Source organism: Enterobacter sp. RHBSTW-00901, from assembly GCF_014103115.1.
Lineage (GTDB): Bacteria > Pseudomonadota > Gammaproteobacteria > Enterobacterales > Enterobacteriaceae > Enterobacter > Enterobacter cloacae_P.
In genome coordinates this window covers 1664187-1721857 of the sequence record NZ_JABXPB010000001.1, presented here as the reverse complement: position 1 = coordinate 1721857, position 57671 = coordinate 1664187, and the positions used below count along the sequence as shown (strand labels likewise).

Below are 57671 nucleotides of genomic sequence, written 5' to 3'. Positions count from 1 at the left end.
TGCGATTGAACGTAAACCATGTGCCACCAATTTTCCACCATAACCAATTCGTTTTAAAGCAGCATTTGCAGTTTGGCTATTCATGGGATGTTTTGGAGCATTCCTACTGGGAAAAACATGTTCACGATGAGCGCTGATTGGTTTCATCACTTCCAGAATATCTAATGCCTGAGGAGATAGAGGGACGATGTGCTCACGCTTGGCCTTCATCCGTTCGGCTGGAATCGTCCAGAGCTTTGCATCGAGATCGATCTCTGCCCACCGAGAACCGGAGGCTTCAGAAGGGCGCACAAGCGTCAGAAGTTGCCACTCAATAAGACAACGTGTCGAAACAGACAGATTAGACATAACCAAAGAACGCATCAACTTCGGTAACTCTTCTGGTCGGAGCGTCGGCATGTTTTGCTTTTTAGGTTTCTCAAAGGCCATCCCAACACCTGATGCTGGATTGGCATCAATCAGACCAGTGTTTACGGCATAAATCATTATCTCGTTAATACGCTGCACCAGACGACGTACAGTTTCTAGCGCTCCACGTGCTTTGATTGGCTCAAGGGCTTCAACAAGTGTTCGGGCTTTGATTTGCTGAACAGGGCTCTCACCGATTGCAGGGAATACATCTTTTTCCAGTGAACGCCAAATGTCTTTTGCGTAATCAGCGGTAACGCTTTTACTTTTGAGCTGGAACCAGTTGGCGGCGACTGTTGAAAAAATACTGTCCAGTGCGATTTGCTGCTGTTCCTCTGCAACTTCAGCTTGAATCTGCGGGTCGATTCCGTTGGCTAATAAGGCAAGGTAATCAGCTCTTAACCCTCGGGCATCAGCAAGCGAAAGGGCAGGGAAGGCACCGAGCCCCATCATTGTCCGCTGCTTTGTTGCCGGGCGTTGATAACGGAAACGCCAAAGCTTTTTCCCGCTGGTTTTCACTATCAGGAAAAGGCCATCGCCATCATGCAGCGTTAGATCCTTCTCTAACGCTTTAGCGCGCAGAACTTCGGTGTTGGTAAGGGGGCGTGTTGTCCGTGCCACTGTGGCCGCTCCTTCATGAATTGGTATACGCTTTTAGGTATACATCCTACCGTATACCTAAACGTATACCAATAATCACCGGATTTAGCCGGATGTTCTCGGACAACGACAGACACAAAAAAGCCCGCAGGGCTTGTGCCGTGCGGGCTTTCTGTACTTCACCGGACGTATCCGGATCATGATTTGGTGGAGCTGGCGGGAGTTGAACCCGCGTCCGAAATTTCTACATCCTCGGTACTACATGCTTAGTTTGTCTTTACATTCGCACGTCAGCTGCGGACAGACACGCCACTAACGTACTAGCCTGATTAGTTTTAACGCTTCAACCCCAGGCAGGGCTTCCACGCGATCTCTTTTGGGTTTGACCTCTCTTTGATCCCCGTCTTAAGAGCGGAAGCTAGGGAGAGAGGGCTCAGAGCAGGTTATTAAGCTGCTAAAGCGTAGTTTTCGTCGTTTGCGACTATTTTTTTGCGGCTTTTAACGAGGCAAACCGCCCCTCGGCATGCACCTTGGGTTTCGCAAATCCCGTCGAATCCAGAATCAGCCCCAATAGTGTTACGCTGAGTATACCAGATTTCACTTCCTGGTTACCAGCCCAGAACGCTAACTTATTGAATAGTACAATAAGTGTGCAGAATCAACGTCCTGCGTTTTTCATGATACGTGCTTTGTCGAGTTGCCACTCGCGCTCTTTCAGGTCGGTACGTTTGTCGTGCTGTTTTTTACCTTTCGCGACGCCGATTTTCACTTTGCACCAGGCGTTTTTCCAGTACATAGAGAGCGCAACCACAGTGAAGCCTTCACGGTTAATACGTCCGTAGAGGGATTCCAGCTCACGTTTGTTCAGCAGCAGCTTACGGGTGCGCGTTGGGTCACAAACGTAGTGTGAAGAGGCAACGGTCAGCGGCGTAAAGTTCGCGCCAAACAGGAAGGCTTCGCCGTCTTTCAGGATCACGTAGCTATCGCCGATGTTCGCTTTCCCGGCGCGCAGTGATTTGACTTCCCAGCCCTGCAGCGCAAGGCCTGCTTCGAATTCTTCTTCGATGAAATACTCATGGCGAGCACGCTTGTTGAGCGCAATGGTCGCTGAGCCTGGTTTATGTGCTTTTTTCTTCGTCATAAGTGTCGTAAAGCCGTCGGTAATCTGATTTCAAAAAGTCACCTCATTGCGTCCTGTGAGGTCTAACGCGCTATCTTAGCACGAGATGAGGCTTAGCGTTTTTTTAACAGGTGATAAATGTTATTATTTGTCCGTTGTGTGACCATGGAAAATGCTATGCCTCAGATTAGCCGTACTGCGCTTGTCCCTTACAGCGTGGAACAAATGTATCAGTTAGTGAACGATGTTCAGTCTTATTCGCAGTTTATTCCGGGATGTACCGGTAGCCGGGTACTGGAATCTGGCCCGACGCAGATGACTGCGGCGGTGGATGTCTCCAAAGCGGGGATTAGCAAGACGTTCACCACCCGCAATACGCTGACCGATAATCAGAGTATTTTGATGCATCTGGTGGATGGTCCGTTTAAGACCCTGATGGGAGGCTGGAAGTTTACGCCTCTGAGCGCTGACGCCTGCCGCATCGAATTCCATCTGGATTTTGAGTTTACCAATAAGCTGATTGAGCTGGCGTTTGGCCGCATCTTCAAAGAGCTGGCCTCAAACATGGTTCAGGCATTCACGACCCGCGCCAAAGAGGTCTACAGTGTCGCATAAGATTGCTGTGGAAGTGGTGTATGCGCTGCCAGAGAAGCAGTATCTGCAGCGTGTGACTCTGGAAGAAGGGGCGACGGTTGAGTCTGCTATCCGTGCTTCAGGCCTGCTTGAGCTTCGCAGCGATATCGATCTGGCGAAGAATAAAGTTGGGATTTATAGCCGTCCGGTTAAGCTTGCGGATGTACTGAAGGACGGTGACCGGGTTGAGATTTATCGCCCACTGATTGCCGACCCGAAAGAATTGCGTCGTCAACGTGCGGAGAAATCTGCGCAGTAGCGTTTTTCCCCTCACTTTACCTCTCTCTGTAGGGGCGAGGGGGATAAAAAGAAAAAACAAAAAAAGGTGCTCATTGAGCACCTTTTTGCATTTCTGACGCCTGATTATTTGGTCAGGGCAGGCTTGTTGTCGATGTTGGTCAACACACCGGCGCTGCTGAAGGTCAGCGTCAGGGTCTGCTGGGTCACGTCTTCGTGGCCTGGCTGCTGACGGAATACATAGAACCAGGTGTTTGTCCCAAACGGATCGGACATCATCGGGGTTCCCAGTGCATAAGCGACCTGCTGTTGTGTCATTCCTGGGCGGATTTTGGACACATCGTTAGGAGTAAGGTAGTTCCCCTGGTTGATGTCAGGACGGTAAACCACTTTCTCCAGAGTGGAACAGCCTGCGGTCAACATCAGAAGAACCGCTGCGGCAGCGGTCAGCGTTTTACAGCGCATAGTGATTTGATTCCTTTTCGGGCCCGAGCAGTACGCGGCTCATATGTAATATGCCGATGATAATAGACCTTGCCCCACTTTGAAACCGGTCTGGCGGCGTTTTTATTGTTCTCTATGACCCTGAGATCCCGAAAAAGTTTATGCCGCCAGTAGTTCTTTCGCGTTAGCAAGGGTGTTGCGGGTGACTTCACTGCCGCCGAGCAGGCGCGCCAGCTCTTGCAGACGCGAACGTTTATCCAGTGGTTTCATATGCGTTTCGGTCATTTCACCATCAGTTTCTTTGCTGACGATAAAGTGGTGGTGACCACAACCTGCAACCTGCGGCAAGTGGGTGACGCACATCACCTGAGTTGATTCACCTAACTGACGTAACAGCTTGCCGACCACCGCCGCCGTCGGGCCGCTGATCCCCACATCGACTTCATCGAAAATCAACGCCGGGGTTTCCATTTTACGGGCAGTGATCACCTGAATCGCCAGGGCTATACGCGACAACTCACCGCCGGATGCCACTTTGGAAATAGGTTGTAGCGGCTGACCAGGGTTCGTGGTGACGCGGAATTCAATGCGATCTGCACCTTCAGCCGTCAGGTGGTTTTCTTCAAAGCGGACATCAATAGTGAATACGCCGTGTGGCATCGCCAGGGTGTGCATACTGTCGGTGATGTGCTGGCCTAATTCTTGCGCATAATGCTGGCGGATATCATGCAGCTGTTTTGCCGTCACGAGCGCCTGCTGATGGTGCAGATTCACCGCCAGGGATAAGGTTTCCAGTGAGTCGGCCTGATCGTCGAGCTGCTGCTGTTCATCAAGCAGAGACTGATAATAGTCCGGTAATTCTTCTGGCGTGACGTGGTGCTTGCGCGCCAGCGAAATCTGTCTGGAGATGCGTTGCTCCAGTTCGAACAGCCGGTTGGGATCGAGATCCAGACGTTCACAGTAGTGTCGCAGTTCGTCGCCCGCTTCAGAGATCTGAATGGCGGCCTCTTCCAGCATATCCAGTACACCGGAGAGTTTGCTGTCCATACCGGCCAGTTCAGTGACTAACTGACGCACATTATACAACTGGCTTTGCAGATTCACGTCCTCGCCATCCGCCAGCATGTCCAGTGCATTCTGGCTGGTCGAGAGCAGGTGACCACTGTTGGCCAGACGCTTGTACTCTTCATCAATTTGCTCGAACTCACCCGCCTGTGGGTTGAATTCGTTCAGTTCTTTCAACTGATATTCCAGCAACTCAGCACGTGCAGCACGCTCCTGGCTTTGCTGTTGATGCTGTGCGAGCTCGCGACAGCTCTGGTGCCACTGGCGATAGTGCTCCGCCATCAGTTGAGTGAGCGCATACTCACCCGCGTAACCGTCGAGCAGGGCTTTCTGTTGCTCTGGTTTAATCAGCTGCTGATGGGCGTGTTGACCGTGGATCTGGATGAGCAACTGGCCGAGTTCGCGCAGTTGGGAAAGAGGGACGGCTGTACCGTTAATAAAGCCACGAGAGCGGCCGTCGCTGCTGATGACGCGACGAAGTAAACACTCACGTCCGTCTTCCAGCTGGTTCTCTTCCAGCCAGCACAGGGCGGCCGGGGTATCTTTCAGGGAAAAGCGGGCACAGAGATCGGCACGGTTTGCACCGGTGCGCACCATATCACCCTCTGCACGGCCGCCGAGGCACAAGCCGAGGGCATCAATGGCAATGGATTTACCCGCACCGGTTTCCCCGGTGATTGCCGTCATGCCGCTGTGGAAGTCGATCTCAAGCTCACGAACAATGGCAAAGTTGCTGATGGTCAGTTGTGCCAGCATAATTGCTTTCCTGTATGAAAAACCATAACTGTGTTTTCATACAGTATAAACTGGTTTTTTATACAGTAAAGTGCTGGATGCAAAATCAGAACAATTTTTTTGACCAGCCAAGCTTTGAACTTAATGTGTTGAAATAACTGTAATCTTTTGGGTGAATAAGATTCAGGTGGTAATCGCAGCGGCGAATTAATACATCTTCACCTTCCTGAATAGGCAGTGCGATCTGGCTGTCGCAGCTGATCTCCAGGTCGTTGCGGCGGTGTGAGAAACGCAGGCGAATGGTGCTGCTGCCGTTAATGACCAGCGGGCGGGCAGAGAGCGTATGCGGGAACATTGGCACCAGCGTGATGGCATCCAGTGACGGGGTCAGAATTGGGCCGCCTGCAGAGAGCGAGTAGGCCGTTGAACCTGTTGGCGTGGAGATAATGAGCCCATCAGAACGTTGTGAGAAGGCGAAGATTTCGTCGATGTAGACTTCGAACTCAATCATGTGCGCCACTTTGCCGGGGTGAAGAACCACTTCGTTAATCGCGGTGCTGATGCGCTTCTGACAGTCTTGCTGGCACACCTGGGCTTCAAGCAGAAAACGTTTTTCGCTGATATAGTGACCTTCCAGCACGTCGGCCAGCTGTTGCTGGGCGTTGTCCGGGTCGAGGTCAGTCAGAAAACCGAGGTTACCGCGGTTGATACCGATGACCTTGATATCATAGCGAGCGAGGGTACGTGCTGCGCCCAGCATATTGCCATCGCCGCCGACCACCACAGCGAGGTCTGCCTGTTGGCCAATTTCCGCCAGCGTGCCGGTTTTGACGCCCTTGAGCTGCAGCTCCTGAGCGATTTGCTGTTCGACCATCACTTCATAGCCTTTGCTACACAGCCAGCGATACAACATTTCATGTGTCGTCAATGCGGTAGGGTGACGCGGATGCCCGACGATCCCAATACACCTGAAATGATTATTCATTTTCTGGAGGTCCTTGTGCCTGATGAATGATGACAATCTGTCTTGTTCCCTTGAATCCCGGAAACTGATCCCCATAATAAGCGAAGTTAGCGAGATGAATGCAGAAAAACGCGGAGAAATTCATGAGTAGTAAAGAACAGAAAACGCCTGAGGGGCAAGCCCCTGAAGAAATTATCACGGAACAGCACGATGAAGTTGAGGCGTTAGAGCCAGACGCATCTGCTGAGCAGGTGGACCCGCGCGATGAAAAAATTGCGAATCTGGAAGCCCAGTTGGTAGAAGCACAGAATCGTGAGCGCGAAGGTGTGCTGCGCATCAAAGCGGAAATGGAAAACCTGCGCCGCCGTACTGAGATGGACGTTGAAAAAGCGCATAAATTTGCGCTGGAGAAATTCGTCAACGAACTGCTGCCGGTAGTGGATAGCCTGGATCGCGCGCTGGAAGTGGCTGACAAAGCTAACCCGGACAACGCGGCAATGATTGAAGGCATCGAACTGACGCTGAAATCTATGCTTGATGTGGTGCGCAAGTTTGGCGTGGAAGTGATTGCCGATACCAACGTGCCGCTGGATCCAAACGTTCACCAGGCGATTGCGATGGTGGAATCAGAAGACGTTACCGCAGGTAATGTGCTGGGCGTGATGCAGAAAGGTTATACCCTGAATGGCCGTACCATTCGTGCTGCAATGGTAACCGTGGCGAAAGCGAAAGCGTAATTTGCCATCTGTAGTGCCGGGTGGCGGCATTCGCCTTACCCGGCCTACATTCGACTTCCTACTCAGAAATACTTTCCCGAATCGGCTTAACGGGCAGAATTTTCACCTGCTTAATCATATTGTCCTGCACGTCCAGGATATCAATATCGTATTGATCAATTCGTACCCGCGTGCCCGCTGCCGGGATCTCTTCCAGTGCTTCCAGAATCATCCCGTTCATGGTGCGAGCCTCGTCTTCCGGCAGATGCCAGTTAAAGGCTTTATTAAGTTCACGAATATTGGCGCTACCGTCGATCAGCACGGAGCCGTCATTTTGCGGAGTGACTTCTTCAGCAAGGGAAGGTGACATTGATGTCGTAAAGTCCCCGACAATCTCTTCCAGAATATCTTCGACCGTCACCAGCCCCTGAATGTCGCCGTACTCATCCACTACCAGCCCGACTTTCTTCTTATTACGCTGAAACTTCACCAGTTGCGTACTGAGTGGCGTTCCTTCCGGTACGTAGTAAATTTCGTCGGCGGCGCGCAGCATCACCTCTTTTGTGAACTCTTTTTTCTCGGTCATCAGGCGATAGGCCTCGCGCACGCGCAGCATGCTGATGGTGTCGTCCAGTGAGTCACGATAGAGCACGATACGCCCGTGCGGCGAGTGCGTCAGCTGGCGAACGATGGCTTTCCAGTCGTCGTTGATGTCAATCCCGACGATTTCATTGCGCGGTACCATGATGTCGTCAACGCTGACCTTTTCCAGATCCAGCACCGAGAGCAGCATGTCCTGGTTACGACGGGATATTTGCGAGCGGGATTCGTTCACGATAGTGCGCAGCTCGTCTTTACTGAGCGCACTGCTGATGGTGACATCGGCTTTGATTCCCACCATACGCATCAGTAAGCGGGTAACCATATTCAGGAGCCATACCAGCGGCATCATCAGGATTTGCAGTGGCGCAAGCAGGAAGCTGCTCGGGTAGGCGACTTTTTCAGGGTAAAGCGCGGCGATGGTTTTTGGGAGTACTTCAGCAAATACCAGCACCACAAACGTCAGTACACCGGTGGCGATGGCGACGCCCGCATTACCATACAGGCGCATCCCAACGATGGTACCCAGTGCAGAGGCGAGAATATTGACGAGGTTGTTACCGATAAGCACCAGGCTAATCAGGCGATCCGGTTTTCGGAGTAATTTTTCAACGCGACGCGCGGCACGGTTACCCTGCTTCGCACGATGACGTAACCGGTAACGGTTTAAGGTCATCATGCCGGTTTCTGAACCAGAGAAATAGGCGGAGATGACCACCATGACGATCAGCGTGACGATCAGCGTGGTGGTAGAGATGTGTTCCAGGGGGAACTCCTTTGTTACTTAGCCAGCAAATTGCTGTATAAAGCGGCTGCCAAAATAGGCAAGGGTGAGAATGCCTGCGCCCGCAACGTTAAACCAGACCACGCGACGACCGCGCCAGCCTTCATGATAATGGCCCCATAACAGGACAATATAGACAAACCACGCGACGATGGAGAGAACCGCTTTGTCGATATTCTCCACGCTGAACAGGTTTTTCATATAAAACAGGCCAGTGCAGAGTGTTAACGTCAGCAGAACAACACCAACCTGCGTAATGTGGAACATCTTACGCTCAATGACCATCAGCGGCGGCATCTCATGGTTGAACGCCAGCTTTTTGTTTTTCAGCTGGTAGTCAATCCAGGCGAGCTGCATGGCGTAGAGCGCGGCAATGATCAGCGTCGCGTAAGCGAACAGCGACAGACCAATATGCACCAGCATGCCCGGTGTGGCTTCCAGGTGGGTGATGAACTCATTGGGCATAAAGGTGGCTAAGGCCAGATTGATCAACGCGAAGGTGTAGACAATCGGCAGCAGCAGCCAGCCACGATTTTTAGACGCAACAATGGTCATCACCGTGCAGATCATCAGGCTGACCAGCGAACCGACGTTCAGCACGCTCAGGTTTTGTACGCTACCGTCACCAGGAATAATGCGTGATTCCAGTGCAAAAGCGTGGCTGATTAGTGCGATCACCGCCGAAAGAATAGCCATGCGCCGCCAGCCGCTGTTTTTTTGCAGCAGGCCGGGAATGATCAGCGCGAGGCTGACAGAATAGGCAACAAGGGCGATCAGTGCGAAAACAGGCATATAGGCGTCGGCAGTTGTCTTAATAAGAAAGAGAAGCAGTATAACGTTACGTGACGCCTGCTCCAACCGTTGCATAACAACAAAGCCGCCTTCATGTTATACTGCGGCAAAATTCTGTGTATGTGTCGCAGCTCGCGACCCAACGTTTCTACCCAGGCGAGAGACAATGTTTGATAATTTAACCGATCGTTTGTCGCGCACGCTGCGCAACATCAGCGGCCGTGGACGCCTTACTGAAGAGAACATCAAGGAAACGCTGCGCGAAGTGCGTATGGCGCTGCTCGAAGCAGACGTTGCGTTACCGGTCGTGCGTGATTTTATCAACCGCGTAAAAGAAAAAGCGGTTGGTCATGAAGTTAACAAGAGCCTGACTCCGGGTCAGGAGTTCGTCAAAATCGTTCGTAATGAACTGGTTTCGGCGATGGGCGAAGAAAACCAGGTACTTAACCTGGCCGCTCAGCCGCCAGCGGTCGTGCTGATGGCTGGTTTGCAGGGTGCGGGTAAAACGACCAGCGTTGGTAAGCTGGGTAAATTCCTGCGCGAAAAACACAAGAAAAAGGTGCTGGTTGTTTCTGCCGACGTGTATCGCCCGGCGGCAATCAAACAGCTGGAAACACTGGCAGAGCAGGTTGGCGTGGATTTCTTCCCGTCGGACGTTGCCCAGAAGCCTGTCGACATCGTTAATGCGGCGCTGAAAGAAGCGAAGCTGAAGTTCTACGACGTGCTGCTGGTGGATACCGCCGGTCGTCTGCACGTTGATGAAGCGATGATGGACGAGATCAAGCAGGTGCATGCCTCTATCAACCCGGTAGAGACCCTGTTTGTTGTTGACGCCATGACCGGTCAGGATGCGGCGAATACCGCGAAAGCGTTTAACGAAGCCCTGCCGTTAACCGGTGTGGTTCTGACTAAGGTTGACGGTGACGCCCGTGGCGGTGCGGCGCTTTCTATTCGTCATATCACCGGTAAGCCGATCAAATTCCTCGGTGTAGGCGAGAAAACTGAAGCGCTGGAGCCGTTCCACCCGGATCGTATCGCTTCCCGTATCCTCGGTATGGGCGACGTACTGTCGCTGATCGAAGATATCGAGAGCAAGGTTGACCGCGCACAGGCTGAGAAGCTGGCGAGCAAACTGAAAAAAGGTGATGGTTTCGATCTCACCGATTTCCTTGAACAACTGCGTCAGATGAAAAACATGGGCGGCATGGCAAGCCTGATGGGCAAACTGCCGGGTATGGGGCAAATTCCTGACAACGTAAAAGCGCAGATGGATGACAAGGTGCTGGTGCGTATGGAGGCGATCATCAACTCGATGACCCTCAAAGAACGTGCTAACCCGGACATCATCAAAGGTTCCCGTAAACGCCGTATCGCAGCCGGTTGCGGCATGCAGGTGCAGGACGTTAACCGTCTTCTGAAACAGTTCGACGACATGCAGCGCATGATGAAGAAAATGAAGAAAGGCGGCATGGCAAAAATGATGCGCGGAATGAAAGGCATGATGCCCCCTGGATTCCCTGGCCGCTAAAAACAAGGGCATAAGGTTATCTTGTTTGCCATTTTAGCTCCGGGTTGTGCTCGACAAGACACAAGAGTGTTTTGAACGCCCTTTAGGGCGGCCCGAAGAGCGAGCGGAGCGAGTAAATGCTCAGTATCAAGATGCTGATTGCATTTTCCCCAGAAATCAGTAAAATTTTCGGGCTTTTAATATGACACCCGGGCTCCGTTCCTCGATGGGGCCCGGTTGTTTTATTCACACAAGAGGATGTTATGGTTACTATTCGTTTAGCTCGTCACGGCGCTAAAAAGCGTCCGTTCTACCAGGTTGTTGTTACTGACAGCCGTAATGCACGCAACGGTCGCTTCATCGAGCGCGTTGGTTTCTTCAACCCACTGGCCTCTGGCGCAGAAGAAGAAACTCGTCTGGATCTGGATCGTATCGCTCACTGGGTTGGCCAGGGCGCTACTGTTTCCGATCGCGTTGCTACGCTGATCAAAGCAGCAAACAAAGCAGCTTAATCTGTCACGGTGGTCATGATGAGCAATAAAGCACCTGTTGAACCGATCGTATTGGGAAAAATGGGTTCTTGCTACGGTATCCGTGGTTGGCTCAGAGTGTTTTCCTCCACTGAAGACGCTGATAGCATTTTTGATTACCAGCCCTGGTTTATCCAGAAGGCCGGTAAGTGGGAAGAGGTCGAGCTGGAAAGCTGGCGTCACCACAATCAGGACATCATCATCAAGCTGAAAGGCGTTGACGATCGTGATGCCGCGAATGCGCTGACTAATTGTGAAATTGTCGTGGATTCGTCGCAGTTGCCACAGCTGGAAGAGGGCGACTACTACTGGAAAGACCTTATGGGTTGCCAGGTGGTCACTACTGAAGGTTACAGCCTGGGGAAAGTCATCGATATGATGGAAACCGGGTCAAATGACGTTCTCGTCATTAAGGCAAACCTGAAAGATGCATTTGGCATCAAGGAGCGGTTGGTTCCGTTCCTCGATGGACAGGTTATCAAGAAAGTCGATCTCACTACTCAAACGATTGAAGTAGATTGGGATCCTGGTTTTTAAATTCTCCGGATAAACGGTAAAAGACGGCGCTATGTGGATTGGCATAATTAGCCTGTTTCCTGAAATGTTCCGCGCGATTACTGATTACGGGGTAACTGGCCGGGCAGTAAAAAATGGCCTGCTGAACATCCAGAGCTGGAGTCCTCGTGACTTTACTCATGACCGGCACCGTACCGTGGACGATCGTCCTTACGGCGGCGGACCGGGGATGTTAATGATGGTGCAACCCTTACGGGATGCTATTCACACAGCAAAAGCCGCGGCAGGTGAAGGCGCGAAGGTGATTTATCTGTCACCTCAGGGACGCAAGCTTGATCAAGCGGGCGTGAGCGAACTGGCGACGAATCAAAAGCTGATTCTGGTCTGTGGGCGCTACGAAGGGATAGATGAGCGCGTAATTCAAACCGAGATTGACGAAGAATGGTCTATCGGCGATTACGTTCTCAGCGGTGGTGAGTTACCAGCGATGACGCTGATTGACTCCGTCGCCAGGTTCATTCCGGGTGTACTGGGCCATGAAGCTTCGGCAACGGAAGATTCCTTTGCTGATGGGTTGCTGGACTGCCCACACTATACTCGACCTGAAGTGTTAGAAGGGATGGGAGTACCGGCAGTGTTACTGTCTGGAAACCATGCTGAGATACGTCGCTGGCGTTTGAAGCAGTCGCTGGGCCGAACCTGGCTTAGAAGACCTGAACTTCTGGAAAACCTGGCTCTGACTGAAGAGCAAGCAAAGTTGCTGGCCGAGTTCAAAACTGAACACGCGCACCAGCAGCATGAACATGATGGGAATGCGTAATACGCTCCCGAATATCAGTTTACCCAGGATAAGAGATTAAATTATGAGCAACATTATTAAGCAACTTGAACAAGAGCAGATGAAGCAGGACGTACCTTCCTTCCGTCCAGGTGACACCGTGGAAGTGAAAGTATGGGTTGTTGAAGGTTCCAAAAAACGTCTGCAGGCATTCGAGGGCGTGGTTATCGCTATTCGTAACCGCGGTCTGCACTCTGCATTCACTGTTCGTAAAATTTCCAACGGCGAAGGCGTTGAGCGTGTCTTCCAGACTCACTCTCCGGTAGTTGACAGCATTGCTGTTAAACGTCGTGGTGCTGTACGTAAAGCTAAACTGTACTACCTGCGTGAGCGTACTGGTAAGTCTGCTCGTATTAAAGAGCGTCTGAACTAAGATTCGCTTAAGCGACATCCTGTTAAAAAGGGCTGGCCGAAAGGCTGGCCCTTTTTTTATCCCATTACATCTCTCACATTAACTATTTTGTCATAAATCATTTACAATGCTGGCCTCTTCAGCGGAGGAACAGTGGATAACGTACTGCATCAGCACAACCGGAAGCGCACAGCGGCATTGACCGCGTTGTTTGCGATCCTGCTGATCGTGGTCGCACCGCTTATCTCTGTCTCGCTGCAAAAAGATCCCATGAGTGCCATGCCGGGTATGCATCATGACATGAGTATGATGTCGATGGATGAACAGCACACAGGGATGCAACACACGATGCCTGTCGACCATGCGGAAGCGTGCGGCTACTGCGTGCTGTTAGCACATGTGCCGGGCGTGATGCTGGCGCTGATCGTGCTGCTGAGTATGGTGCTACAAAGGCTTCGCGTTAAGCCGCCTCGCCAGACGGTCAGCCACTGGCACTTTTTCCCCTGGCTCTATCCTGATACCCGCGCGCCGCCGTGCCGGTCTGCTTTTTCCCTTTAAAAAACAAAATCGTTCACTTTTTGCCTTAAAAAGGAAAAGTATGACTACCTGCACTCCGCGCGCAGCATGGGGAAACCTGCTGCGTCGACTCCATTTCTATGTTGGGTTGTTTGTCGGCCCGTTTATCTTTTTTGCCGCGCTGACCGGCACGTTGTATGTGGCAACGCCACAGCTGGAAAATGCGCTTTACCGGCATGCGCTACACACGGTTACCGTGGGTGAACCGCAGCCGCTGGCAAAACAAATTGCTGTGGCAGAAAACGCTGTCGGCGCAGAGCTGCGTTTACATGCCGTGCGTCCGGGTCTGATTGACGGTGAAACGACCCGCGTGATGTTCGCTGACCCGGCGCTTGGGCCATCGGAAAACCGGGCCATCTTTGTTGACCCCGTGAGCCTTGAGGTACGTGGTGATATGACGGTATATGGCACTAGCGGGATTTTGCCGCTGCGTCAGACCATTGATTATCTGCATACCTCGCTGATGCTGGGTGATGTCGGGCGGCTCTACAGCGAGCTGGCCGCCTCCTGGATGTGGGTGGCCGCGCTCGGTGGCATTGCCCTGTGGTTTTACACCCGACCAAAACGGCGTATTAACAATCGCTTCCAGAATCGGCGTCGTGTGCATGTGATCTTAGGCTGGACGCTGCTGAGTGGGATGTTGCTGTTCTCCGTAACCGGGCTGACGTGGTCTCAGTGGGCAGGGGGCAATGTTGATAAACTCCGGGCAGAGATGAACTGGCTGACTCCGCAGGTGAGCACCCGGCTTTCTGGCGCACCCACAAGCATGGACGAACATGCCGAACACCACGGTCATCATAGTGGAATGATGATGGCGGGGATGGGGATAGATCTGGCGCAGTTCGATAGCGTGTTGCATGCCGCCCGTAATGCGGGGATTGATGCGAACAAACTTGAGATCCGTCCGCCAAAAATGGCTGATCAGGCCTGGACGGTGACGGAAATCGATCGCCGATGGCCGACACAGGTTGATGCTGTCGCCGTTGATCCTCACTCCATGCAGGTTCTGGACAGAACGCGTTTTGACGATTTCCCGCTAATGGCAAAACTCACCCGCTGGGGCGTAGATTTTCATATGGGGATCTTGTTTGGGCTGATCAATCAACTACTGCTTATCGCGTTTGGCATTGCCTTGTGCGTGCTGATAATTTGGGGATACCGGATGTGGTGGATGCGTCGTCCTGCACGGTCGGCAGCGGATCCGGTGCAAACGCTTTGTCAGAGCTGGCTGGCGTTATCAGCCTGGGGAAGGGGGGCCACGATAGTCGTTAGCGTTCTGTTGGGACTGGCGTTGCCGGTGATGGGCATTAGCCTGGCGCTGTTTATTTTGCTCGACTGGCTGCGCTGGCGAGCGGCATCAAGCGTGTCGCTCGCCGGGTCATCCGCCAGGTAATCCTATGGCGCGCTGATGACTACCGCAACCCGGCGGTTTTCAGCGCGCCCCTGTGCGGTATTGTTGCTGGCAACAGGATATTTTTTACCTAATCCCTGCGTGGTGAGATTACTGCGCGGGATGTGAGCTCCCTTTGCCCAGGCGTCTGCCACGACGTTTGCGCGTTTTAACGACAGCGCTTCGTTGTAGCCCTCTTCTCCATAGTTATCCGTATGCCCGTCCATTCTTGCGTGGTTCAGGCCTGTTGCGGCCAGGCGTGATGCCATAGTCTGGATTTGTGATTCACTCTCCGGACGCAGTCTGGCGTCGTTTTTATCAAACAGAATTTTGTCCGACAGTCCCAAAGACCAGTCGCCATTCAGTTCGTTAAAGCCGTAAGACTTCATTGCCGTAATTTGCTCTGGGGTGAATTTACCTTGCGGGGTCTGACAGCCAGACAGTGCCAGTGAGGCCAGTAACAACAGCGAGAAGTAACGCTTTAACATATCGTATTCCTTTCTAATATATTGTTTTTGTACGCTGGTTTTTGACCATGTACATGTTGCGGTCGGCTTGTTCCAGTAACGCCTCGACAGAGACATTTTCCCACGCCAGAGCAAAGCCAATGCTGAGTGACATCAATGCTGTGCGCCCGTTATGCAGATCAAACGGACGGGTAAACTGCTGCGACAGTGCAGCACAAATGCGTTGAACCTCAGGTTCAGAATGGACACCATACAGCACCATTGCAAACTCATCACCACCAAGACGGTATGAGAGATGGCGCTTATCACCGAACTCGACCATCCTGCTGGCGATTTCAATCAGTACGCAGTCTCCCGCAGCATGTCCCCAGGTGTCGTTGATATACTTAAAGTTATCACCATCGAGGAAGAGCAGGGCAGAGTTTGCTTTGGCAGAGGCGTCGTTCATCAATGCTGCAATGCTATTACGAAACGCGGCACGATTCGCCAGCCCGGTGAGAGGGTCATGCATGGCCGTGCGCATCAACTGGGCATTTGTCGCCTGCAGCTTAAGCTGCCATTCTTCCATTTCATCCAGCAGGCTGTTGAAGTCTTCACCAAACTGGTGAAATTCTTCGATACGTCCTGCTTTTACCCGTCGGGAGAAGTTGCGGTTGGTACGTACATCATGGACAACATCGGTGATGTTTTGCATCGCCGTAACCATACCGTGATGCAGAGAACGTGTGATCGTGAGCGCGACAGTGGAAGCAAAAAGAATACAACCAGTAAGAACGGCAAAGGACATCCAGATAAAATGGCTGATCAGGCTGTCACGCGCGGTAAGATGAATTTCGCCGATTGCATTGCCATTATGCATTATCGGCTGTGAGACGGGTTCAGGGAATAACCAGCGGCTGATCAACGCGCCCAGCGTATCCGTATTGTCTTCAGGATCCCATGACCAGTAAGCAAAACGTTTTTTGTGGTTGTCGAGCACTTCCGCTGCGGCAAATTGCCCCTGTTTGCCGAGGGTCGCAAGAGTTTCATTGGCTGCCAGTGAATCATTGAAAACCAGCGAGGCTTCAAGATTGTGGCTCATTGTTGCACCGGTTAATTCGAGGTTTTTTTGTGCATATTGCTTTAATGTCACCACAGAGGCAAAACACAGCAACAGCCATATAAATGTCATTGTTATTATGACACTTATCATACTGATACGCCGTAACGTTCTTTTAAACGTCGGACGTGGCTTTGGAGTGAAATCCTTATTCATGCTTTGTATTCCGTGCAAGCATTAATACATCCGGATTGACCCTTACGCCACTGCGAGACAGTGCATCCAGATTGACAGAGAACTTGACCCGGTTGTCATTGATAATCAGACAAAATGCACTGCCAATTACGCATTCCGGGTTTTGCTCTGAGATTAATAGCAATGCTCTGCCCTGGTATTGTCTTATTAATTCAAGCTGGCTGGCAGGTGATTCAGTTCCGAAATAAATCGCATCGCACGTAGCGGACAGCGCTTCCTGATCGTTACGAACAATCACAGGAGTATACGGTAGCGGGTTTTGTCCCTTTTCACTACTGAGTGCCTGCACGTAGCGAGAAGAGGCATAAACACAGAGTTTGGGCTGACCAGAAAGTGCTGGCCACCGGGTATAGCTCACAATACCAGAAACAATTGAACGCACTGATTTATCGGTTTCTGCGAGCGCACCTGCAGCCGCTGAACCAGCCGTAAGAAACAGTATGAACACCAGAGTGAGTCGGAAAAAAGAGACCAAGAATGAATTTCTCACCAGAATCCGCCATATCGCTCCGGAAATAGATGTCCTTAAGAGTTGCTGGCAGAATACCATTGTTTATCAAAGCCGTCATTATGTCAGAAATGCGACTATGTCGACCTAAGTTAAATCCTACAATTGTATTTATTCAGAGTGTTAAAAATAAATTCAATTAAGCCTGCTTGCGCTCATGCTTTCATCCATTCCTTTTTGCCAGGACTCATGCAGTTTTGCTGCATTTGCGGTGGCATCACAGCTGGCAGGAAACGATTTGCCCGCTAATCCCCAGGCGTGGAGGAAGCCTTCTTCACAGACTCTTTTCTGTCCATCGGCATAACCGCGGAGATATTCGCTACGATCAACATGCGGATCGTTAAAATTATCGGCCAGCAACTGGTTATCTTTAACCGGGAGGCCATTCATGGCGTCTTCTTTACCCGCGTCAAACCAGCTGGGGCTTGTCCAGTTGGGCTGGAACGTATAAGGATTGATTTGGCAGCCCGATAAAAGCAATACCATCAGCGCAGGAAGCATCGAACGCATAGCGACTCTCCTTTTTTCTTCAGCATAGCCTGGCAAAAGAATTTGTGAGTGTAATTTTAACTTTACGTTTTTATCGGCTGATTTTTGCAATGAAATAGACTGTGTAAAGTAATGTATACGTATTTTGGATTGAAATCTTTACTTGTTGTGGTATCGTTGTTCCACCTCTTAGAGGAAAACAACTATCGCAAACGAGCCAGACAGGATCGCCATCATGCAAAAAGACGCGCTGAACAACGTACACATTACCGACGAACAGATTTTAATTACTCCGGATCAACTGAAAGCGGAGTTCCCGCTGAGTATTGCGCAGGAGGCTCAAATTGAGCACTCTCGCCAGACCATCTCTGACATTATCGCTGGCCGCGATCCGCGTCTGTTGGTGGTGTGTGGTCCATGCTCTATCCACGATCCTGAAACGGCTATTGAATACGCTCGTCGATTTAAAGCATTAGCGGAGGAGGTCAGCGATAGCCTCTACCTGGTGATGCGCGTCTATTTTGAAAAGCCACGTACCACCGTTGGCTGGAAAGGGTTGATTAACGATCCGCACATGGATGGCTCGTTTGATGTGGAAGCAGGCCTGAAGATTGCGCGTCGCCTGCTGGTGGAACTGGTGAGCATGGGGCTACCGCTGGCAACAGAAGCGCTGGATCCAAACAGCCCGCAGTACCTGGGCGATCTGTTTAGCTGGTCTGCGATTGGTGCGCGTACGACTGAATCACAAACCCACCGTGAGATGGCGTCTGGCCTGTCGATGCCGGTGGGCTTTAAAAACGGAACCGATGGTAGCCTGGCGACGGCGATTAACGCGATGCGTGCCGCTGCGATGCCACACCGTTTTGTCGGTATTAACCAGGCTGGTCAGGTTTGCCTGCTGCAAACCCAGGGTAACCCGGACGGTCATGTGATCCTGCGTGGTGGTAAAGCACCGAACTACAGCCCGGCGGATGTGGCGCAGTGTGAAAAAGAGATGGCACAGGCAGGACTGCGTCCGGCGCTGATGGTAGATTGCAGTCATGGTAATTCAAATAAAGATTACCGTCGTCAGCCTGCGGTGGCGGAATCCGTGATTGCACAGATTAAAGATGGTAACCGTTCTATTATCGGTCTGATGATTGAGAGCAATATTCATGAAGGCAATCAGTCATCTGAACAACCGCGTAGCGCGATGAAGCATGGTGTATCCGTCACGGATGCCTGCATCAGCTGGGAAACCACCGATGCGCTGCTGCGTGAGATCCATAAAGATTTACACGGCCAGCTGGCGACGCGTCTGGCTTAAGAGGTTAGTTATGGTTGCTGAATTGACCGCATTACGCGATCAAATTGATGAAGTGGATAAGGCGCTGCTGGATCTTCTGGCGCGCCGCATGGCACTGGTTGCCGAGGTAGGTGAGGTTAAAAGCAAATACGGCCTGCCCATTTATGTACCGGAACGTGAAGCGTCCATGCTGGCATCCCGCCGGAAAGAGGCCCAGGCGCTGGGCGTTTCTCCCGATTTGATTGAAGATGTTTTGCGTCGCGTGATGCGGGAATCTTACTCCAGCGAGAACGATAAGGGCTTTAAAACCCTCTGTCCGTCGCTGCGTCCGGTGGTCATTGTGGGCGGGGCAGGTCAGATGGGGCGTCTGTTCGAAAAAATGCTGACGCTTTCTGGCTATCAGGTGCGCATTCTGGAAAAAGAGGATTGGGCACATGCGCCAGAACTCATGAAAGATGCGGGCATGGTTATTGTCAGCGTGCCGATCCATGTGACGGAGCAGATCATCGGGAAGCTTCCTCCGCTACCGGAAGATTGTATCCTGGTGGACTTAGCCTCCGTCAAAAATGGCCCGCTACAGGCGATGCTGGCTGCGCACACTGGCCCGGTGCTCGGTCTGCACCCCATGTTTGGCCCGGACAGCGGCAGCCTGGCAAAGCAGGTGGTTGTTTACTGCGATGGCCGTCAGCCGGAAGCCTATCAGTGGTTCCTGGAACAGATTCAGGTGTGGGGCGCGCGTTTGCACCGCATCAGCGCGGTTGAGCACGATCAGAACATGGCGTTCATTCAGGCGCTGCGCCACTTTGCGACCTTTGCATATGGGCTGCATCTGGCAGAAGAGAATGTACAGCTTGAGCAGTTGCTGGCGCTCTCTTCACCAATCTATCGGCTTGAGCTGGCAATGGTTGGTCGTCTGTTTGCACAGGATCCACAGTTGTATGCCGACATTATTATGTCGTCAGAAAACAACCTTGCGCTCATCAAACGTTACTATCAGCGATTTGGCGAGGCCATTACGCTGCTTGAGCACGGCGATAAACAGGCGTTTATCGACAGCTTCCGTAAAGTTGAACACTGGTTTGGTGATTACGCAAAACGTTTCCAGAGTGAGAGCCGCACGCTGTTACGTCAGGCAAATGACAGTCGCCAGTAATGTGATGATGTATATACTAAAAGCCAGCATTGCTGGCTTTTTTCATTTTGGGGAACTGTCATGGCTGAACCACAACAGCTGTTGAATTACACCGGGCATCTGCCGGAGTGCCCGACATGGAGCGCAGAAGAGAGTGCGCTCTACTGGGCAGATATTCTGGAAGGGGAGATCCACCGTTACCATCTGCCTACGGCAGAACATACTGTGCTTTCCTTCCATGAAGAGGTGGGGTGTTTTGCCCTGCGTGAACGCGGTGGTTTTATCGTTGCGATGCGTAACGCCATCTGGCTCACCGATAATCACGGCCTGCTCCGGCGCAAGGTGTGCGATAACCCGTCTAACCCGCAGCTCGCGCGTTTTAACGATGGGGGAACCGACCATATGGGCCGTTTCTATGCGGGTACCTTCTGGGGGCCAGGGGACTACAACGGTGCAATGCTGATGCGTATCGACAACGACCTGACGCCGAAAGTGATCCAGTGTGATATCCACGGACATAACGGGTTAGCGTTTAGCCCCGATAAACAGTGGATGTTCACCTCCGATACGCCGAACGGTGTCATTTACCGTACACCACTCGATGAAAATGGGGAGCCTGGTCAACGTAAGGTATTTCATCGGTTCAAAGAGGGCGAAGGGATACCCGACGGCGCGGCAATGGATGTGGAAGGCTGCTACTGGAGTGCGCTGTTTGACGGCTGGCGCATAGCGCGGTTTTCTCCGCAGGGGGAACAGCTGGAAGAATATCGGCTGCCGGTGCGTTGCCCGACGATGGTCTGCTTTGGGGGTGATGACATGAAAACGTTGTTTATTACGACTACGCGGGAAAATATGGATGAGAATGAGGTGGCGCAATACCCGCTCTCTGGCGCTATCTTCACCCTGCCCGTCAGCGTAGCAGGGATGAAGAAAAGTCGTTTTATCGAACGTTAAGCCGGGTCAACCGGGACGACATTTTCGCTCGGATAACAGCCCAGTACTTTCATTGAACGGGTGATCTCGCCCAGTTCGCGCAGGGCTTTCTGCATGGATGCAGATTCCAGATTGGCCTGGATATCGAGGTAGAACATCTCTTCCCACGGATTGCCGTAAATCGGGCGGGATTCCAGCCGGGTCATGATCAGATTGTGATTGCGCAGTACCAGAAGAGCCTCAACCAGCGCACCCGCCTGTTGGCCGGTAGCCATCAAGAGAGTGGTTTTTGCCGGAACCTGGTCAGAGACATTGATTGCTTTGCGTGCCAGCACGATGAAACGGGTGATGTTTTGCGTCTGGTTTGCCAGATTACGCTCCAGTACCTGTAAGCCGTACAGCGCACCACCTGCTTCGCTGCCCAGTGCCGCTACCGTTGGAGAGTTTGTCTGCGCCACTTTTTCCATCGCCGCTGATGTACTTTCGGTGTACTCAATTTTCCAGTCTGGATAACGGTTCAGGAACTGGCTGCACTGCTGGAAAGGCTGCGGATGGCTATAGACCGTTTTGATGTTGCTCAGGTCGGTTGAGCCGGAGACCAGCACACAGTGATCGATAGGGATAGTTAACTCACCAACCAGTGACAGGCTGGTATGTTGCAGCAGATCGTATACATCGTTGATGGCACCGGAGCTGGTGTTTTCAATGGGTACGACGGCGTAATCGGCCTGGCCAGTTTCAACCTGATTGAAGATATCGGCAAATTTTGCACAGCCGCTCTCAATAAACTCTTCAAAATGGCGGGCTGCATACTGGCGTGCAGCCAGGTGAGAGTAAGAACCTTTTGGGCCGAGGAATGCAATGCGTGCAGAGTGCGGGTTGGTCTTGTTCAGATGTTGCTGCAGCAACGCTTGCTGGGTCAAAACGGAATCTTCGATAATGAGCTGGAACAGACGGGTAATGTAATGGGCATCCAGATGATGCACTTTGCCAAGCTGAACCAGACGTTCCAGCAAATCTCGCTCACGGTCGATATCACGCACTGGGCGATGAGAGTCCAGTTTGGCTTTGCCCACTTCGATGGCAAGAGCGCGGCGTTCTGCCAGCAGCGCCAGTAATTTCTCATCCAGTGCGCTGATTTTTACTCGCAGATCCAGTAACGGGTTTTCCGGTGTCATAGTGTTGCCTGTCTGTTTATCGTTATTAATAAAAAAGGCCCCCCGGTTTGGGAGGCCTTGTTGTTCGTCTTCGCATTCTTTATCACACGACGAAACGCCTCCCGTTCAGGGGAAGGTAAAAAAGAATGCGAAGAAAAACGGCGTATGTTTCATGAGTTCATCCTGTGGTTGATACCGTTAAAGTACCTGTACTGTTTTCACCCTGTCAATAAAAAACGCGCCCGAAGGCGCGTTGGCGGTATACTCAATTTAAAGGATTACTCTTCTTCAACTTCTTCCGCGAGGCTGGCGTCTTTCACCGATGTTGCGGCGCGACGGGCTTCGCCTTTGTGTTGCACTTTATTGAGCTGCCGTTCCAGCTTGTTGATCAAATCGTTAATAGCTGTGTACATATCTTCATGTTTTGCGCTGGCGACCAGATGGCCGTTTGGAGTATTGATAGTTGCGTCAGCGATGAAACCCTGTGGCTCCTTGGACAGAATGATATGCGGGTTAATCAAATGAGTTTGCCATTTATCCAGTTTAGCGAGACGGTCTGCGACGTGCTGGCGAATTGCCGGAGTAATTTCCATTTGTTTACTGGTAATGTTCATTGTCATAAATTTTACCTCTTGTCTTTCCGTCTTGGTGATTCCAGCATACCTGTCCTAATGTCAAAATGTGTGATTTATATCACGTTATTTTGTCGGTTTTTGTCAGGGAATCTTTTTTGTGAGGCAAGGCAGGAAGAGGTGATATTTACCTTGTCGAAGGCAAAAATTGCAGTCATAGTTGATAGGGTGTGTTGAAGCTAAACCGCTTCAGCTTATGGCGAAATCGAATAAAAAAACGGCAGCCCTGGGGCTGCCGTTTTGCGTTGAAGTCAATATCAGGTGTTGCTGCTGTTCGCGGCGATGATCTTCGCCACTTTGTCAGCCTGCGCGGTCATCTGCATCTGACGGTAAGCATTTTCCATCAGCTTCAGGCCATCGCGTGTTGCTTGTGTATCCGGGTAATCGCGCAGCATACCTTCGACACGGTTAACGACAGCAACCCATGCGCCACGGCGAGTGTAGTATTCAGCAACGGAGTATTCGTATTTCGCCAGGCGATCTTTCAGGAATACCAGACGTTTGGACGCGTCGGTCACGTACTGGCTGTTCGGATAGCCGCGCACCAGTTTGGAGAAGTCGTTGAATGCATCACGCGCGTGCTGCGGGTCACGGTCGGAACGATCCACACCGAAGAAGCCCTGCAGAGCACTGTCATCCAGCGCCATGTTAGTCAGACCGCGCATGTACATCACGTAATCGATGTTAGGATGAGTCGGGTTCAGACGCACGAAGCGATCGATAGTGGCCTGAGCCAACGGCAGATCGGCATTTTTATAGTAGGCGTAGATGAGATCTAACTGTACCTGCTGCGAATATGGACCAAATGGATAGCGATTATCCAGCGCTTCCAGTTGCGTTATCGCCTGTTTCCAGTTACCGTCCTGCAGTTTTTGTTGTGCAGTCGCATAGATTTCATTCGGCGGATTGTCAGGGACCTGTTCATTTGAACCGGAGCAGCCCACCAAAGCCAGGCTCAACGTGGCCGCTGCCACCAGATATTTCATGCGCGTCATGACGTTTTGACTTTCCTCAAATGTTTGTCCGGGAGAATCTCTGTTCCTGCTCCCGATTAAGACCAGCTACAATAGCACACTATATTAAACGGCAAAGCCGTAAAACCCAACGTTAAACAAAGAAGCAGTTTATGGCACAACGAGTAGAACTCACCGCAACAGTCTCCGAAAATCAGCTCGGTCAACGCTTAGATCAGGCTTTGGCCGAATTGTTCCCTGATTATTCGCGTTCACGCATAAAAGAATGGATCCTTGACCAGCGCGTGCTGATTAACGGCAAGATCTGGGACAAACCAAAAGAGAAAGTGTTAGGTGGGGAAGTTGTCGCCATCAATGCTGAAATCGAAGAGGACGTCCGCTTCGAGCCACAGGATATCCCGCTGGATATCGTTTATGAAGATGATGACATCCTGGTCATCAACAAGCCGCGCGATCTGGTTGTTCACCCGGGCGCAGGTAACCCTGATGGTACGGTGCTTAACGCACTCCTCCATTATTATCCGCCGATTGCTGACGTGCCGCGCGCCGGTATCGTCCACCGTCTGGATAAAGACACGACCGGTTTGATGGTGGTGGCGAAGACGATTCCTGCTCAGACTCGCCTTGTTGAATCACTGCAGCTGCGTGAAATCACGCGTGAATATGAAGCGGTAGCGATTGGTCATATGACTTCAGGCGGGACGGTAGAAGAGCCGATCAGCCGTCACCCAACCAAACGTACTCATATGTCCGTACACCCAATGGGTAAACCGGCGGTAACGCACTATCGCATCATGGAGCACTTCCGCATCCATACGCGCCTGCGTCTGCGTCTGGAAACCGGGCGTACTCACCAGATCCGTGTCCATATGGCACACATCACCCATCCGCTGGTGGGGGATCAGGTGTATGGTGGCCGTCCACGCCCGCCAAAAGGCGCATCGGATGAGTTCATCAGCGTATTGCGCAAATTCGATCGTCAGGCGCTGCACGCAACCATGCTGCGTCTTTACCATCCTGTCACCGGTATTCAGATGGAATGGCACGCGCCAATCCCACAAGATATGGTGGAGTTGATTGACGCGATGCGCGCTGACTTTGAAGAGCATAAGGATCAAGTGGACTGGTTATGACCAAACTGATTGTCCCGGAGTGGCCACTACCTGAAGGCGTGGCTGCCTGCAGTTCGACCCGTATCGGCGGGGTGAGTCAGGGCGCGTGGGAGTCTTTGAACCTCGGCGCGCATTGTGGTGACAACCTTGAACATGTTGAAGAGAACCGCAAGCGCATGTTTGCTGCGGGGAACTTACCGTCGAAACCGGTCTGGCTTGAACAGGTGCACGGTAAAGATGTGCTCATGCTTACAGGTGAACCTTACGCGTCTAAACGTGCCGATGCCTCTTACAGCAATACTCCGGGAACGGTTTGTGCCGTGATGACTGCCGATTGTCTGCCGGTACTGTTCTGCAACCAGGCAGGGACAGAGGTCGCTGCCGCACATGCGGGCTGGCGTGGACTGTGCGACGGTGTGCTGGAAGAGACTGTCGGCTGTTTCAACGATGACCCGGCCAATATCATTGCCTGGCTTGGCCCGGCTATTGGCCCTAAGGCGTTTGAGGTAGGGCCAGAGGTACGTGAAGCCTTTATGGCGAAAGATCCGCAGGCGGTGAATGCTTTCATGGCAACAGGTGAAAAGTATCTGGCCGACATTTACCAACTTGCTCGCCAGCGTCTGAATAATGTCGGGGTGACGCAAATCTTCGGCGGCGATCGCTGTACTCTCACCGAAACGGGTGATTTTTTCTCTTATCGTCGTGACAAGACGACGGGTCGTATGGCAAGTTTTATTTGGCTGATATAACCTAAAGAATCAAGACGATCCGGCACGTGCCGTTTTCTTTTCACATAATTCAGGTCATTAACCTTGAATAATTGAGGGATGACCTCATTTAATCTCCAGTAGCAAATTTGACCAGTTATGGGAGGAGTTATGCGTCTGGATCGTCTTACTAATAAATTCCAGCTTGCTCTCGCCGATGCCCAGTCCCTCGCACTTGGGCACGACAATCAGTTTATCGAACCTCTTCATTTAATGAGCGCCTTGCTGAATCAGGAAGGGGGATCGGTTCGTCCGTTATTAACCACTGCTGGCATTAATGCTGGCCAGTTGCGCACAGCCATCGATCAAGCGCTGAGCCGTTTACCGCAGGTGGAAGGCACCGGTGGCGACGTACAGCCGTCTCAGGATCTGGTGCGCGTGCTGAACCTTTGCGACAAGCTGGCGCAAAAAGGTGGAGACAACTTTATTTCGTCAGAGCTGTTTGTTCTGGCGGCGCTCGAATCACGCGGTACCTTGACCGACCTGCTGAAAACTGCCGGCGCAACCACTGCCAATGTGACTCAGGCGATTGAGAAAATGCGCGGAGGTGAAAGCGTGAACGATCAGGGAGCCGAAGACCAACGTCAGGCTTTGAAAAAATTTACGGTCGATCTGACTGAACGTGCTGAGCAGGGCAAACTTGACCCGGTGATCGGCCGTGATGAAGAAATTCGCCGTACTATCCAGGTACTGCAGCGCCGTACCAAAAACAACCCTGTGCTGATTGGTGAGCCTGGCGTCGGTAAAACGGCCATTGTTGAAGGGCTGGCGCAGCGTATTGTGAACGGTGAAGTGCCGGAAGGGCTGAAAGGTCGTCGCGTACTGGCGCTGGATATGGGCGCGCTGGTGGCCGGGGCGAAATACCGCGGTGAGTTTGAAGAGCGTCTGAAAGGTGTACTTAACGATCTGGCGAAACAGGAAGGCAACGTCATTCTGTTTATCGACGAACTGCATACGATGGTTGGTGCGGGTAAAGCGGACGGCGCAATGGATGCCGGGAATATGCTGAAACCTGCTCTGGCGCGTGGTGAGCTTCACTGCGTGGGGGCGACGACGCTGGATGAGTACCGTCAGTACATTGAAAAAGATGCCGCGCTGGAACGTCGTTTCCAGAAAGTGTTTGTCGCAGAGCCAAGTGTTGAAGATACCATCGCAATTCTGCGTGGTCTGAAAGAACGTTATGAGCTGCACCATCATGTGCAGATCACCGACCCGGCGATTGTCGCGGCAGCCACGCTTTCGCACCGCTATATTGCCGATCGTCAGTTGCCGGATAAAGCCATCGACCTGATTGATGAAGCTGCATCAAGCATTCGTATGCAGATTGACTCTAAACCGGAAGAACTGGACAGGCTCGACCGTCGCATCATTCAGCTCAAGCTGGAACAGCAGGCGCTGAAGAAAGAGTCTGATGAAGCCAGTAAGAAACGCCTGGATATGCTCAATGAAGAGCTGGACGATAAAGAGCGTCAGTATTCTGAGTTAGAAGAAGAGTGGAAAGCGGAGAAAGCGTCACTCTCTGGCACTCAGACGATCAAAGCGGAGCTGGAGCAGGCAAAAATAGCTATTGAGCAGGCGCGTCGCGTCGGCGATCTGGCGCGGATGTCTGAGCTTCAGTACGGCAAAATTCCTGAGCTGGAAAAACAGCTTGAGCTCGCGACACAGTCCGAAGGCAAAACAATGCGTCTGTTACGTAATAAAGTGACGGATGCGGAGATTGCCGAGGTGCTGGCGCGCTGGACAGGTATTCCGGTCGCTCGCATGCTGGAGGGCGAACGTGAAAAACTGCTGCGTATGGAGCAGGATCTGCATAATCGCGTCATTGGTCAGAACGAGGCGGTCGAAGCGGTTTCCAACGCCATTCGTCGTAGTCGTGCGGGCCTGTCCGATCCGAATCGCCCAATTGGTTCGTTCCTGTTCCTGGGGCCGACCGGTGTCGGTAAAACCGAGCTGTGCAAAGCGTTGGCTAACTTTATGTTCGACAGCGACGACGCGATGGTGCGTATCGATATGTCCGAGTTTATGGAGAAACACTCCGTCTCGCGTTTGGTCGGTGCACCTCCGGGATATGTCGGTTATGAAGAAGGTGGCTATCTGACAGAGGCGGTTCGCCGTCGTCCTTACTCCGTCATCCTGCTGGATGAAGTGGAAAAAGCACATCCGGATGTATTTAACATCCTGCTGCAGGTGCTGGATGATGGCCGTCTGACGGACGGGCAGGGGAGAACGGTCGATTTCCGTAATACGGTGGTGATTATGACCTCGAACCTGGGTTCTGATTTGATTCAGGAACGTTTCGGTGAACTGGACTACAGCCATATGAAAGATCTGGTTCTTGGTGTGGTCAGCCATAGTTTCCGTCCTGAGTTCATCAACCGTATTGATGAAGTTGTGGTGTTCCATCCTCTGGGTGAGAAACATATTGCGTCGATTGCACAGATCCAGCTGCAGCGTCTGTACAAACGTCTGGAAGAGCGTGGATATGAAATCCATATCTCTGACGATGCGCTGAAGCTGCTGAGTGAAAATGGCTACGATCCGGTTTATGGGGCGCGTCCATTGAAACGCGCTATTCAGCAGCAGATTGAAAACCCGCTGGCTCAGCAAATCCTCTCCGGGGAGCTGATTCCGGGCAAAGTCATCCGTCTGGAAGCCAACGACGATCGCATTGTGGCAGTGCAGTAAGTCACAAAACACTAAAAACGGGCCGCTTGCGGCTCGTTTTTGTTTAAAAACCAGGCCAAAATTGAGGTCTGGGAAGTGATTTGCCTGGAAAGTGAGCGGTCGGTAAATAATTTTCACTTTATCCTTGCAGCTTCAGAATAACTCCCTATAATGCGCCTCCACTGACACGGAACAACGGCTTACAGGCCGCCGGGTTAGCGGGGTTCAGAGATGAACACCAGCAGAGAAAAGCGAAATAAAATGCTTGACTCTGTGGCGGGAAAGCGTAATATGCACACCCCGCGCCGCAGCGAAAACGAATCGGCACTGCTCTTTAACAATTTATCAGACAATCTGTGTGGGCACTCAAAGTGACATGGATTCTTAACGTCCTCGGACGATAAATGAATACCAAGTCTCAACGAGTGAACACGTAATTCATTACGAAGTTTAATTCATTGAGCATCAAACTTTTAAATTGAAGAGTTTGATCATGGCTCAGATTGAACGCTGGCGGCAGGCCTAACACATGCAAGTCGGGCGGTAACACAGGGAGCTTGCTCCCGGGTGACGAGCGGCGGACGGGTGAGTAATGTCTGGGAAACTGCCTGATGGAGGGGGATAACTACTGGAAACGGTAGCTAATACCGCATAACGTCGCAAGACCAAAGAGGGGGACCTTCGGGCCTCTTGCCATCAGATGTGCCCAGATGGGATTAGCTAGTAGGTGGGGTAACGGCTCACCTAGGCGACGATCCCTAGCTGGTCTGAGAGGATGACCAGCCACACTGGAACTGAGACACGGTCCAGACTCCTACGGGAGGCAGCAGTGGGGAATATTGCACAATGGGCGCAAGCCTGATGCAGCCATGCCGCGTGTATGAAGAAGGCCTTCGGGTTGTAAAGTACTTTCAGCGGGGAGGAAGGTGTTGTGGTTAATAACCACAGCAATTGACGTTACCCGCAGAAGAAGCACCGGCTAACTCCGTGCCAGCAGCCGCGGTAATACGGAGGGTGCAAGCGTTAATCGGAATTACTGGGCGTAAAGCGCACGCAGGCGGTCTGTCAAGTCGGATGTGAAATCCCCGGGCTCAACCTGGGAACTGCATTCGAAACTGGCAGGCTAGAGTCTTGTAGAGGGGGGTAGAATTCCAGGTGTAGCGGTGAAATGCGTAGAGATCTGGAGGAATACCGGTGGCGAAGGCGGCCCCCTGGACAAAGACTGACGCTCAGGTGCGAAAGCGTGGGGAGCAAACAGGATTAGATACCCTGGTAGTCCACGCCGTAAACGATGTCGACTTGGAGGTTGTGCCCTTGAGGCGTGGCTTCCGGAGCTAACGCGTTAAGTCGACCGCCTGGGGAGTACGGCCGCAAGGTTAAAACTCAAATGAATTGACGGGGGCCCGCACAAGCGGTGGAGCATGTGGTTTAATTCGATGCAACGCGAAGAACCTTACCTACTCTTGACATCCAGAGAACTTAGCAGAGATGCTTTGGTGCCTTCGGGAACTCTGAGACAGGTGCTGCATGGCTGTCGTCAGCTCGTGTTGTGAAATGTTGGGTTAAGTCCCGCAACGAGCGCAACCCTTATCCTTTGTTGCCAGCGGTCCGGCCGGGAACTCAAAGGAGACTGCCAGTGATAAACTGGAGGAAGGTGGGGATGACGTCAAGTCATCATGGCCCTTACGAGTAGGGCTACACACGTGCTACAATGGCGCATACAAAGAGAAGCGACCTCGCGAGAGCAAGCGGACCTCATAAAGTGCGTCGTAGTCCGGATTGGAGTCTGCAACTCGACTCCATGAAGTCGGAATCGCTAGTAATCGTAGATCAGAATGCTACGGTGAATACGTTCCCGGGCCTTGTACACACCGCCCGTCACACCATGGGAGTGGGTTGCAAAAGAAGTAGGTAGCTTAACCTTCGGGAGGGCGCTTACCACTTTGTGATTCATGACTGGGGTGAAGTCGTAACAAGGTAACCGTAGGGGAACCTGCGGTTGGATCACCTCCTTACCTTAAAGAACCTGCCTTTGCAGTGCTCACACAGATTGTCTGATGAAAAGTAAATAGCAAGGCGTCTTGCGATTGAGACTTCAGTGTCCCCTTCGTCTAGAGGCCCAGGACACCGCCCTTTCACGGCGGTAACAGGGGTTCGAATCCCCTAGGGGACGCCACTTGCTGGTTTGTGAGTGAAAGTCGCCGACCACCGTATCTCAAAACAGACTCACGAGTCTTGTTTGAGATATTTGCTCTTTAAAAATCTGGATCAAGCTGAAAATTGAAACGACACATCTTAAATGGTGTGTTCGAGTCTCTCAAATTTTCGCAAGTCGGTGATGAATCGAAAGAAACATCTTCGGGTTGTGAGGTTAAGCGACTAAGCGTACACGGTGGATGCCCTGGCAGTCAGAGGCGATGAAGGACGTGCTAATCTGCGAAAAGCGCCGGCGAGGTGATATGAACCTTTGACCCGGCGATGTCCGAATGGGGAAACCCAGTGTGATTCGTCACACTATCGTTAACTGAATACATAGGTTAACGAGGCGAACCGGGGGAACTGAAACATCTAAGTACCCCGAGGAAAAGAAATCAACCGAGATTCCCCCAGTAGCGGCGAGCGAACGGGGAGCAGCCCAGAGTCTGAATCAGCTTGTGTGTTAGTGGAACGGTCTGGAAAGTCCGGCGATACAGGGTGACAGCCCCGTACACGAAAATGCACAGGTTGTGAACTCGAAGAGTAGGGCGGGACACGTGGTATCCTGTCTGAATATGGGGGGACCATCCTCCAAGGCTAAATACTCCTGACTGACCGATAGTGAACCAGTACCGTGAGGGAAAGGCGAAAAGAACCCCGGCGAGGGGAGTGAAAAAGAACCTGAAACCGTGTACGTACAAGCAGTGGGAGCACCTTCGTGGTGTGACTGCGTACCTTTTGTATAATGGGTCAGCGACTTATATTCTGTAGCAAGGTTAACCGTATAGGGGAGCCGAAGGGAAACCGAGTCTTAACTGGGCGTTAAGTTGCAGGGTATAGACCCGAAACCCGGTGATCTAGCCATGGGCAGGTTGAAGGTTGGGTAACACTAACTGGAGGACCGAACCGACTAATGTTGAAAAATTAGCGGATGACTTGTGGCTGGGGGTGAAAGGCCAATCAAACCGGGAGATAGCTGGTTCTCCCCGAAAGCTATTTAGGTAGCGCCTCGTGAACTCATCTTCGGGGGTAGAGCACTGTTTCGGCTAGGGGGCCATCCCGGCTTACCAACCCGATGCAAACTACGAATACCGAAGAATGTTATCACGGGAGACACACGGCGGGTGCTAACGTCCGTCGTGAAGAGGGAAACAACCCAGACCGCCAGCTAAGGTCCCAAAGTCATGGTTAAGTGGGAAACGATGTGGGAAGGCACAGACAGCCAGGATGTTGGCTTAGAAGCAGCCATCATTTAAAGAAAGCGTAATAGCTCACTGGTCGAGTCGGCCTGCGCGGAAGATGTAACGGGGCTAAACCATGCACCGAAGCTGCGGCAGCGACGCTTATGCGTTGTTGGGTAGGGGAGCGTTCTGTAAGCCGTTGAAGGTGTGCTGTGAGGCATGCTGGAGGTATCAGAAGTGCGAATGCTGACATAAGTAACGATAAAGCGGGTGAAAAGCCCGCTCGCCGGAAGACCAAGGGTTCCTGTCCAACGTTAATCGGGGCAGGGTGAGTCGACCCCTAAGGCGAGGCCGAAAGGCGTAGTCGATGGGAAACAGGTTAATATTCCTGTACTTGGTGTTACTGCGAAGGGGGGACGGAGAAGGCTATGTTAGCCGGGCGACGGTTGTCCCGGTTTAAGCATGTAGGCGGAACGATTAGGTAAATCCGGTCGTTTTTTAACGCTGAGGTGTGATGACGAGGCACTACGGTGCTGAAGTAACAAATGCCCTGCTTCCAGGAAAAGCCTCTAAGCATCAGGTAACATCAAATCGTACCCCAAACCGACACAGGTGGTCAGGTAGAGAATACCAAGGCGCTTGAGAGAACTCGGGTGAAGGAACTAGGCAAAATGGTGCCGTAACTTCGGGAGAAGGCACGCTGATATGTAGGTGAAGCCCCTGCGGGTGGAGCTGAAATCAGTCGAAGATACCAGCTGGCTGCAACTGTTTATTAAAAACACAGCACTGTGCAAACACGAAAGTGGACGTATACGGTGTGACGCCTGCCCGGTGCCGGAAGGTTAATTGATGGGGTTAGCGGCAACGCGAAGCTCTTGATCGAAGCCCCGGTAAACGGCGGCCGTAACTATAACGGTCCTAAGGTAGCGAAATTCCTTGTCGGGTAAGTTCCGACCTGCACGAATGGCGTAATGATGGCCAGGCTGTCTCCACCCGAGACTCAGTGAAATTGAACTCGCTGTGAAGATGCAGTGTACCCGCGGCAAGACGGAAAGACCCCGTGAACCTTTACTATAGCTTGACACTGAACACTGGTCCTTGATGTGTAGGATAGGTGGGAGGCTTTGAAGCGTGGACGCCAGTCTGCGTGGAGCCGACCTTGAAATACCACCCTTTAATGGCTGGTGTTCTAACGTAGACCCGTAATCCGGGTTGCGGACAGTGTCTGGTGGGTAGTTTGACTGGGGCGGTCTCCTCCCAAAGAGTAACGGAGGAGCACGAAGGTTAGCTAATCCTGGTCGGACATCAGGAGGTTAGTGCAATGGCATAAGCTAGCTTGACTGCGAGAGTGACGGCTCGAGCAGGTGCGAAAGCAGGTCATAGTGATCCGGTGGTTCTGAATGGAAGGGCCATCGCTCAACGGATAAAAGGTACTCCGGGGATAACAGGCTGATACCGCCCAAGAGTTCATATCGACGGCGGTGTTTGGCACCTCGATGTCGGCTCATCACATCCTGGGGCTGAAGTAGGTCCCAAGGGTATGGCTGTTCGCCATTTAAAGTGGTACGCGAGCTGGGTTTAGAACGTCGTGAGACAGTTCGGTCCCTATCTGCCGTGGGCGCTGGAGAATTGAGGGGGGCTGCTCCTAGTACGAGAGGACCGGAGTGGACGCATCACTGGTGTTCGGGTTGTCATGCCAATGGCATTGCCCGGTAGCTAAATGCGGAAGAGATAAGTGCTGAAAGCATCTAAGCACGAAACTTGCCCCGAGATGAGTTCTCCCTGAGACTTTAAGTCTCCTGAAGGAACGTTGAAGACGACGACGTTGATAGGTCGGGTGTGTAAGCGTAGCGATACGTTGAGCTAACCGATACTAATGAACCGTGAGGCTTAACCTTACAACGCCGAAGCTGTTTCGGCGAAGAGACAGAATATTTTCAGCTTTGATACAGATTTAACAGAATTTGCCTGGCGGCTTTAGCGCGGTGGTCCCACCTGACCCCATGCCGAACTCAGAAGTGAAACGCCGTAGCGCCGATGGTAGTGTGGGGTCTCCCCATGTGAGAGTAGGGAACTGCCAGGCATCAATTAAGAAGAACCCCGTACCGGAAGGTGCGGGGTTTTTTGCTCTGGATTTTCGCGATCCCCCTCCCTGAAGCTTTCTCACCTTTCTCCTAATCCATTATCCTGCTAATAAAATATGTGATCATCGTCTCGTTGTTGTTTATAACAAAATAATAACATTTCATTTACGAAACAATCGAGTCAATACGGGTCTCAGTACGCCACTGTTTATGGCAGGAGTATAATCACAATGTCAGAAAGCATTACATCGCGCGGGACGCTGGTTAACAGTGATACCCGACGAAGGGTATGGGCTATTATTAGCGCTTCATCCGGGAACCTGGTTGAATGGTTCGACTTCTACGTCTACTCATTTTGTTCACTCTACTTCGCCCACATTTTCTTCCCGTCCGGGAACACAACGACTCAGCTACTTCAGACCGCTGGAGTTTTTGCCGCAGGGTTCTTAATGCGCCCAATTGGCGGCTGGTTATTCGGTCGTATTGCCGATCGTCGTGGACGTAAAACATCGATGCTGATCTCGGTCTGTATGATGTGTCTGGGATCGCTGGTGATAGCCTGTTTGCCCGGTTATGATGCCATTGGTACGTGGGCTCCAGCATTGCTGTTACTGGCTCGTTTATTCCAGGGACTGTCCGTTGGGGGAGAATATGGGACCAGTGCTACTTACATGAGTGAAATTGCAATCGAAGGTCGTAAAGGTTTTTACGCCTCTTTCCAGTACGTCACGCTCATCGGTGGACAACTTCTGGCCATCCTTGTTGTGGTGATCCTCCAGCAAATCCTGACCGACAGCCAGCTTCATGAATGGGGATGGCGAATTCCTTTCGCAATGGGGGCGGTGCTGGCGGTTGTTGCGCTTTGGCTGCGTCGCCAGTTAGATGAAACCTCGCAAAAAGAGGTCAGGACGCTGAAGGAGGCTGGATCGCTCAAAGGGCTATGGCGTAACCGCAAAGCGTTCCTGCTGGTTCTCGGTTTCACTGCTGGAGGCTCGCTCAGTTTTTACACTTTCACCACCTATATGCAAAAGTATCTGGTGAACACCACGGGAATGCACGCTAACGTCGCAAGCGTAGTGATGACTGCTGCGCTGTTTGTCTTTATGCTCATACAGCCAATTATCGGCGCACTTTCCGATAAAATAGGCCGTCGCACGTCGATGCTAATTTTTGGTGGACTGTCCACCTTATGTACCGTACCTATTTTGTCTGCTCTTCAGCATGTCTCCTCACCGTATGCAGCATTTGCCCTGGTCATGCTGGCAATGATGATTGTCAGTTTCTACACCTCAATCAGCGGGATACTGAAAGCGGAGATGTTCCCGGCACAGGTTCGTGCTCTGGGTGTAGGGCTTTCTTATGCAGTGGCGAACGCACTGTTTGGCGGGTCGGCTGAGTATGTTGCTCTGTCGCTTAAATCATGGGGAAGCGAAACGACATTCTTCTGGTACGTTACGGCGATGGGGGCGTTGGCTTTCATTGTATCCCTGATGCTTCATCGCAAGGGTAAAGGTATCCGCCTTTAGTAATGTGCCATCTGCCACACGGTATAGCCGGTGGTTGCGCCGGCGACATCCCAGGCAAAATCTTTCCAGCTCCAGCCGCTCCCTGCAGGGCGGCTATCCCAAATTTCTTTAGACGCCCCCAGGCTGATTGAGAACATCAGGCCGATGGCTGCGCTACGATCCCGGCTATAACCCTGGTGTTGCGCGTACTCATTACCTGCAGCGGACAACATAGCAGAAGCGATAAAGTGTTGCGCTTTATCCTGACCAGACCAGCTATCGTTAGCCATATGGCTGCATCCGGTCAGATAAAAGGTGGCTAGCAGGAGAGTGGTTCGCATTAACAGGCTCCATAAAAAAGCCCTGTCGATGACAGGGCCTGAGCATTACAGAATACGGCTGATAAGGCGGTCGATACGGATCCGCCGTAAACGACGAATCAGTTTACGGACTTTCACCGGATAATCGGCGATGCTCTGTAGATCGCGGTAATGACGAACCGTAGTCGTATGAGTGCGAATAAGTTCCAGCTCACGTTCACGCTTAGCGGCTAATTCATGTTTTGGATCGTGGATAAGAATTGCATTTTCCAGATCCAGACGCCAGGCGCGAGGGTTCAGGTTATTCCCGGTCAATAACATCCATTCATCATCGACCCACATTCCTTTGAGATGATAGGTGTTGTCATCATCTTTCCACAAACGAACAACCAGCTGGTCGGTGTTCACATAATACTGTAAACGACTCAGGAAACGACGAAGGTTAATCTCATAGAGATAGGGCAGTGCACCGATGATTTTGAACGGTTGATCTTCCGGGATAAAGAAGTCATTTGCCGTTTTATCACCGACGATGATCTCTACCTTCTTACCATCACGCAGCAGCTGAATGATGTTGCGTACCAGAACGGCTGGAAGGTTAAAGTATGGCGTGCAGATGGTGAGTTTTTGCTCAGCGCACGGCATTAAATGGAAGATCGTTTTGTTCAGCAGGCTCGATTTACCTAACCCCACCAGTGGCGTAACGGATAACTCTTCGTTATTTGCATCACCCTGGAAGTAATAAACCGCGTCACGAAGCTCCTGTCGGAACGAGCGAACATCGTTTTTGATTTCCGGGCTCTTGGGACGATGGGGATCATCAAGACGATTTACGCCGCGACCATGAACCAGGTTTTTATCAACCCAGTTAAACATGATATCGGCCATTTGCGGATTGCGGATCAGATGATAACGGTCATAACGGTATTTATCGAGCTGATGGAGGTAAACATCATTCAGGCTCGCGCCGCTATAGAGGACGCTATCATCGATGATAAATCCTTTGAAATGCAGTACGCCGAGCGCCTCACGGGTATTCACGGGGACGCCATAGACCGGAACATCGACGCCAGGGTTCTCCTGAGCCGTACGGCAATACCAGTCAGCATTTGTATTTGAAGCGACAGCGCCAATACGGCCACGCTGCGCACGGTGCCAATCAACCAGCACGCGTACATCCAGTTCCGGACGCTGACGTTTGGCCTCATAGAGCGCATTCAGGATCCCGCGCCCGCCTTCATCTTGTTCAAGATACAGCGCGACAACGCAGATACGTCGCGTCGCACTGGCTATCTTTTCCAGAAGCATCTCCCGAAAATGAGCGGGAGCGTAAAAGAACTCTACATCATCAACTGACTGAGAAATCTTCGGTAGTTGAGCAAGGTGTTGTTGATGTTTATTACGCTTAAATTTTGACAACATCACAGTGCGTTTCTTCTCTGTTCATTGAAGGGTTGTCTGTACCATGCAAACAACATAAGCAGACAATGATACCACCAGTACCGTCCAAAGTGGTTAACATTTCCAGTAGCTTACTCTTGTTTATCCGCTGATGTCAGCCTGAGCGACAGGGCAACAATCCCTTCGTCCAGTTGAATATCAACGTCAAATCCAAGTTTTCGCGCCAGGGTCACCATACCGCGATTGTTAGGCATAGTAATGCCATTCAGGCGTAACAATCCGTGATCGCGCGTATAACTGATGAGTTTTTCCAGCAGCCGCCGTCCCAGACCCAGACCTTTTAAATCAGAACGTACCAGCACGGCAAATTCCGCATCGACATTATCCGGGTCGGAAATAGCGCGCGTCACGCCGAGGATCTCATCTCCCTGATCGGTACGACGAACGGCCACAAACGCCATTTCTCGATCGTAGTCGATCTGGGTCATATTGGCTAAATCGTCATGGGTAAATTCATTGATTTCGCTAAAGTAGCGATAGTAAAGATCCTCTTTGGTGACCTGAGAGATAAACATCCGCAATTGCGGTTCGTCTTCCGGCAGGATGGGACGAAAAAGCGCACGCTCTCCGTTTTTCATCTCTACCCACTCTTCAAGTTGCAAAGGATACGGACGGATCGCGAGACGACTTTCTCTGTCTCCTTCGAAAGGTGCAATATCCAGCGTGACGTCCAGCGCTGTAAACTCATTGCCGGAGGCGAGCAGCGGATGAATGTCCAGCCGTTGGATCTCTGCGCAATCGACAATCAGGTTAGAAACCTGTACCAGAAACTGGCTTAACCCGGCAATATCGAGTGGACGCAGGGCACTTCGGCCACGGATTTTCTTGCTTTTTATCGCCTGAATAACCAGGTAGCGAGCCAGGTTCATATTGAGCGGCGGCAAAGCGACCACCGCCTGTTCCTCTGGACGCCAGTCAACGCCGCCTTCTCCCAGCATGATGAGCGGACCAAAGACGGGATCGTGCTCAACCACCACCCGCAGCTCCTGAGCACCCGCACGGTTGGCCATGCTCTGCACCAGTAGCCCGTGGATCCTCGCCTGTGGCCAGGCCATCTTAGCGCGATCGATAATGGCCTCTGCCGCCTGCTGCACTTCCGCCGCCGTGCGCAGGTACAACATCACCCCCTGAATATCCGACTTATGCGGGATATCGGGCGAGCGGAGCTTCAGGGCGACCGGGTAGCCAATCTGCTCGGCAATATGAACCGCTTCGGCACTGTCGCTGGCAATCCACGTTGGCAGCGTTTGCATCCCATAGCTGCCAAGAATAGGTTGCACCTCGTGAGTATCAAGCGACGTAGCGCCTTCTTCGATAGCCTGCTGTAACAGCCTGTGGACATCGACGGAATTCGCCATCAGGTTACCGGGTAATGCAGGCGTTTCACGTAGTTGCTTCTGGTTCCGGCGGTACTCCACCATATGCATAAATGCGGTAATGGTGCCTTCCGGCGTGCGATATGTTGGTAGCCCGGCTTCACTGAACAGACGTCGTGCCTCCTGAGAGGAAAATTCGCCGCACCAGTTGGTCAACAGAGTGACGTATTTACCGCGAGGATGGTTCCGTACTGCCTCAATCAGCGCACGCGCACTTTCACTGCCTGGTGCTACTGCGCTGGGTGAATGGATAATCATCAGCGCATCAAAGTCCTGGCTATCCAGTAAAATGGATATGGCCTTGATATAGCGTTCGCTGCTGGCATCATCTCGCAAATCGAGTGGGTTGCCGGGCGAAACGCTTGCCGGTAAAGCCTCACTCAGGCGCTGCAGCGTCTCTTCCCCCAGTGTTGCCAGCTTGCCATTGCGCAGCCACAGCTCATCCAGGGCCAGTGCTGCCGGGGCTGCACCATTGCTGACTATCATGAGTTTTTCACCGCGTAATGGCCGCATATGACTTAACGTCTCAACGGCAGAAAAAAGTTCGTGCGTATCTTGTACCCGCAACAAACCCGCGCGCTGGATTGCGGCATCCCACGCAGGATCCATGCCTGAATGTGAGTGCAGAAGCCGTTGGGCGGCCGGGCTACGTCCGCTTTTGATAACCAGGATTGGCTTATTGCGGGACGCGCTACGTGATGCAGACACAAAACGGCGGGCATCACTGAGGTGCTCAAGATAGAGAAGAATGGCGCTGGTCTTGCTATCACGTGCCAGAAAATCCAGCAGTTCATCGACATCGATATCCAGGCTGTCACCCAGTGCGATGAAATAGGAAAACCCCATCTCCCTCTGTTGTGCCCAGTCGAGGATCGTGTTTGATACGGCGGCCGACTGGGAAATAAAGGCGAGTTTACCTTTGCTGATGGGTACCGGGGAGAAACTGGCATTCAGTCCCTGCCAGGGCGCGAGCAGACCCAGACTGTTGGGGCCAAGAATGCGCATCTGGTAGCGGCTGGCACATGCCAACAGCTCAGGTTGTTGTTCAGGAGGAGACGAAAGGATAATACAGGTTTTACATCCTTTCTTGCCAAGCGATTCCAGCAGCTCCGGATTACGTTTCGCGTGCGTACACAGAACGGCAAGGTCGGGTACAAAAGGCAGGCTTTGTACATCTGGCCATGCCAGTACACCCTGAACGGCTTTATACGTGGGCGTAACGGGCATGACGGGGCCATTAAATCCACCCGCCAGCAGGTTGCGCATCATCAGATAACCTGCGCGGTCTGGTTTCATTGATGCACCAATAACGGCAATGGATTTAGGACGTAATAGCGCTTCTAACCCTCGCTGGCTCATGCAACTCTCCTGTGAATGCAAGCGGCCTGATGATTTTAAACGTTTTCCGTCTCCGTTGCTGTGATGCTGCCCTTATGAACGGTTTTTCCCGCCAGATAGCGCTCACGGAAACAGGAGAAATGGTTGCCCAGTGCGCTGGCTGCGGTGGTGTCCCCAGCCAGATCCAGAAGCGCAATCGCCACTTCAGCCGTGCAATATTGACCGTCAGCATGGGCTTCACGTAAGCGATAGGTCGAGACCCGAGACAGATCCACTGAGATCACTGGTAGCGCATCAAGATACGGGCTTTTACGGAACATTTTGCGTGCTTCGGTCCAGGTGCCGTCCAGCATAATAAACAGCGGGGGTTTACCTGATGGCGGAGTGGAAAGCACCTGACGCTGTTCTCCGGCATAGGAGGCCGGAAAAACAACCATCGGCTGATAGTCCGGGCTGGCGACCAAATCGAGCAGCGCCTGAGGCGGCTCCGTGCGTGACCACTGAAATGCGGCGGTATCTGGCAGAATATCAGCGATAAGACGACCCGTATTGCTGGGTTTCATCGGTTCGGTATCGAACATGACCAGACAAAAACGGCTCTCCGCCGAGCTCGGGGCCAACGTCTCGCATAAACAAACTTTAAGCGGCAGCAGGCAGCGCTGGCAGCGGCGAATACGGTTGCCACGGGCAAGGAAAGGGCGAGTGGCGCGCGCAAGGCGTTCGGCACGTAGTTGAAGGACAGCGTTATCAGTCATGAGCGAAATACAGGGGGAAAACCCCATTTTCGCAGAGGCAGGAACGGGGCACAAGATGTGCCCCGCGAATGTTACAGCGATTCGTTTAACCAGCTTTCAAAAGGAGCCTTCGGTACTGCACCGTTAAGCATATCGATGACTTCACCATTCTTGAAAATCATAATGGTCGGGATGCTGCGAATGCCAAAACGCGCGCTGAGCTCGCGTTCCGCCTCGGTGTTCACTTTAACGAAACGCATCTTTCCGCTACGCTCTTCGGCGACATCTTCAAAGATGGGCGCGAAGCTACGACATGGGCCACACCACGGAGCCCAGAAATCGATAACCACAGGAAGATCGTCCTTGAGGAGTTTGTCCAGCGTAGCACCCGTAGCGTTAATGACATCACCATCAAACAATTCATGGCCACAACGCCCGCATTTTGCACCATCATCAATCCGATCGTCCGGAATGCGATTAAGAGCCTGGCAGTTGGCACATACGGTATTCATAACTAACCTCTGATAGAGCCGTGGGACAGCGGCAGAACGCCGATAATGTTTCTAATATGTTACATATTATCAATGAGCCCGTGTGAAACGACAATGCGTTTTATTCAATGAGAACAATAGTCGCAGGCTTTTGTACGAAATTATGGCTATGCGCTGACACATCGGGTAATCTGCGCGCTTCGCGCAGCGCTGGTGGAGAAAAGCATGAACGACGAAATGAAAAACAAAAGCGGCAAGGTCAAAGTGATGTATGTCCGCAGTGATGATGACTCTGATAAACGCACCCAAAATCCGCGTACCGGAAAAGGTGGCGGGCGTCCGGCGTCTTCTCGTGCAGACGGTGGCCGTCGCCCCGCCCGCGATGACAGAAATAACCGCGGTGATGACCGCAAACGTGATGACCGTAAGCGTGACGATCGCAAACGCGATGACCGTCCACGTGATGACTTCTCACGTGATAACTCATCCCCGTGGCGTACCGTTTCTCGCGCCCCTGGCGATGAAACGCCAGAAAAAGCCGATCACGGCGGTATCAGCGGTAAGAGCTTTATCGACCCGGAAGTGCTGCGTCGTCAGCGTGCGGAAGAGACCCGTGTGTACGGCGAAAACGCCTGTCAGGCCCTGTTCCAGAGCCGTCCTGAGTGCATCGTCCGTGCCTGGTTTATCCAGAGCGTAACCCCGCGCTTTAAAGAAGCGCTGCGCTGGATGGCGGCCAACCGTAAAGCCTACCATGTGGTTGACGATGCCGAACTGACCAAAGCGTCCGGCACTGAACACCACGGTGGCGTGTGCTTCCTGATCAAAAAACGTAACGGTACCACCGTTCAGCAGTGGGTCAGCCAGGCGGATGCCGATGACTGCGTACTGGCGCTGGAAGATGTGGGCAACCCGCATAACCTGGGCGCGATGATGCGTAGCTGTGCACACTTTGGCGTGAAAGGCGTATTGCTACAGGATGCTGCACTGCTGGAATCTGGTGCGGCGATCCGTACTGCCGAAGGTGGTGCTGAGCACGTACAACCGATCACCGGTGACAGCGTACTGGATGCCATTGAGCAGTTCCGTAAAGCGGGTTACTCCATCGTAACCACTTCCAGCCATGCCGGTACGCCGCTGTTTAAAGCAACGCTGCCGCGTAAAATGGTGCTGGTGTTAGGTCAGGAGCGCGATGGTCTGTCTGATGCTGCGCTGTCCAGTGCGGACCTGAGCGTCTCTATCGACGGAACTGGCAATGTGGAAAGTCTGAACGTTTCCGTGGCAACTGGCGTACTGCTGGCTGAATGGTGGCGTCAGAATAAAGCATAAGCATTTGTGCTTTTTGTATGCCCGGCTCTCCGGGCATACAAAACAAATTACTCGCTTTCAGCCGGTAGCACAGGCATCCAGTCAATCGGCGTTTCGCCACGTTTTTCCAGCCATTCATTCGCCAGTACAAAGTGATTACTGCCAAAGAAACCGCGATGCGCTGACAGCGGTGACGGGTGTGGTGCTTTCAGCACATGGTGACGCTGTCGGTCGATAATCGCCCCTTTTTTCTGCGCGTGAGAACCCCAGAGTAAAAATACTACCCCTTCACGATGTTCATTGATCAGGCTGATGACTTTATCGGTAAAGGTTTCCCAGCCCAGACTGGCGTGGGAATGGGCCTGACCTGCACGGACGGTTAATACGGTGTTCAATAACAGCACACCCTGGTGCGCCCAGCTTTCCAGATAACCATGATTTGGCCGGGTAAACCCGGGCAGGGTGCCTTCAAGCTCTTTATACATATTCAGAAGTGAAGGCGGAATGGCAATGCCCGGACGTACGGAAAACGCCAGACCATGCGCTTGTCCAGGCCCGTGATAAGGATCCTGTCCGAGGATAACCACCTTCACATCACTCAGTTCGGTATAGCGAAAGGCGTTAAAAACATCTTTTTGTGGCGGGTAAATTGTCTGGCCAGACTGCCGTTCAGCGGCAACGGTACTGAGGGTATTGATAAAATAGGGCTGCTGTTTCTCTGCTGCCAGCACGTCGTGCCATGTTAAAGGTGTTGTCATCTCGCTCTCCTGCGAATCTCAATCTGCGCTTAGCTTACCCGTTAAAACCCGGTGCGCAAAATTCCACGCTGAAAATGCGTCTAAGTGACTAAATTCATTTTGAAAATATACAAAATAAGTTGAATTGGTAAAGTGTCTAAATTGATCTGAAGCAATAAATTCAAACCACACTCTTTATGTGGTTGGTGTTTTTGTTGATTTAAATCAATAAATCACCCATGCCTGAATGATATATATACACACAAGCAACAATGGTTTTACCAATTGGCCGCGAGAGGCCGACACCCGTTACTGTAGCCTAAGGGAGGCATCACATGATTACAGGTATCCAGATTACTAAAGCTGCAAACGACGATCTGCTCAACTCTTTCTGGCTGCTGGACAGCGAGAAAGGTGAAGCACGCTGTGTAGTAGCAAAAGCAGGTTTTGCGGAAGATGAAATTGTGCCAGTCAGCAAACTGGGCGAAATTGAATACCGTGAAATCCCAATGGAAGTGAAACCGGAAGTGCGCGTAGAAGGTGGTCAGCACCTGAACGTTAACGTTCTGCGCCGCGAAACCCTGATGGATGCCGTTGAGCACCCAGAAAAATATCCGCAGCTGACTATCCGTGTTTCTGGTTATGCGGTACGTTTCAACTCTCTGACCCCGGAACAGCAGCGCGATCTTATCGCGCGTACCTTTACTGAAAGCCTGTAAGGTTTCAGCCACGGGGGCGAAATAAAAAAGCCGGGAATTTCCCGGCTTTTTTTTACTCTTCTGTTTTCGTCTCTGGTGCAGCAGCACTTGGCTTACGGCGCTTACCAATGTTCTTGGTATCGCGGTGGCGTTGTTTAACGCGCGGCTTCTCTTTTTCTTTCTCTTTCTTCTCAGCACGTTTGGCGAGCGCTTTCTTGGACGGTTTACCCGTCATTTTTTCGCTCGGGGCACGTGTGGTCGGACGAAGCTCACTGATAACGCGGGCCTTCAGCGGCTCATCAACATAGCGGCCAATTTTCTGCAGCAGCAGGAAATCATGTGCTTCGACCAGAGAAATAGCGATACCTTTGCGGCCTGCACGACCGGTACGGCCAATGCGGTGCAGATAGGTGTCACCGCTGCGCGGCATATCGAAGTTAATCACATGGCTGACATCCGGAATATCGATCCCGCGAGCAGCAACGTCGGTGGCGACCAGCACGTTTACGCGACCATCGGTCAGACGCTTGATGCCTTCGGTACGCTTAACCTGCGCCATCTCGCCTTCAAGGTAGCAGTTGTTGATCCCTGCATTACGTAGCATTTCAGCCAGTTCGTGCACACGCTCGCGCTTACGCACGAATACGATGGTGCGAGTCGCGTCTTCTTGCTTCAGCAAATGCTTGAGCAGCTCAACTTTGTGTTCCAGATCATCCGCGCGGTAGTACCACTGGTGGATCTTCTTGCGCTCACGAGTGGAAGGGGTTGCAGATACCTCCACCGGATCTTCCAACAGGCGCTCTGCGAAATCTTTAATCGCTTCCCCTTCCAGGGTGGCAGAGAACAGCATTGTCTGGTTACGCCAGCGCGTTTCACCCGCGATGTGTTCGATATCCTGGGCAAAGCCCATGTCCAGCATACGGTCGGCTTCGTCGAGGATCAGCGTTTCAACCGCGCGGCAGTCGAAGTTCTCTTCTTTAATGTACTGCAGCAGACGGCCAGTCGTCGCCACGACGATGTCCTGGTTCTCACTGAACACTTCAGCGTGGTTCATATACGCAACACCGCCGGTAATGGTGGCGATATCAAGATGGGTATTCGCAGCCAGTTCACGCGCGTGTTCGGCAACCTGCATTGCCAGTTCACGAGTAGGCGTCAGGATCAAAATGCGCGGTGGGCCTGATTTTTTGCGAGGGAAATCGAGCAAATGCTGCAAGACAGGCAGCAAGTAGGCTGCTGTTTTCCCCGTGCCGGTTGGCGCAGAACCGAGCACATCGCGGCCCTCAAGCGCAGGCGGAATGGCCGCTGCCTGAATGGCGGTCGGGCGTGTAAAGCCTTTGCTCTCAAGAGCATTGAGCAGGCTTTCATCGAGTTCAAGTTCGGAAAAAGTCGTTACAGTCATGTTCTACCTCTGTGTGGGGCGCTGATTATAGACGTTACGGCTGTAATCTTCATCTGTTTGTATGGATATCGCTTTGCGACCACTTCGCTTTCCCCTATGCTACTCCAGTTTCACTTAGAAGGTTGCCCTGACATGTCTCAACTCAAAGCGCAGTTGCGCCGCGATGGTTTTACGTTTAAACAATTTTTTGTGGCTCACGATCGCTGTGCGATGAAAGTCGGCACAGATGGTATTTTACTGGGAGCATGGGCACCTGTCGCAGGTGTTAAACGTATCCTGGATATCGGCACCGGCAGCGGCCTGTTGGCCTTAATGCTGGCGCAGCGCACGGAAGAACACGTTACTATTGATGCCGTTGAGCTGGATGTACAGGCCGCAGGGCAGGCGAGCGAAAATGCGGATGAATCGCCGTGGGCCGCCCGGATTAAGGTTGAGTGCGCGGATGTGCTGGTCTGGGCACCAGAACAAACAGCCCGTTACGATCTTATCGTCAGTAACCCGCCATACTATGAGCCAGGTGTCGAGTGCGGTTCGCCGGAACGCGAGCAGGCTCGCTATACCGGTTCGCTCGATCATAAGGCGCTGTTAACCAGTGCGGCAGAGTTGATCTCCGAAGAGGGATTTTTCTGCGTGGTTCTGCCAGAAAATACCGGTAACACGTTTATTGGGATTGCGCGGGAGATCGGCTGGAACTTACGTTTACGAACCGATATTTCGGATACCGAAGGACGCTTACCTCACCGCGTGCTGCTGGCACTTTCACCACAAGAAGGGGAGTGCTTTAACGACAGGATGGTGATCCGTGGGCCAGACCAGCGTTACTCCGAAGATTACACTGCTCTGACCCAGGCGTTTTATCTGTTTATGTGAACCTGCGGGGACAAAATCGACGGACCGGATCCCGCCAGTTGGTCGGGGTAGTCCAGGGTATAGTGTAGGCCGCGGCTCTCTTTACGCATCATCGCGCAGCGAACAATCAGCTCGGCTACCTGCACCAGGTTGCGCAGCTCCAGCAGATTATTGGATACACGGAAGTTGGCGTAATATTCATCAATTTCTTGCTGTAGCATTGTGATGCGGCGTAATGCGCGTTCAAGACGTTTAGTGGTGCGTACGATGCCAACGTAGTCCCACATAAACAACCTCAGCTCGTGCCAGTTATGCTGAATCACGACCAGCTCATCCGGGTTCTCTACACGGCTTTCATCCCAGGCGGGTAAACGCGAAGTCTGGCGGGTATATGGAATGCGTTTGGCAATATCTTCCGATGCAGACCATCCATAAACCAGACATTCCAGCAGCGAGTTTGATGCCATACGGTTTGCACCATGCAGCCCGGTGTAGCTTACCTCACCAATGGCATACAGACCATCCACGTCGGTACGACCGTGATCGTCAACCATCACACCACCACAGGTATAGTGAGCTGCGGGAACGATGGGAACGGGATCGCGAGTCAGATCAATACCCAGACCCAGCAGTTTTTCGTAAATCATCGGGAAGTGCTGGCGGATGAACTCGGCCGGTTTATGGCTGATGTCCAGATACATACAATCCACGCCAAGACGTTTCATCTCGTGGTCGATAGCGCGGGCAACGATATCACGCGGTGCAAGTTCGCCCCGGGCGTCAAAGTCCGGCATAAAGCGGGAACCATCCGGGCGTTTCAGGTAAGCCCCTTCGCCACGCAGGGCTTCCGTCAGTAAGAAATTGCGAGCCTGCGGATGGAAGAGTGCCGTCGGGTGGAACTGGTTGAACTCCAGGTTCGCCACGCGGCAACCGGCGCGCCAGGCCATTGCGATACCGTCACCGGAGGCAATATCCGGGTTGGTGGTGTATTGATACACTTTGGAGGCCCCGCCAGTGGCCAGCACAACGGCTTTTGCCTGACAGGTTTCGACCTTCTCTTTATTGCGATTCCAGACCCAGGCTCCCACCACACGACGCGTGCCGGGCAGACCAATCTTGTCGGAAATGATCAGGTCAACGGCATTACTCCGCTCCAGAACCTGAATATTAGGATGGCTAAGCGCTTTACTGACCAGCGTGGTTTCAACCTCTTTCCCTGTGGCATCTGCAGCATGCAGGATACGACGGTGGCTATGCCCACCTTCACGGGTAAGGTGATAGCTCTCTTCACCGTTTGGCTGAACCTGGGTATCGAACAATACCCCCTGGTCGATAAGCCACTGCACGCAGTGGCGGGCGTTGCTGGCGACAAACTCGGCGGCATGTTCGTCCACGATCCCGGCTCCGGCGATCAGCGTATCTTCTACGTGTGACGCAATGCTGTCTGTTTCATCAAACACGGCAGCAATACCGCCCTGGGCGTAAAAAGTGGAGCCTTCGCTCATTGGCCCTTTGCTCAGAACGATAACGCTCTGATGCTCGGCCAGACGCAGCGCCAGTGAGAGACCGGCAGCACCGCTGCCGATGATCAGTACATCGCAATGAAGTTCGGGTGTTGTGTTCATTATGTTTGTTTAATTTACTAAACATTGTTTGGTCAGAATAGCACCTGAATGCGAGATATCGCACGTTTTTTTTGATCTTTGTTGTAATGGCTAAACTTGTTGCAGGGGGATTAAAAAGAGGTAAAAGAACGAAAATATTTTGCGAAGCAGATCGTTAGCTTCAGATTTTGTGGTGAAATAAAGCCCGTGTTGCGTTACTCTTTCGGCGGGAAATTTGATGTTTCTTGTCAGAAAGTGGGTACGTATCGTGAACAGACTTATAATGAGAGAAAATGAATGGTCTGCGGCGCGATGAACAAAAACAAAGGCGTGACGGAACTTATTGAAGAACAGACACTCTAACTCGGTGCTTGCTCAAAGTGCGGTATTTTTAGAGTGGCGTTTCGATAACGCGTGGAATTTAGGTTTGGGGAGACATTACCTCGGATGAGCGAGCAGTTAACGGACCAGGTCCTGGTTGAACGGGTCCAGAAGGGAGATCAGAAAGCCTTTAACTTACTGGTAGTGCGCTACCAGCATAAAGTGGCGAGCCTGGTTTCCCGCTATGTGCCGTCAGGTGATGTGCCTGATGTTGTGCAAGAGTCTTTTATTAAGGCCTATCGTGCGCTGGATTCGTTCCGGGGAGATAGTGCTTTTTATACCTGGCTGTACCGTATTGCGGTGAATACAGCAAAGAATTATCTGGTCGCTCAGGGCCGTCGTCCACCGTCAAGTGATGTGGACGCCATCGACGCCGAGAACTTTGAAAGTGGCGGTGCATTGAAAGAAATTTCGAACCCTGAGAACTTAATGTTGTCAGAAGAACTGAGACAAATCGTTTTTCGCACGATCGAGTCGCTCCCGGAAGATTTACGCATGGCAATTACGTTGCGGGAGCTGGATGGTCTGAGCTATGAAGAGATAGCCGCTATCATGGATTGTCCGGTCGGCACGGTACGTTCACGAATATTCCGTGCGCGAGAAGCTATTGATAATAAAGTTCAACCGCTTATCAGGCGTTGACGATAGCGGGATACTGGAAAAGGTATTAGGCATGCAGAAAGAAAAACTTTCCGCTTTAATGGATGGTGAAACGCTGGATAGTGAGCTGCTCAACGAGCTGTCCCATTCTCCCGAGATGCAAGAGACCTGGGAGAGCTATCATCTCATCCGTGACACACTGCGCGGTGACACTGGCGAGGTTCTCCATTTCGATATCTCAGCCCGCGTAATGGCGGCTATTGAGAACGAGCCTGTTCATCAAACCACACCGCTGATCCCTGAAGCTCAGCCTGCGCCTCACCAGTGGCAGAAAATGCCGTTCTGGCAAAAGGTGCGTCCGTGGGCCAGTCAACTTACCCAAATGGGTGTGGCTGCATGCGTATCGCTTGCAGTTATCGTTGGCGTCCAGCACTATAATACTCAGTCTGAAACTAACCAGCAGCCAGAAGCGCCAGTGTTTAATACACTGCCGATGATGGGCAAAGCCAGCCCGGTAAGCCTGGGTGTACCGGCTGATGCCTCCGCCAGTGGTGGTCAGCAACAGCAGGTTCAGGAGCAACGCCGTCGCATTAATGCGATGTTGCAGGATTACGAGTTGCAGCGTCGTCTGCACTCTGAACAGCTTCAGTTTGAGCAGGCACAAACCCAGCAGGCCGCTGTGCAGGTGCCAGGAAACCAAACTTTAGGAACGCAATCGCAGTAATGAAGCAACTTTGGTTCGCCATGTCTCTGATGGCGGGTAGCCTGTTCTTCTCTGCCAACGCCTCGGCTGATGTTTCATCCGGGGCGTTGTTGCAGCAAATGAATCTGGCCAGCCAGTCACTCAATTACGAGTTGGCATTTATCAGCATCAATAAGCAGGGTGTCGAGTCGTTACGCTATCGCCATGCCCGCCTTGATAACCAGCCTCTCGCCCAGCTTTTACAGATGGATGGCCCGCGCCGGGAAGTTGTCCAGCGTGGCAAAGAAATCAGCTATTTCGAGCCAGGCCTGGAACCTTTCACGCTGAATGGCGACTATATTGTCGATTCTCTGCCATCACTCATCTACACCGATTTTAAACGTCTTGCCCCTTACTACGATTTTATCTCGGTAGGGCGTACGCGCATTGCGGACAGACTGTGTGAAGTCATTCGCGTTGTCGCGCGTGACGGTACGCGCTACAGCTATATCGTCTGGATTGATGCCGAGACGAAGCTGCCAATGCGCGTTGACCTGCTTGATCGTGATGGTGAAACGCTGGAACAGTTCCGGGTGATCTCCTTTACCATTAACAATCAGGTGGGGAGCAGCATGCAGAATCTGGCGAAAGCCAGCTTACCGCCGCTTTTGTCCGTGCCTGCGGGAGATTCCATTAATTTCAACTGGGTACCATCCTGGATCCCACAAGGGTTTAGCGAAATCTCCAGCAGCCGTCGCCAGTTACCGACCATTGAAACACCGGTTGAATCGCGCCTCTATTCCGATGGTTTGTTCAGCTTCTCGGTGAACATCAACCGCGCAACGGCAAACAGCACTGAACAAATTCTCCGTACCGGGCGTCGGACGGTTAGCACGACGGTACGCGATAATGCAGAAATCACCATTGTCGGCGAATTACCGCCGCAAACCGCGAAGCGCATTTCTGACAGCATTAAATTCAGGGCCGGACAATGATTAAAGAGTGGGCCACGGTCGTATCGTGGCAGGACGGCGTTGCGCTGGTGAGCTGTGATGTAAAAGCTTCATGCAATAGCTGTGCGTCCAGAGCCGGCTGTGGAAGTCGCGTGCTGAATAAACTTGGACCGCAGACTTCGCACACGCTCTCTGTGTCGAGCGAACAGCCGCTGGTGGCAGGGCAAAAAGTGGAACTGGGTATTGCTGAAGGTAGTCTGCTCAGTTCCGCCATGCTGGTTTACCTCTCCCCACTGGTGGGGTTGTTCGTGATGGGGGGGATCTTCCAGATGCTGTTTGGCACCGATGTAGCCGCTATGTGCGGTGCTGCGTTGGGGGGCGTTGGCGGATTTTGGCTTGCCAAAGGTTTCTCCCCTAAGCTTGCCGCTCGTGAAGAGTGGCAACCCGTCATCCTTAGCGTTGCGCTGGCTCCAGACCAACTTCGTGTCGAAACGCTCTCTTCTGAGGCCCGGTGATCCACCGGGCTTTATCATTATTTACATCTCAAAAATGAAAACGACGTTTCTTCACGCTATACCTGGCTCTAAGTGCATTTCCAGGTTACAGGTATGTAGTGTAGAATGCTGCGTTTTCGCACTGAAAAACGTCAGGCTAAGAACAGCGGCCTCCAGGAATTCGTAAGGCATAATTATTTAACTATATGAAGAACATACGTAACTTTTCGATCATTGCTCACATTGACCACGGTAAGTCGACGCTGTCTGACCGTATTATCCAGATTTGCGGTGGCCTGTCTGATCGTGAAATGGAAGCCCAGGTTCTGGACTCCATGGACCTGGAACGCGAACGTGGTATCACCATTAAAGCGCAGAGCGTTACGCTCGATTACAAGGCGGCTGATGGTGAAACCTATCAACTGAACTTTATCGACACCCCAGGCCACGTTGACTTCTCCTATGAAGTTTCACGCTCGCTGGCGGCCTGTGAAGGCGCGCTGCTGGTGGTGGATGCCGGGCAGGGCGTAGAAGCTCAGACCCTGGCAAACTGCTACACCGCGATGGAAATGGATCTTGAGGTTGTACCGGTTCTCAACAAAATTGACCTGCCGGCAGCCGATCCAGAGCGCGTAGCGGAAGAGATTGAAGATATTGTCGGTATTGATGCGACCGATGCGGTGCGCTGCTCGGCGAAAACCGGCGTGGGTGTTCCTGACGTGCTGGAACGTCTGGTGCGTGATATTCCACCGCCAGAAGGTGACCCGGATGCGCCACTGCAGGCGCTGATCATCGACTCCTGGTTCGATAACTACCTGGGCGTTGTCTCGCTGGTACGTATTAAAAACGGCACCATGCGTAAAGGCGACAAAATCAAGGTGATGAGTACCGGCCAGGTCTATAACGCAGACCGTCTGGGGATCTTCACGCCAAAACAGGTTGACCGTACTGAGCTGAAATGCGGCGAGGTGGGTTGGCTGGTGTGTGCAATTAAAGACATCCTCGGTGCACCGGTTGGCGATACGCTGACGCTGGCGCGTAATCCGGCAGATAAAGCACTGCCTGGCTTCAAAAAAGTGAAGCCGCAGGTCTATGCCGGTCTGTTCCCGGTCAGCTCCGACGATTATGAGAACTTCCGTGACGCGCTTGGCAAACTGAGCCTGAACGATGCTTCCCTGTTCTACGAGCCAGAAAGTTCAACGGCGCTGGGCTTCGGCTTCCGCTGCGGCTTCCTCGGCCTGCTGCACATGGAGATCATTCAGGAACGTCTGGAACGTGAATACGATCTGGATCTGATCACTACCGCACCCACCGTAGTGTATGAAGTAGAGACCACGTCGAAAGAGGTTATCTACGTCGATAGCCCGTCCAAACTCCCGCCGCTGAACAATATTCATGAGCTGCGTGAGCCTATTGCAGAGTGTCACATGCTGCTGCCGCAGGAATTCCTGGGCAACGTGATCACGCTGTGTATTGAGAAACGTGGCGTACAGACCAACATGGTTTACCACGGTAACCAGGTGGCACTGACCTACGAAATCCCGATGGCGGAAGTGGTACTCGACTTCTTCGACCGTCTGAAGTCGACCTCTCGTGGCTATGCGTCACTGGATTACAACTTCAAACGCTTCCAGGCCTCTAACATGGTGCGTGTGGACGTGCTGATCAACGGCGAGCGTGTTGATGCGCTGGCGCTGATCACCCACAACGATAACGCGCCGTACCGTGGCCGTGAGCTGGTTGAGAAGATGAAAGAGCTGATCCCACGTCAGCAGTTCGACATCGCGATTCAGGCGGCTATTGGCAACCATATTATCGCCCGTTCTACCGTGAAACAGCTGCGTAAAAACGTTCTGGCTAAATGCTATGGCGGTGACGTCAGCCGTAAGAAAAAGCTGCTGCAGAAGCAGAAAGAAGGTAAGAAGCGTATGAAGCAGGTCGGTAACGTTGAACTGCCGCAGGAAGCATTCCTTGCCATTCTTCATGTTGGTAAAGACAGCAAATAACTTTAAGGAGTTGGCATGGCGAACATGTTTGCCCTGATCCTGGTCATCGCTACCCTGGTGACGGGTCTGTTGTGGTGCCTGGATAAGTTTATTTTCGCCCCGAAACGCCGTGAACGTCAGGCTGCCGCGCAGGCAGCCACTGGCGAACAGCTGGATGCGAAAACCCTGAAGAAAGTCGGCCCGAAACCGGGCTGGCTGGAAACAGGTGCATCGGTATTCCCGGTGCTGGCGATCGTTCTGGTTGTGCGTTCGTTTATTTACGAGCCATTCCAGATCCCATCAGGTTCAATGATGCCAACGCTGTTGATTGGCGATTTTATTCTGGTCGAGAAGTTTGCCTACGGCATTAAAGATCCTATTTACCAGAAGACGCTGATCGAAACCGGTCATCCTAAACGTGGCGACATTGTGGTATTTAAATACCCGGAAGATCCGCGTCTGGACTACATCAAACGTGCTGTAGGTTTGCCGGGTGATAAAGTGACCTACGATCCGGTAGCCAAAGAAGTGACCGTACAGCCAGGCTGCAGCTCCGGTACTGCATGTGAAAACGCGCTACCAATCACTTACTCGAACGTTGAGCCAAGTGATTTTGTGCAGACCTTTGCTCGTCGCAATGGTGGCGAGGCAACCAGCGGTTTCTTCCAGGTACCAAAAGGCGAAACCAAAGAGAACGGGATCCGTCTGGTCGAACGCAAAGAGACGCTGGGTGATGTTACGCACCGTATCCTGACCGTACCTATTGCGCAGGATCAACTGGGTATGTACTACCAGCAACCAGGTCAGCAGCTTGCCAGCTGGATCGTACCGCCGGGACATTACTTCATGATGGGTGATAACCGCGATAACTCTGCGGACAGCCGTTACTGGGGCTTTGTGCCGGAAGCGAATCTGGTTGGTAAAGCGACCGCAATCTGGATGAGTTTTGAGAAACAGGAAGGCGAATGGCCGACCGGTGTCCGTCTGAATCGTATTGGCGGCATCCATTAATTCTCATTAATTGAACACGTAGCCGTGGTTATTCGCGGCTACGTGAATTATTTAAGCGATAAATCTGTTTGAACTAACGACATCCCCTGTCGTTGTGTATAGAATATTCCCCCGAAGTTTAAGGTTGGCCCTGTAAGGGTGCCACGGCACACGAAACCGCGTTGGTTTTCTCAGGTCGGTTTCGTGTGCTGCATTTTTGACGCATTCATTTATTGGTATCGCATGAACCCCATCGTAATTAATCGGCTTCAACGTAAGCTGGGCTACACTTTTCATCATCAGGAGTTGTTGCAACAGGCATTAACCCATCGAAGTGCCAGCAGCAAACATAATGAGCGTCTCGAGTTTTTAGGCGACTCTATTTTAAGTTTCGTGATTGCCAATGCGCTTTATCATCGTTTCCCGCGTGTGGACGAAGGTGATATGAGCCGCATGCGCGCCACGCTGGTACGGGGTAACACCCTTGCGGAAATCGCACGCGAATTTGAACTGGGTGAATGTCTGCGTCTTGGGCCGGGTGAACTGAAAAGCGGCGGCTTCCGTCGTGAATCTATTCTTGCCGATACGGTCGAAGCATTAATCGGTGGCGTGTTCCTGGACAGCGATATCCAGACCGTAGAAAAGCTGATCCTGAACTGGTATCAGACCCGTCTGGACGAAATCAGTCCGGGCGATAAACAAAAAGATCCGAAAACGCGTTTGCAGGAATATTTGCAGGGTCGTCACCTCCCGCTGCCATCTTATCTGGTGGTGCAGGTGCGTGGTGAAGCGCACGATCAGGAATTTACCATCCATTGCCAGGTCAGTGGCCTGAGTGAACCGGTGGTTGGCACAGGTTCTAGCCGTCGTAAGGCGGAACAAGCTGCCGCCGAACAGGCGTTAAAAATGCTGGAGCTGGAATGAGCGAAGAAAAAACCTATTGCGGATTTATTGCCATCGTCGGACGTCCGAACGTCGGCAAATCCACCCTGTTGAATAATCTGCTCGGGCAGAAGATTTCTATCACCTCTCGTAAGGCGCAGACCACGCGCCACCGCATCGTCGGTATTCATACTGAAGGCGCGTATCAGGCGATTTATGTCGATACTCCTGGCCTGCATATGGAAGAGAAACGTGCCATTAACCGCCTGATGAACAAGGCGGCGAGTAGCTCGATTGGCGACGTAGAGCTGGTTATTTTCGTTGTGGAAGGCACCCGCTGGACGCCAGACGACGAAATGGTGCTGAACAAGCTGCGTGATGGCAAAACGCCGGTGATCCTGGCTGTCAACAAAGTGGACAACGTGCAGGAAAAAGCCGATCTGCTGCCGCACCTGCAGTGGCTGGGCAGCCAGATGAACTTCCTCGATATCGTTCCGCTGTCTGCTGAGACTGGCCTGAACGTCGATACCATCGCGAGTATCGTGCGTAAGCATTTGCCGGAAGCTATTCATCACTTCCCGGAAGAGTACGTTACCGATCGCTCCCAGCGTTTTATGGCCTCTGAAATCATCCGTGAAAAACTGATGCGTTTCCTGGGCGCAGAGCTGCCGTATTCAGTGACGGTTGAGATCGAACGTTTCCAGAGCAACGAGCGTGGTGGTTATGACATCAACGGCCTGATCCTCGTTGAGCGTGAAGGGCAGAAGAAGATGGTGATTGGCAACAAAGGTGCCAAGATCAAAACCATTGGCATCGAAGCCCGTAAAGACATGCAGGACATGTTTGAAGCACCGGTTCACCTGGAACTGTGGGTGAAAGTGAAATCTGGCTGGGCCGATGATGAGCGTGCTCTGCGCAGTCTCGGTTACGGCGAAGACCAGTAGTTTTCATACTCTATGGCTTTCGAGGTGCAGGAAGGCGGCAAGACCGCGAATCCCCGGGAGCTTACTTCAGTAAGTGACTGGGGTGAACGGGCGCAGCCAACGCACCTGCAACTTGAAAGACGACGAGTATGATGGAAGGATGGCAGCGCGCCTTTGTATTGCATAGTCGTCCCTGGAGCGAAACCAGCCTCATGCTGGACGTCTTCACGGAAGAGTCGGGCCGCGTGCGCCTTGTTGCGAAAGGCGCACGTTCCAAACGTTCTAATCTGAAAGGTGCATTACAGCCTTTCACACCGCTGCTGGTTCGCTTTGGTGGGCGAGGGGAAGTCAAAACCCTGCGCAGCGCTGAAGCCGTTTCCCTGGCGCTTCCCCTTTCTGGCATCACGCTGTACAGCGGTCTGTATATCAATGAACTCATCTCACGCGTTCTTGCACATGAGACCCGCTTCTCTGAACTTTTCTTTGATTACCTGCACTGTATCCAGGCGCTGGCTGGCGCAACCGGTACGCCTGAACCCGCATTGCGCCGGTTTGAACTGGCGTTGCTGGGGCATCTGGGATACGGCGTCGATTTTTTGCACTGTGCCGGCAGCGGTGAACAGGTCGAAGATACAATGACCTACCGTTATCGCGAGGAAAAAGGCTTTATTGCCAGCGTCGTCATCGATAACAGTACCTTCACTGGTCGTCAGCTCAGGGCGCTGTTTGAACGAGAGTTCCCGGATCAGGATACCCTGCGCGCCGCAAAACGCTTTACCCGAATTGCGCTCAAGCCGTATCTTGGTGGCAAGCCCTTAAAGAGCCGCGAATTATTCAGGCAGTTTATGCCTAAGCGTTAGATTACTGTATTAAAAGAAAATCGAGGATTGTCATGGCTGAATTACTGTTAGGCGTCAACATTGATCACATCGCTACGCTGCGTAATGCGCGCGGCACGGCTTATCCTGATCCGGTTCAGGCGGCATTTATCGCCGAGCAGGCTGGCGCTGACGGCATTACCGTTCACCTTCGTGAAGATCGCCGCCACATTACCGACCGTGATGTGCGTATCCTGCGTCAGACGCTGGATACCCGCATGAATCTGGAGATGGCCGTTACCGAAGAGATGCTGACGATTGCCTGCGACACCAAACCGCACTTCTGTTGCCTGGTACCGGAAAAACGTCAGGAAGTCACCACCGAAGGCGGCCTGGATGTGGCCGGTCAACGCGACAAAATGCGTGATGCCTGCAAACGTCTGGCGGATGCGGGCATTCTGGTTTCTCTGTTTATTGATGCGGATGTCGAACAGATCAAAGCCGCGGCTGAGGTGGGCGCGCCGTATATCGAAATCCACACGGGTTGCTATGCCGACGCTAAAGACGATGCCACACAACTCAAAGAGCTGGAGCGTATCGCCAAAGCGGCCACCTATGCGGCAAGCCTGGGACTGAAGGTTAATGCCGGTCACGGCCTGACCTACCACAACGTGAAAGCGATTGCTGCACTGCCTGAAATGCACGAACTGAACATTGGTCACGCCATTATTGGCCGGGCGGTGATGAGTGGTCTGAAAGAGGCGGTCTCAGAAATGAAACGCCTGATGCTGGAAGCACGCCAGTAATGGCCATTCTGGGCTTAGGCACGGACATTGTCGAAATAGCCCGTATTGAAGAGGTGATCGCCCGTAGCGGCGATCGCCTGGCCAGACGCGTGCTGAGCGACAATGAATGGGTTATCTGGGAAGCGCATCAACAGCCTGTGCGCTTTCTGGCAAAGCGTTTTGCGGTGAAAGAGGCGGCAGCGAAAGCCTTTGGGACAGGCATTCGCAACGGCCTGGCATTTAATCAGTTTGAAGTGTTCAACGATGAGCTGGGTAAACCGTGTCTGCGTCTGTGGGGCGAGGCGCAAAAACTGGCGGAAAAACTTGGCGTGGCACACATGCATGTGACGCTTGCCGATGAACGCCGCTACGCCTGTGCCACGGTGATTATTGAAAGTTAAAGTTTGTCCGCGTGATGCATCAGGACAAACTTGTCCCACAGTTGTTCTTCGCTTTCGACGTGTGCCGGATCTTTGAGGATAGTATTGGGGATAGGGCACACTTTCTGGCAGGTCGGCGTTTCATAGTGGCCGATGCATTCGGTGCAACGGTCGCTGTTAATCTCATAAATGCTGTCACCCATTGAAATTGCCTGGTTTGGGCATTCGGGTTCGCACATATCGCAATTGATGCATTTTTTGGTGATTAACAGCGCCATCAGGAAATTCTCAGAAAC

At 52.3% G+C, this 57671-nt stretch carries 56 protein-coding genes, 1 tRNA gene, 3 rRNA genes, 1 other RNA gene and 1 other annotated feature (1 of these 62 only partly in view); of the genes, 36 read left to right on the top strand and 25 right to left on the bottom strand.

Annotated features, from left to right (window positions below):
• The 3 genes from HV318_RS08220 to smpB form a co-directional block, all read right to left on the bottom strand.
• Positions 1–1029: the 5' portion of an integrase domain-containing protein gene (locus HV318_RS08220; RefSeq protein WP_182272358.1), read on the bottom strand. 162 nt of this gene lie to the left of the window's left edge; 1029 of the gene's 1191 nt are visible here — the first part of the coding sequence; the start codon lies at positions 1027–1029; the stop codon falls past the left edge of the window.
• A gap of 184 nt (positions 1030–1213) precedes the next feature.
• Positions 1214–1577: a transfer-messenger RNA gene (gene ssrA / locus HV318_RS08215) on the bottom strand.
• Positions 1578–1666: 89 nt separating this feature from the next.
• A complete protein-coding gene (smpB, locus tag HV318_RS08210; RefSeq protein ID WP_063956759.1) occupies positions 1667–2149 on the bottom strand; it encodes an SsrA-binding protein SmpB in 483 nt (160 codons plus the stop codon).
• A 156-nt stretch (positions 2150–2305) separates the two neighbouring features.
• Here smpB and HV318_RS08205 point away from each other — a divergent pair, with 156 nt between their 5' ends.
• Positions 2306–2743, top strand: coding sequence for a type II toxin-antitoxin system RatA family toxin (locus HV318_RS08205; RefSeq protein WP_220471153.1), 438 nt, complete (start codon positions 2306–2308; stop codon positions 2741–2743).
• Positions 2733–3020: an RnfH family protein gene (locus HV318_RS08200; RefSeq protein ID WP_182272356.1), complete on the top strand. Its 288-nt coding sequence runs from the start codon at positions 2733–2735 to the stop codon at positions 3018–3020. Before HV318_RS08205 ends, HV318_RS08200 begins: the two co-directional genes overlap by 11 nt.
• Before the next feature lie 104 nt (positions 3021–3124).
• Here HV318_RS08200 and bamE read toward each other — a convergent pair whose 3' ends face one another.
• The 3 genes from bamE to nadK form a co-directional block, all read right to left on the bottom strand.
• Entirely contained in the window at positions 3125–3463 is a 339-nt protein-coding gene (gene bamE / locus HV318_RS08195) for an outer membrane protein assembly factor BamE (protein ID WP_182272355.1), read from the bottom strand.
• Between the two features lie 138 nt (positions 3464–3601).
• On the bottom strand, positions 3602–5263 hold the full coding sequence (gene recN, locus HV318_RS08190) for a DNA repair protein RecN (RefSeq protein WP_182272354.1): 1662 nt from the start codon (positions 5261–5263) through the stop codon (positions 3602–3604).
• Between the two features lie 85 nt (positions 5264–5348).
• Positions 5349–6227 carry an NAD(+) kinase gene (gene nadK, locus HV318_RS08185; RefSeq protein ID WP_182272353.1) on the bottom strand — a complete coding sequence of 293 codons (879 nt, stop codon included), beginning with the start codon at positions 6225–6227 and terminating at the stop codon, positions 5349–5351.
• Positions 6228–6349: 122 nt separating this feature from the next.
• Between nadK and grpE the strand changes: the two genes are divergently transcribed.
• Positions 6350–6943, top strand: coding sequence for a nucleotide exchange factor GrpE (grpE, locus tag HV318_RS08180; RefSeq protein WP_182272352.1), 594 nt, complete (start codon positions 6350–6352; stop codon positions 6941–6943).
• Positions 6944–7001: 58 nt separating this feature from the next.
• Here the strand turns inward: grpE and HV318_RS08175 are convergent, their stop codons facing one another.
• Both HV318_RS08175 and HV318_RS08170 read right to left on the bottom strand, forming a co-directional pair.
• Positions 7002–8288: an HlyC/CorC family transporter gene (locus HV318_RS08175; protein ID WP_182274560.1), complete on the bottom strand. Its 1287-nt coding sequence runs from the start codon at positions 8286–8288 to the stop codon at positions 7002–7004.
• A gap of 18 nt (positions 8289–8306) precedes the next feature.
• Entirely contained in the window at positions 8307–9098 is a 792-nt protein-coding gene (locus HV318_RS08170) for a cytochrome C assembly family protein (protein ID WP_032666789.1), read from the bottom strand.
• Between the two features lie 166 nt (positions 9099–9264).
• Here HV318_RS08170 and ffh point away from each other — a divergent pair, with 166 nt between their 5' ends.
• The 7 genes from ffh to HV318_RS08135 all read left to right on the top strand — a co-directional run bounded on the left by ffh (position 9265) and on the right by HV318_RS08135 (position 14810).
• On the top strand, positions 9265–10626 hold the full coding sequence (ffh, locus tag HV318_RS08165) for a signal recognition particle protein (RefSeq protein WP_014884878.1): 1362 nt from the start codon (positions 9265–9267) through the stop codon (positions 10624–10626).
• Between the two features lie 242 nt (positions 10627–10868).
• Positions 10869–11117 carry a 30S ribosomal protein S16 gene (gene rpsP / locus HV318_RS08160; RefSeq protein ID WP_022649067.1) on the top strand — a complete coding sequence of 83 codons (249 nt, stop codon included), beginning with the start codon at positions 10869–10871 and terminating at the stop codon, positions 11115–11117.
• A 15-nt stretch (positions 11118–11132) separates the two neighbouring features.
• A complete protein-coding gene (gene rimM, locus HV318_RS08155) occupies positions 11133–11672 on the top strand; it encodes a ribosome maturation factor RimM (protein WP_080330249.1) in 540 nt (179 codons plus the stop codon).
• 31 nt (positions 11673–11703) lie between these two features.
• Entirely contained in the window at positions 11704–12471 is a 768-nt protein-coding gene (trmD, locus tag HV318_RS08150; RefSeq protein WP_182272351.1) for a tRNA (guanosine(37)-N1)-methyltransferase TrmD, read from the top strand.
• A gap of 43 nt (positions 12472–12514) precedes the next feature.
• The gene (rplS, locus tag HV318_RS08145; protein WP_002914145.1) at positions 12515–12862 is read left to right on the top strand and encodes a 50S ribosomal protein L19; all 348 of its coding nucleotides are present in this window, start codon (positions 12515–12517) and stop codon (positions 12860–12862) included.
• A 132-nt stretch (positions 12863–12994) separates the two neighbouring features.
• Positions 12995–13399, top strand: coding sequence for a DUF2946 domain-containing protein (locus HV318_RS08140; protein ID WP_182272350.1), 405 nt, complete (start codon positions 12995–12997; stop codon positions 13397–13399).
• Positions 13400–13439: 40 nt separating this feature from the next.
• Positions 13440–14810, top strand: coding sequence for a PepSY-associated TM helix domain-containing protein (locus tag HV318_RS08135; RefSeq protein WP_182272349.1), 1371 nt, complete (start codon positions 13440–13442; stop codon positions 14808–14810).
• A gap of 2 nt (positions 14811–14812) precedes the next feature.
• Here HV318_RS08135 and HV318_RS08130 read toward each other — a convergent pair whose 3' ends face one another.
• The 4 genes from HV318_RS08130 to HV318_RS08115 all read right to left on the bottom strand — a co-directional run bounded on the left by HV318_RS08130 (position 14813) and on the right by HV318_RS08115 (position 17586).
• A complete protein-coding gene (locus tag HV318_RS08130) occupies positions 14813–15295 on the bottom strand; it encodes an OmpA family protein (RefSeq protein WP_182272348.1) in 483 nt (160 codons plus the stop codon).
• A gap of 13 nt (positions 15296–15308) precedes the next feature.
• Positions 15309–16529 (bottom strand): diguanylate cyclase DgcN/YfiN, encoded by a 1221-nt coding sequence (gene dgcN, locus HV318_RS08125; RefSeq protein WP_182272347.1) that lies wholly within the window; start codon positions 16527–16529, stop codon positions 15309–15311.
• Entirely contained in the window at positions 16522–17058 is a 537-nt protein-coding gene (gene yfiR / locus HV318_RS08120; protein WP_182272346.1) for a regulatory sequestration protein YfiR, read from the bottom strand. Before yfiR ends, dgcN begins: the two co-directional genes overlap by 8 nt.
• Positions 17059–17211: 153 nt before the next feature.
• Positions 17212–17586, bottom strand: a complete 375-nt coding sequence (locus HV318_RS08115) for a DUF2799 domain-containing protein (protein ID WP_182272345.1) — start codon at positions 17584–17586, stop codon at positions 17212–17214.
• 214 nt (positions 17587–17800) lie between these two features.
• Here HV318_RS08115 and aroF point away from each other — a divergent pair, with 214 nt between their 5' ends.
• The 3 genes from aroF to HV318_RS08100 are packed head-to-tail and all read left to right on the top strand — an operon-like array spanning position 17801 to position 20936.
• Positions 17801–18871, top strand: a complete 1071-nt coding sequence (gene aroF, locus HV318_RS08110; protein WP_182272344.1) for a 3-deoxy-7-phosphoheptulonate synthase AroF — start codon at positions 17801–17803, stop codon at positions 18869–18871.
• 10 nt (positions 18872–18881) lie between these two features.
• Positions 18882–20003 carry a bifunctional chorismate mutase/prephenate dehydrogenase gene (gene tyrA, locus HV318_RS08105; RefSeq protein WP_182272343.1) on the top strand — a complete coding sequence of 374 codons (1122 nt, stop codon included), beginning with the start codon at positions 18882–18884 and terminating at the stop codon, positions 20001–20003.
• 60 nt (positions 20004–20063) lie between these two features.
• Entirely contained in the window at positions 20064–20936 is an 873-nt protein-coding gene (locus tag HV318_RS08100; protein WP_182272342.1) for an SMP-30/gluconolactonase/LRE family protein, read from the top strand.
• Here the strand turns inward: HV318_RS08100 and pheA are convergent.
• From pheA to bamD, 4 genes are all read right to left on the bottom strand, one after another.
• Complete coding sequence (pheA, locus tag HV318_RS08095; RefSeq protein WP_182272341.1) at positions 20933–22093, bottom strand: bifunctional chorismate mutase/prephenate dehydratase; 1161 nt, start codon at positions 22091–22093, stop codon at positions 20933–20935. The two genes, HV318_RS08100 and pheA, sit on opposite strands and share 4 nt — an antisense overlap.
• A gap of 28 nt (positions 22094–22121) precedes the next feature.
• Positions 22122–22247: a sequence feature (Phe leader region), on the bottom strand.
• Positions 22199–22246 (bottom strand): pheA operon leader peptide PheL, encoded by a 48-nt coding sequence (gene pheL / locus HV318_RS08090; protein WP_001386991.1) that lies wholly within the window; start codon positions 22244–22246, stop codon positions 22199–22201. (Overlaps the previous feature by 48 nt.)
• A gap of 103 nt (positions 22248–22350) precedes the next feature.
• A complete protein-coding gene (raiA, locus tag HV318_RS08085) occupies positions 22351–22692 on the bottom strand; it encodes a ribosome-associated translation inhibitor RaiA (RefSeq protein WP_181620429.1) in 342 nt (113 codons plus the stop codon).
• A gap of 269 nt (positions 22693–22961) precedes the next feature.
• A complete protein-coding gene (gene bamD, locus HV318_RS08080) occupies positions 22962–23699 on the bottom strand; it encodes an outer membrane protein assembly factor BamD (protein WP_182272340.1) in 738 nt (245 codons plus the stop codon).
• Positions 23700–23830: 131 nt separating this feature from the next.
• Here bamD and rluD point away from each other — a divergent pair, with 131 nt between their 5' ends.
• From rluD to HV318_RS08040, 8 genes are all read left to right on the top strand, one after another.
• Complete coding sequence (gene rluD / locus HV318_RS08075) at positions 23831–24811, top strand: 23S rRNA pseudouridine(1911/1915/1917) synthase RluD (protein ID WP_182272339.1); 981 nt, start codon at positions 23831–23833, stop codon at positions 24809–24811.
• Entirely contained in the window at positions 24808–25539 is a 732-nt protein-coding gene (gene yfiH, locus HV318_RS08070) for a purine nucleoside phosphorylase YfiH (protein WP_182272338.1), read from the top strand. The genes rluD and yfiH overlap by 4 nt, the downstream gene beginning before the upstream one ends.
• 129 nt (positions 25540–25668) lie before the next feature.
• Entirely contained in the window at positions 25669–28242 is a 2574-nt protein-coding gene (clpB, locus tag HV318_RS08065; protein WP_182272337.1) for an ATP-dependent chaperone ClpB, read from the top strand.
• A gap of 454 nt (positions 28243–28696) precedes the next feature.
• A 16S ribosomal RNA gene (locus HV318_RS08060) occupies positions 28697–30236 on the top strand.
• 85 nt (positions 30237–30321) lie between these two features.
• Positions 30322–30397 (top strand) — tRNA-Glu (locus tag HV318_RS08055).
• Positions 30398–30590: 193 nt separating this feature from the next.
• A 23S ribosomal RNA gene (locus HV318_RS08050) occupies positions 30591–33496 on the top strand.
• 69 nt (positions 33497–33565) lie between these two features.
• Positions 33566–33681: ribosomal RNA gene (rrf, locus tag HV318_RS08045) — 5S ribosomal RNA — on the top strand.
• The 16S, 23S and 5S rRNA genes sit together here with 1 tRNA gene alongside, the layout of an rRNA operon.
• Positions 33682–33912: 231 nt before the next feature.
• Positions 33913–35208, top strand: a complete 1296-nt coding sequence (locus HV318_RS08040) for an MFS transporter (RefSeq protein ID WP_182272336.1) — start codon at positions 33913–33915, stop codon at positions 35206–35208.
• Here HV318_RS08040 and HV318_RS08035 read toward each other — a convergent pair.
• From HV318_RS08035 to trxC, 5 genes are all read right to left on the bottom strand, one after another.
• Positions 35205–35528, bottom strand: coding sequence for a YfiM family lipoprotein (locus tag HV318_RS08035; RefSeq protein WP_182272335.1), 324 nt, complete (start codon positions 35526–35528; stop codon positions 35205–35207). The two genes, HV318_RS08040 and HV318_RS08035, sit on opposite strands and share 4 nt — an antisense overlap.
• A gap of 45 nt (positions 35529–35573) precedes the next feature.
• On the bottom strand, positions 35574–36929 hold the full coding sequence (gene pssA, locus HV318_RS08030; protein WP_182274559.1) for a CDP-diacylglycerol--serine O-phosphatidyltransferase: 1356 nt from the start codon (positions 36927–36929) through the stop codon (positions 35574–35576).
• Positions 36930–37039: 110 nt separating this feature from the next.
• The gene (locus tag HV318_RS08025) at positions 37040–39703 is read right to left on the bottom strand and encodes a bifunctional acetate--CoA ligase family protein/GNAT family N-acetyltransferase (RefSeq protein WP_182272334.1); all 2664 of its coding nucleotides are present in this window, start codon (positions 39701–39703) and stop codon (positions 37040–37042) included.
• A gap of 35 nt (positions 39704–39738) precedes the next feature.
• A complete protein-coding gene (gene tapT / locus HV318_RS08020; protein ID WP_182272333.1) occupies positions 39739–40437 on the bottom strand; it encodes a tRNA-uridine aminocarboxypropyltransferase in 699 nt (232 codons plus the stop codon).
• Positions 40438–40508: 71 nt separating this feature from the next.
• Positions 40509–40928 carry a thioredoxin TrxC gene (gene trxC, locus HV318_RS08015; protein WP_182272332.1) on the bottom strand — a complete coding sequence of 140 codons (420 nt, stop codon included), beginning with the start codon at positions 40926–40928 and terminating at the stop codon, positions 40509–40511.
• Positions 40929–41132: 204 nt separating this feature from the next.
• On the opposite strand from trxC, the gene HV318_RS08010 reads away from it, so the two are divergent.
• The gene (locus HV318_RS08010) at positions 41133–42233 is read left to right on the top strand and encodes a tRNA/rRNA methyltransferase (protein WP_182272331.1); all 1101 of its coding nucleotides are present in this window, start codon (positions 41133–41135) and stop codon (positions 42231–42233) included.
• A 47-nt stretch (positions 42234–42280) separates the two neighbouring features.
• Here HV318_RS08010 and ung read toward each other — a convergent pair whose 3' ends face one another.
• Positions 42281–42970, bottom strand: a complete 690-nt coding sequence (gene ung, locus HV318_RS08005) for a uracil-DNA glycosylase (protein WP_182272330.1) — start codon at positions 42968–42970, stop codon at positions 42281–42283.
• Positions 42971–43284: 314 nt separating this feature from the next.
• On the opposite strand from ung, the gene grcA reads away from it, so the two are divergent.
• Positions 43285–43668: an autonomous glycyl radical cofactor GrcA gene (gene grcA / locus HV318_RS08000; RefSeq protein WP_182272329.1), complete on the top strand. Its 384-nt coding sequence runs from the start codon at positions 43285–43287 to the stop codon at positions 43666–43668.
• A gap of 52 nt (positions 43669–43720) precedes the next feature.
• On the opposite strand, the gene srmB is transcribed toward grcA, so the two are convergent.
• A complete protein-coding gene (srmB, locus tag HV318_RS07995; protein WP_182272328.1) occupies positions 43721–45049 on the bottom strand; it encodes an ATP-dependent RNA helicase SrmB in 1329 nt (442 codons plus the stop codon).
• Between the two features lie 132 nt (positions 45050–45181).
• Here srmB and trmN point away from each other — a divergent pair, with 132 nt between their 5' ends.
• On the top strand, positions 45182–45919 hold the full coding sequence (gene trmN, locus HV318_RS07990; protein ID WP_182272327.1) for a tRNA(1)(Val) (adenine(37)-N(6))-methyltransferase TrmN: 738 nt from the start codon (positions 45182–45184) through the stop codon (positions 45917–45919).
• On the opposite strand, the gene nadB is transcribed toward trmN, so the two are convergent.
• Entirely contained in the window at positions 45904–47523 is a 1620-nt protein-coding gene (nadB, locus tag HV318_RS07985) for an L-aspartate oxidase (protein ID WP_182272326.1), read from the bottom strand. The genes trmN and nadB overlap by 16 nt on opposite strands.
• Before the next feature lie 346 nt (positions 47524–47869).
• On the opposite strand from nadB, the gene rseD reads away from it, so the two are divergent.
• From rseD to acpS, 12 genes are all read left to right on the top strand, one after another.
• Complete coding sequence (gene rseD, locus HV318_RS24170) at positions 47870–47953, top strand: rpoE leader peptide RseD (RefSeq protein ID WP_223605340.1); 84 nt, start codon at positions 47870–47872, stop codon at positions 47951–47953.
• Positions 47950–48525, top strand: coding sequence for an RNA polymerase sigma factor RpoE (gene rpoE, locus HV318_RS07975; protein WP_006176728.1), 576 nt, complete (start codon positions 47950–47952; stop codon positions 48523–48525). The genes rseD and rpoE overlap by 4 nt, the downstream gene beginning before the upstream one ends.
• A 31-nt stretch (positions 48526–48556) precedes the next feature.
• Positions 48557–49207, top strand: a complete 651-nt coding sequence (gene rseA / locus HV318_RS07970; RefSeq protein WP_014832926.1) for an anti-sigma-E factor RseA — start codon at positions 48557–48559, stop codon at positions 49205–49207.
• Positions 49207–50160, top strand: coding sequence for a sigma-E factor regulatory protein RseB (gene rseB / locus HV318_RS07965; RefSeq protein ID WP_182272325.1), 954 nt, complete (start codon positions 49207–49209; stop codon positions 50158–50160). The genes rseA and rseB overlap by 1 nt, the downstream gene beginning before the upstream one ends.
• Entirely contained in the window at positions 50157–50633 is a 477-nt protein-coding gene (gene rseC, locus HV318_RS07960) for a SoxR-reducing system protein RseC (protein ID WP_182272324.1), read from the top strand. The genes rseB and rseC overlap by 4 nt, the downstream gene beginning before the upstream one ends.
• A 185-nt stretch (positions 50634–50818) precedes the next feature.
• Positions 50819–52618, top strand: coding sequence for a translation elongation factor 4 (gene lepA, locus HV318_RS07955; RefSeq protein ID WP_182272323.1), 1800 nt, complete (start codon positions 50819–50821; stop codon positions 52616–52618).
• 15 nt (positions 52619–52633) lie between these two features.
• The gene (gene lepB, locus HV318_RS07950) at positions 52634–53608 is read left to right on the top strand and encodes a signal peptidase I (protein WP_182272322.1); all 975 of its coding nucleotides are present in this window, start codon (positions 52634–52636) and stop codon (positions 53606–53608) included.
• Positions 53609–53830: 222 nt separating this feature from the next.
• Positions 53831–54511: a ribonuclease III gene (gene rnc, locus HV318_RS07945; protein ID WP_003860711.1), complete on the top strand. Its 681-nt coding sequence runs from the start codon at positions 53831–53833 to the stop codon at positions 54509–54511.
• Positions 54508–55413, top strand: coding sequence for a GTPase Era (era, locus tag HV318_RS07940; protein ID WP_182272321.1), 906 nt, complete (start codon positions 54508–54510; stop codon positions 55411–55413). Before rnc ends, era begins: the two co-directional genes overlap by 4 nt.
• Before the next feature lie 131 nt (positions 55414–55544).
• Positions 55545–56252, top strand: coding sequence for a DNA repair protein RecO (gene recO, locus HV318_RS07935; RefSeq protein WP_182274558.1), 708 nt, complete (start codon positions 55545–55547; stop codon positions 56250–56252).
• A 32-nt stretch (positions 56253–56284) separates the two neighbouring features.
• On the top strand, positions 56285–57016 hold the full coding sequence (pdxJ, locus tag HV318_RS07930) for a pyridoxine 5'-phosphate synthase (protein WP_182272320.1): 732 nt from the start codon (positions 56285–56287) through the stop codon (positions 57014–57016).
• Positions 57016–57396 carry a holo-ACP synthase gene (gene acpS, locus HV318_RS07925; RefSeq protein WP_182272319.1) on the top strand — a complete coding sequence of 127 codons (381 nt, stop codon included), beginning with the start codon at positions 57016–57018 and terminating at the stop codon, positions 57394–57396. The genes pdxJ and acpS overlap by 1 nt, the downstream gene beginning before the upstream one ends.
• Here acpS and HV318_RS07920 read toward each other — a convergent pair.
• A complete protein-coding gene (locus HV318_RS07920) occupies positions 57393–57653 on the bottom strand; it encodes a YfhL family 4Fe-4S dicluster ferredoxin (RefSeq protein ID WP_008502177.1) in 261 nt (86 codons plus the stop codon). The two genes, acpS and HV318_RS07920, sit on opposite strands and share 4 nt — an antisense overlap.
• Positions 57654–57671 lie beyond the last annotated feature (18 nt).

Coding starts and splice junctions, on each gene's coding strand:
- HV318_RS08010 (WP_182272331.1), top strand. CDS start 41,133: ATGAACGACGAAATGAAAAACAAAAGCGGCAAGGTCAAAGTGATGTAT.
- HV318_RS08040 (WP_182272336.1), top strand. CDS start 33,913: ATGTCAGAAAGCATTACATCGCGCGGGACGCTGGTTAACAGTGATACC.
- rimM (WP_080330249.1), top strand. CDS start 11,133: ATGATGAGCAATAAAGCACCTGTTGAACCGATCGTATTGGGAAAAATG.
- recN (WP_182272354.1), bottom strand. CDS start 5,263: ATGCTGGCACAACTGACCATCAGCAACTTTGCCATTGTTCGTGAGCTT.
- HV318_RS08170 (WP_032666789.1), bottom strand. CDS start 9,098: ATGCCTGTTTTCGCACTGATCGCCCTTGTTGCCTATTCTGTCAGCCTC.
- HV318_RS08130 (WP_182272348.1), bottom strand. CDS start 15,295: ATGTTAAAGCGTTACTTCTCGCTGTTGTTACTGGCCTCACTGGCACTG.
- smpB (WP_063956759.1), bottom strand. CDS start 2,149: ATGACGAAGAAAAAAGCACATAAACCAGGCTCAGCGACCATTGCGCTC.
- yfiH (WP_182272338.1), top strand. CDS start 24,808: ATGACCAAACTGATTGTCCCGGAGTGGCCACTACCTGAAGGCGTGGCT.
- pssA (WP_182274559.1), bottom strand. CDS start 36,929: ATGTTGTCAAAATTTAAGCGTAATAAACATCAACAACACCTTGCTCAA.
- raiA (WP_181620429.1), bottom strand. CDS start 22,692: ATGACAATGAACATTACCAGTAAACAAATGGAAATTACTCCGGCAATT.
- ung (WP_182272330.1), bottom strand. CDS start 42,970: ATGACAACACCTTTAACATGGCACGACGTGCTGGCAGCAGAGAAACAG.
- HV318_RS08115 (WP_182272345.1), bottom strand. CDS start 17,586: ATGCGTTCGATGCTTCCTGCGCTGATGGTATTGCTTTTATCGGGCTGC.
- HV318_RS08035 (WP_182272335.1), bottom strand. CDS start 35,528: ATGCGAACCACTCTCCTGCTAGCCACCTTTTATCTGACCGGATGCAGC.
- grcA (WP_182272329.1), top strand. CDS start 43,285: ATGATTACAGGTATCCAGATTACTAAAGCTGCAAACGACGATCTGCTC.
- nadB (WP_182272326.1), bottom strand. CDS start 47,523: ATGAACACAACACCCGAACTTCATTGCGATGTACTGATCATCGGCAGC.
- recO (WP_182274558.1), top strand. CDS start 55,545: ATGGAAGGATGGCAGCGCGCCTTTGTATTGCATAGTCGTCCCTGGAGC.
- rpsP (WP_022649067.1), top strand. CDS start 10,869: ATGGTTACTATTCGTTTAGCTCGTCACGGCGCTAAAAAGCGTCCGTTC.
- rnc (WP_003860711.1), top strand. CDS start 53,831: ATGAACCCCATCGTAATTAATCGGCTTCAACGTAAGCTGGGCTACACT.
- tapT (WP_182272333.1), bottom strand. CDS start 40,437: ATGACTGATAACGCTGTCCTTCAACTACGTGCCGAACGCCTTGCGCGC.
- dgcN (WP_182272347.1), bottom strand. CDS start 16,529: ATGAATAAGGATTTCACTCCAAAGCCACGTCCGACGTTTAAAAGAACG.
- HV318_RS08100 (WP_182272342.1), top strand. CDS start 20,064: ATGGCTGAACCACAACAGCTGTTGAATTACACCGGGCATCTGCCGGAG.
- acpS (WP_182272319.1), top strand. CDS start 57,016: ATGGCCATTCTGGGCTTAGGCACGGACATTGTCGAAATAGCCCGTATT.
- rpoE (WP_006176728.1), top strand. CDS start 47,950: ATGAGCGAGCAGTTAACGGACCAGGTCCTGGTTGAACGGGTCCAGAAG.
- bamD (WP_182272340.1), bottom strand. CDS start 23,699: ATGACGCGCATGAAATATCTGGTGGCAGCGGCCACGTTGAGCCTGGCT.
- rseC (WP_182272324.1), top strand. CDS start 50,157: ATGATTAAAGAGTGGGCCACGGTCGTATCGTGGCAGGACGGCGTTGCG.
- HV318_RS08025 (WP_182272334.1), bottom strand. CDS start 39,703: ATGAGCCAGCGAGGGTTAGAAGCGCTATTACGTCCTAAATCCATTGCC.
- tyrA (WP_182272343.1), top strand. CDS start 18,882: ATGGTTGCTGAATTGACCGCATTACGCGATCAAATTGATGAAGTGGAT.
- trmD (WP_182272351.1), top strand. CDS start 11,704: ATGTGGATTGGCATAATTAGCCTGTTTCCTGAAATGTTCCGCGCGATT.
- trxC (WP_182272332.1), bottom strand. CDS start 40,928: ATGAATACCGTATGTGCCAACTGCCAGGCTCTTAATCGCATTCCGGAC.
- rplS (WP_002914145.1), top strand. CDS start 12,515: ATGAGCAACATTATTAAGCAACTTGAACAAGAGCAGATGAAGCAGGAC.
- rseA (WP_014832926.1), top strand. CDS start 48,557: ATGCAGAAAGAAAAACTTTCCGCTTTAATGGATGGTGAAACGCTGGAT.
- HV318_RS07920 (WP_008502177.1), bottom strand. CDS start 57,653: ATGGCGCTGTTAATCACCAAAAAATGCATCAATTGCGATATGTGCGAA.
- HV318_RS08205 (WP_220471153.1), top strand. CDS start 2,306: ATGCCTCAGATTAGCCGTACTGCGCTTGTCCCTTACAGCGTGGAACAA.
- rseB (WP_182272325.1), top strand. CDS start 49,207: ATGAAGCAACTTTGGTTCGCCATGTCTCTGATGGCGGGTAGCCTGTTC.
- lepB (WP_182272322.1), top strand. CDS start 52,634: ATGGCGAACATGTTTGCCCTGATCCTGGTCATCGCTACCCTGGTGACG.
- bamE (WP_182272355.1), bottom strand. CDS start 3,463: ATGCGCTGTAAAACGCTGACCGCTGCCGCAGCGGTTCTTCTGATGTTG.
- srmB (WP_182272328.1), bottom strand. CDS start 45,049: ATGACTGTAACGACTTTTTCCGAACTTGAACTCGATGAAAGCCTGCTC.
- pheA (WP_182272341.1), bottom strand. CDS start 22,093: ATGACACCGGAAAACCCGTTACTGGATCTGCGAGTAAAAATCAGCGCA.
- era (WP_182272321.1), top strand. CDS start 54,508: ATGAGCGAAGAAAAAACCTATTGCGGATTTATTGCCATCGTCGGACGT.
- trmN (WP_182272327.1), top strand. CDS start 45,182: ATGTCTCAACTCAAAGCGCAGTTGCGCCGCGATGGTTTTACGTTTAAA.
- rluD (WP_182272339.1), top strand. CDS start 23,831: ATGGCACAACGAGTAGAACTCACCGCAACAGTCTCCGAAAATCAGCTC.
- nadK (WP_182272353.1), bottom strand. CDS start 6,227: ATGAATAATCATTTCAGGTGTATTGGGATCGTCGGGCATCCGCGTCAC.
- aroF (WP_182272344.1), top strand. CDS start 17,801: ATGCAAAAAGACGCGCTGAACAACGTACACATTACCGACGAACAGATT.
- ffh (WP_014884878.1), top strand. CDS start 9,265: ATGTTTGATAATTTAACCGATCGTTTGTCGCGCACGCTGCGCAACATC.
- clpB (WP_182272337.1), top strand. CDS start 25,669: ATGCGTCTGGATCGTCTTACTAATAAATTCCAGCTTGCTCTCGCCGAT.
- grpE (WP_182272352.1), top strand. CDS start 6,350: ATGAGTAGTAAAGAACAGAAAACGCCTGAGGGGCAAGCCCCTGAAGAA.
- lepA (WP_182272323.1), top strand. CDS start 50,819: ATGAAGAACATACGTAACTTTTCGATCATTGCTCACATTGACCACGGT.
- HV318_RS08135 (WP_182272349.1), top strand. CDS start 13,440: ATGACTACCTGCACTCCGCGCGCAGCATGGGGAAACCTGCTGCGTCGA.
- pdxJ (WP_182272320.1), top strand. CDS start 56,285: ATGGCTGAATTACTGTTAGGCGTCAACATTGATCACATCGCTACGCTG.